The sequence below is a fragment of the Exiguobacterium sp. SH31 genome (assembly GCF_001816105.1).
Lineage (GTDB): Bacteria > Bacillota > Bacilli > Exiguobacteriales > Exiguobacteriaceae > Exiguobacterium > Exiguobacterium aurantiacum_A.
Genome location: NZ_LYTG01000041.1, coordinates 1 through 55,415, shown reverse-complemented (window position 1 = coordinate 55,415; position 55,415 = coordinate 1). Strand labels below are relative to the sequence as shown.

The 55,415-nt window shown below is 54.1% G+C and carries 62 protein-coding genes and 2 riboswitches (1 of these 64 running past the window's edge); of the genes, 33 read left to right on the top strand and 29 right to left on the bottom strand.

All coding sequences use genetic code 11. The annotated features are described in order from the left end of the window. The 4 genes in view from A6395_RS06820 to A6395_RS06805 are tightly spaced (at most 13 nt apart) and all read right to left on the bottom strand, a layout consistent with a single transcriptional unit that may run on beyond the window. Positions 1-352: the 5' portion of a 1,2-dihydroxy-3-keto-5-methylthiopentene dioxygenase gene (locus A6395_RS06820; RefSeq protein ID WP_071398456.1), read on the bottom strand. The gene continues 182 nt to the left of window position 1, outside the view; the window shows 352 of its 534 coding nt (coding positions 1-352); it begins with the start codon at positions 350-352; its stop codon lies beyond the left edge, outside the window. 13 nt (positions 353-365) lie between these two features. Next, positions 366-983 (bottom strand): methylthioribulose 1-phosphate dehydratase, encoded by a 618-nt coding sequence (locus A6395_RS06815; RefSeq protein ID WP_071398455.1) that lies wholly within the window; start codon positions 981-983, stop codon positions 366-368. Further along, the gene (locus A6395_RS06810; protein ID WP_071398454.1) at positions 980-1,630 is read right to left on the bottom strand and encodes a 2-hydroxy-3-keto-5-methylthiopentenyl-1-phosphate phosphatase; all 651 of its coding nucleotides are present in this window, start codon (positions 1,628-1,630) and stop codon (positions 980-982) included. The genes A6395_RS06815 and A6395_RS06810 overlap by 4 nt, the downstream gene beginning before the upstream one ends. Then, complete coding sequence (locus tag A6395_RS06805) at positions 1,627-2,781, bottom strand: 2,3-diketo-5-methylthiopentyl-1-phosphate enolase (RefSeq protein ID WP_071398453.1); 1,155 nt, start codon at positions 2,779-2,781, stop codon at positions 1,627-1,629. Before A6395_RS06805 ends, A6395_RS06810 begins: the two co-directional genes overlap by 4 nt. A 71-nt stretch (positions 2,782-2,852) precedes the next feature. After that, positions 2,853-2,955, bottom strand: a riboswitch (SAM riboswitch). Positions 2,956-3,160: 205 nt separating this feature from the next. Continuing rightward, a riboswitch (SAM riboswitch) is annotated at positions 3,161-3,263 on the top strand. A gap of 81 nt (positions 3,264-3,344) precedes the next feature. Between A6395_RS06805 and mtnK the strand changes: the two genes are divergently transcribed. Both mtnK and mtnA read left to right on the top strand, forming a co-directional pair. Beyond that, the gene (gene mtnK, locus A6395_RS06800) at positions 3,345-4,499 is read left to right on the top strand and encodes an S-methyl-5-thioribose kinase (RefSeq protein WP_071398452.1); all 1,155 of its coding nucleotides are present in this window, start codon (positions 3,345-3,347) and stop codon (positions 4,497-4,499) included. Next, positions 4,496-5,530: an S-methyl-5-thioribose-1-phosphate isomerase gene (gene mtnA / locus A6395_RS06795; protein ID WP_071398451.1), complete on the top strand. Its 1,035-nt coding sequence runs from the start codon at positions 4,496-4,498 to the stop codon at positions 5,528-5,530. Before mtnK ends, mtnA begins: the two co-directional genes overlap by 4 nt. A 108-nt stretch (positions 5,531-5,638) precedes the next feature. On the opposite strand, the gene A6395_RS06790 is transcribed toward mtnA, so the two are convergent. Beyond that, positions 5,639-6,121: a GNAT family N-acetyltransferase gene (locus tag A6395_RS06790; RefSeq protein WP_071398450.1), complete on the bottom strand. Its 483-nt coding sequence runs from the start codon at positions 6,119-6,121 to the stop codon at positions 5,639-5,641. A gap of 79 nt (positions 6,122-6,200) precedes the next feature. Here A6395_RS06790 and A6395_RS06785 point away from each other — a divergent pair, with 79 nt between their 5' ends. Continuing rightward, positions 6,201-6,581 (top strand): VOC family protein, encoded by a 381-nt coding sequence (locus A6395_RS06785; RefSeq protein ID WP_071398449.1) that lies wholly within the window; start codon positions 6,201-6,203, stop codon positions 6,579-6,581. 28 nt (positions 6,582-6,609) lie between these two features. Here the strand turns inward: A6395_RS06785 and A6395_RS06780 are convergent, their stop codons facing one another. Continuing rightward, positions 6,610-6,915 (bottom strand): winged helix-turn-helix transcriptional regulator, encoded by a 306-nt coding sequence (locus A6395_RS06780; protein WP_070328289.1) that lies wholly within the window; start codon positions 6,913-6,915, stop codon positions 6,610-6,612. Positions 6,916-7,032: 117 nt separating this feature from the next. Here A6395_RS06780 and A6395_RS06775 point away from each other — a divergent pair, with 117 nt between their 5' ends. From A6395_RS06775 to A6395_RS06750, 7 genes are all read left to right on the top strand, one after another. Beyond that, a complete protein-coding gene (locus A6395_RS06775; protein WP_084812990.1) occupies positions 7,033-7,413 on the top strand; it encodes a VOC family protein in 381 nt (126 codons plus the stop codon). A gap of 2 nt (positions 7,414-7,415) precedes the next feature. Further along, the gene (locus tag A6395_RS06770) at positions 7,416-8,396 is read left to right on the top strand and encodes a zinc-binding dehydrogenase (RefSeq protein ID WP_071398448.1); all 981 of its coding nucleotides are present in this window, start codon (positions 7,416-7,418) and stop codon (positions 8,394-8,396) included. Between the two features lie 49 nt (positions 8,397-8,445). Then, the gene (locus A6395_RS06765) at positions 8,446-9,504 is read left to right on the top strand and encodes a threonine aldolase family protein (protein WP_071398447.1); all 1,059 of its coding nucleotides are present in this window, start codon (positions 8,446-8,448) and stop codon (positions 9,502-9,504) included. Between the two features lie 262 nt (positions 9,505-9,766). Further along, positions 9,767-10,963, top strand: coding sequence for an NAD(P)/FAD-dependent oxidoreductase (locus A6395_RS06760; protein WP_483297289.1), 1,197 nt, complete (start codon positions 9,767-9,769; stop codon positions 10,961-10,963). 17 nt (positions 10,964-10,980) lie between these two features. After that, complete coding sequence (locus A6395_RS06755; RefSeq protein ID WP_071398445.1) at positions 10,981-11,538, top strand: hypothetical protein; 558 nt, start codon at positions 10,981-10,983, stop codon at positions 11,536-11,538. Between the two features lie 77 nt (positions 11,539-11,615). Then, positions 11,616-11,759 (top strand): LuxR C-terminal-related transcriptional regulator, encoded by a 144-nt coding sequence (locus A6395_RS15720; RefSeq protein WP_084812989.1) that lies wholly within the window; start codon positions 11,616-11,618, stop codon positions 11,757-11,759. A 15-nt stretch (positions 11,760-11,774) separates the two neighbouring features. Next, complete coding sequence (locus tag A6395_RS06750; protein ID WP_021066029.1) at positions 11,775-12,146, top strand: YidH family protein; 372 nt, start codon at positions 11,775-11,777, stop codon at positions 12,144-12,146. Positions 12,147-12,189: 43 nt separating this feature from the next. Here A6395_RS06750 and A6395_RS06745 read toward each other — a convergent pair whose 3' ends face one another. The 5 genes from A6395_RS06745 to A6395_RS06725 all read right to left on the bottom strand — a co-directional run bounded on the left by A6395_RS06745 (position 12,190) and on the right by A6395_RS06725 (position 17,179). After that, on the bottom strand, positions 12,190-12,690 hold the full coding sequence (locus A6395_RS06745) for an SRPBCC family protein (RefSeq protein WP_071398444.1): 501 nt from the start codon (positions 12,688-12,690) through the stop codon (positions 12,190-12,192). A gap of 88 nt (positions 12,691-12,778) precedes the next feature. Beyond that, positions 12,779-15,064, bottom strand: a complete 2,286-nt coding sequence (gene gshAB / locus A6395_RS06740) for a bifunctional glutamate--cysteine ligase GshA/glutathione synthetase GshB (protein WP_071398443.1) — start codon at positions 15,062-15,064, stop codon at positions 12,779-12,781. Continuing rightward, positions 15,048-16,376 (bottom strand): MATE family efflux transporter, encoded by a 1,329-nt coding sequence (locus tag A6395_RS06735; protein WP_071398442.1) that lies wholly within the window; start codon positions 16,374-16,376, stop codon positions 15,048-15,050. The genes gshAB and A6395_RS06735 overlap by 17 nt, the downstream gene beginning before the upstream one ends. Positions 16,377-16,508: 132 nt before the next feature. Next, entirely contained in the window at positions 16,509-16,973 is a 465-nt protein-coding gene (locus A6395_RS06730; protein ID WP_071398441.1) for a hypothetical protein, read from the bottom strand. Next, positions 16,970-17,179, bottom strand: coding sequence for a helix-turn-helix transcriptional regulator (locus A6395_RS06725; RefSeq protein WP_071398440.1), 210 nt, complete (start codon positions 17,177-17,179; stop codon positions 16,970-16,972). Before A6395_RS06725 ends, A6395_RS06730 begins: the two co-directional genes overlap by 4 nt. 118 nt (positions 17,180-17,297) lie before the next feature. Between A6395_RS06725 and A6395_RS06720 the strand changes: the two genes are divergently transcribed. After that, entirely contained in the window at positions 17,298-18,230 is a 933-nt protein-coding gene (locus A6395_RS06720) for a ring-cleaving dioxygenase (RefSeq protein ID WP_071398439.1), read from the top strand. A 22-nt stretch (positions 18,231-18,252) separates the two neighbouring features. Here the strand turns inward: A6395_RS06720 and A6395_RS06715 are convergent, their stop codons facing one another. Next, positions 18,253-18,693, bottom strand: coding sequence for an RrF2 family transcriptional regulator (locus A6395_RS06715; RefSeq protein WP_071398438.1), 441 nt, complete (start codon positions 18,691-18,693; stop codon positions 18,253-18,255). A 190-nt stretch (positions 18,694-18,883) separates the two neighbouring features. On the opposite strand from A6395_RS06715, the gene A6395_RS06710 reads away from it, so the two are divergent. Further along, complete coding sequence (locus tag A6395_RS06710; protein ID WP_071398437.1) at positions 18,884-19,984, top strand: globin domain-containing protein; 1,101 nt, start codon at positions 18,884-18,886, stop codon at positions 19,982-19,984. Between the two features lie 60 nt (positions 19,985-20,044). Here the strand turns inward: A6395_RS06710 and A6395_RS06705 are convergent, their stop codons facing one another. From A6395_RS06705 to A6395_RS06680, 6 genes are read right to left on the bottom strand one after another with little or no spacing between them, the layout of a single operon-like run. Continuing rightward, complete coding sequence (locus tag A6395_RS06705) at positions 20,045-20,596, bottom strand: hypothetical protein (RefSeq protein WP_071398436.1); 552 nt, start codon at positions 20,594-20,596, stop codon at positions 20,045-20,047. Between the two features lie 23 nt (positions 20,597-20,619). Further along, on the bottom strand, positions 20,620-21,129 hold the full coding sequence (locus A6395_RS06700) for a hypothetical protein (RefSeq protein ID WP_071398435.1): 510 nt from the start codon (positions 21,127-21,129) through the stop codon (positions 20,620-20,622). 60 nt (positions 21,130-21,189) lie between these two features. Beyond that, entirely contained in the window at positions 21,190-21,603 is a 414-nt protein-coding gene (locus A6395_RS06695) for a DUF350 domain-containing protein (RefSeq protein WP_016508299.1), read from the bottom strand. A gap of 3 nt (positions 21,604-21,606) precedes the next feature. Further along, positions 21,607-22,830, bottom strand: coding sequence for a glutathionylspermidine synthase family protein (locus tag A6395_RS06690; protein WP_071398434.1), 1,224 nt, complete (start codon positions 22,828-22,830; stop codon positions 21,607-21,609). Continuing rightward, the gene (locus A6395_RS06685; protein ID WP_070328267.1) at positions 22,827-23,192 is read right to left on the bottom strand and encodes a hypothetical protein; all 366 of its coding nucleotides are present in this window, start codon (positions 23,190-23,192) and stop codon (positions 22,827-22,829) included. Before A6395_RS06685 ends, A6395_RS06690 begins: the two co-directional genes overlap by 4 nt. Continuing rightward, a complete protein-coding gene (locus A6395_RS06680) occupies positions 23,189-23,647 on the bottom strand; it encodes a hypothetical protein (protein ID WP_016508356.1) in 459 nt (152 codons plus the stop codon). Before A6395_RS06680 ends, A6395_RS06685 begins: the two co-directional genes overlap by 4 nt. Before the next feature lie 103 nt (positions 23,648-23,750). On the opposite strand from A6395_RS06680, the gene A6395_RS06675 reads away from it, so the two are divergent. The 5 genes from A6395_RS06675 (at position 23,751) to amyS (ending at position 28,598) form a co-directional block, all read left to right on the top strand. Then, a complete protein-coding gene (locus tag A6395_RS06675; protein ID WP_071398460.1) occupies positions 23,751-24,782 on the top strand; it encodes an ion channel in 1,032 nt (343 codons plus the stop codon). Next, positions 24,782-25,909, top strand: a complete 1,128-nt coding sequence (locus A6395_RS06670; protein WP_071398433.1) for a YfbR-like 5'-deoxynucleotidase — start codon at positions 24,782-24,784, stop codon at positions 25,907-25,909. The genes A6395_RS06675 and A6395_RS06670 overlap by 1 nt, the downstream gene beginning before the upstream one ends. A gap of 116 nt (positions 25,910-26,025) precedes the next feature. After that, entirely contained in the window at positions 26,026-26,358 is a 333-nt protein-coding gene (locus A6395_RS06665; RefSeq protein WP_071398432.1) for a PadR family transcriptional regulator, read from the top strand. Next, positions 26,355-26,882, top strand: coding sequence for a DUF2812 domain-containing protein (locus A6395_RS06660; RefSeq protein WP_071398431.1), 528 nt, complete (start codon positions 26,355-26,357; stop codon positions 26,880-26,882). Before A6395_RS06665 ends, A6395_RS06660 begins: the two co-directional genes overlap by 4 nt. A gap of 171 nt (positions 26,883-27,053) precedes the next feature. Then, positions 27,054-28,598 (top strand): alpha-amylase, encoded by a 1,545-nt coding sequence (gene amyS, locus A6395_RS06655; RefSeq protein WP_071398430.1) that lies wholly within the window; start codon positions 27,054-27,056, stop codon positions 28,596-28,598. Between the two features lie 49 nt (positions 28,599-28,647). Here the strand turns inward: amyS and A6395_RS06650 are convergent, their stop codons facing one another. Then, positions 28,648-29,103 (bottom strand): VanZ family protein, encoded by a 456-nt coding sequence (locus A6395_RS06650; protein WP_071398429.1) that lies wholly within the window; start codon positions 29,101-29,103, stop codon positions 28,648-28,650. 297 nt (positions 29,104-29,400) lie between these two features. Here A6395_RS06650 and desA point away from each other — a divergent pair, with 297 nt between their 5' ends. Further along, the gene (gene desA, locus A6395_RS06645; protein WP_071398428.1) at positions 29,401-30,417 is read left to right on the top strand and encodes a Delta(5) desaturase DesA; all 1,017 of its coding nucleotides are present in this window, start codon (positions 29,401-29,403) and stop codon (positions 30,415-30,417) included. Between the two features lie 50 nt (positions 30,418-30,467). Here the strand turns inward: desA and A6395_RS06640 are convergent, their stop codons facing one another. Both A6395_RS06640 and lipA read right to left on the bottom strand, forming a co-directional pair. Beyond that, positions 30,468-31,298: a lipoate--protein ligase family protein gene (locus tag A6395_RS06640; RefSeq protein ID WP_071398427.1), complete on the bottom strand. Its 831-nt coding sequence runs from the start codon at positions 31,296-31,298 to the stop codon at positions 30,468-30,470. Positions 31,299-31,315: 17 nt separating this feature from the next. Beyond that, on the bottom strand, positions 31,316-32,233 hold the full coding sequence (gene lipA / locus A6395_RS06635; protein WP_084812988.1) for a lipoyl synthase: 918 nt from the start codon (positions 32,231-32,233) through the stop codon (positions 31,316-31,318). A 304-nt stretch (positions 32,234-32,537) separates the two neighbouring features. Between lipA and A6395_RS06630 the strand changes: the two genes are divergently transcribed. Continuing rightward, positions 32,538-34,487 (top strand): glycoside hydrolase family 3 protein, encoded by a 1,950-nt coding sequence (locus tag A6395_RS06630; RefSeq protein ID WP_071398425.1) that lies wholly within the window; start codon positions 32,538-32,540, stop codon positions 34,485-34,487. A gap of 45 nt (positions 34,488-34,532) precedes the next feature. On the opposite strand, the gene A6395_RS06625 is transcribed toward A6395_RS06630, so the two are convergent. Both A6395_RS06625 and A6395_RS06620 read right to left on the bottom strand, forming a co-directional pair. Further along, positions 34,533-35,378, bottom strand: coding sequence for a DegV family protein (locus A6395_RS06625; protein ID WP_071398424.1), 846 nt, complete (start codon positions 35,376-35,378; stop codon positions 34,533-34,535). Positions 35,379-35,385: 7 nt separating this feature from the next. After that, a complete protein-coding gene (locus A6395_RS06620; RefSeq protein WP_071398423.1) occupies positions 35,386-36,228 on the bottom strand; it encodes a lipoate--protein ligase family protein in 843 nt (280 codons plus the stop codon). Between the two features lie 105 nt (positions 36,229-36,333). Between A6395_RS06620 and A6395_RS06615 the strand changes: the two genes are divergently transcribed. Together A6395_RS06615 and A6395_RS06610 are read left to right on the top strand one after the other, a co-directional pair. Beyond that, positions 36,334-37,629 (top strand): HD domain-containing protein, encoded by a 1,296-nt coding sequence (locus A6395_RS06615; protein WP_070328256.1) that lies wholly within the window; start codon positions 36,334-36,336, stop codon positions 37,627-37,629. Positions 37,630-37,653: 24 nt separating this feature from the next. Beyond that, positions 37,654-39,240, top strand: a complete 1,587-nt coding sequence (locus tag A6395_RS06610; protein WP_071398422.1) for a Na/Pi cotransporter family protein — start codon at positions 37,654-37,656, stop codon at positions 39,238-39,240. A 42-nt stretch (positions 39,241-39,282) separates the two neighbouring features. On the opposite strand, the gene A6395_RS06605 is transcribed toward A6395_RS06610, so the two are convergent. Both A6395_RS06605 and A6395_RS06600 read right to left on the bottom strand, forming a co-directional pair. Then, positions 39,283-39,471, bottom strand: a complete 189-nt coding sequence (locus A6395_RS06605; protein WP_071398421.1) for a 2-hydroxymuconate tautomerase — start codon at positions 39,469-39,471, stop codon at positions 39,283-39,285. Between the two features lie 66 nt (positions 39,472-39,537). Then, positions 39,538-40,317, bottom strand: a complete 780-nt coding sequence (locus tag A6395_RS06600; protein WP_071398420.1) for a VLRF1 family aeRF1-type release factor — start codon at positions 40,315-40,317, stop codon at positions 39,538-39,540. A 157-nt stretch (positions 40,318-40,474) separates the two neighbouring features. On the opposite strand from A6395_RS06600, the gene ypfJ reads away from it, so the two are divergent. From ypfJ to A6395_RS06555, 9 genes are all read left to right on the top strand, one after another. Beyond that, positions 40,475-41,329, top strand: coding sequence for a KPN_02809 family neutral zinc metallopeptidase (gene ypfJ / locus A6395_RS06595; protein WP_071398419.1), 855 nt, complete (start codon positions 40,475-40,477; stop codon positions 41,327-41,329). A gap of 114 nt (positions 41,330-41,443) precedes the next feature. Then, on the top strand, positions 41,444-42,292 hold the full coding sequence (locus A6395_RS06590; RefSeq protein WP_070328251.1) for a MurR/RpiR family transcriptional regulator: 849 nt from the start codon (positions 41,444-41,446) through the stop codon (positions 42,290-42,292). Further along, complete coding sequence (locus A6395_RS06585) at positions 42,289-42,747, top strand: GNAT family N-acetyltransferase (RefSeq protein WP_071398418.1); 459 nt, start codon at positions 42,289-42,291, stop codon at positions 42,745-42,747. Before A6395_RS06590 ends, A6395_RS06585 begins: the two co-directional genes overlap by 4 nt. 139 nt (positions 42,748-42,886) lie before the next feature. Then, positions 42,887-43,780 (top strand): N-acetylmuramic acid 6-phosphate etherase, encoded by an 894-nt coding sequence (gene murQ, locus A6395_RS06580; RefSeq protein ID WP_071398417.1) that lies wholly within the window; start codon positions 42,887-42,889, stop codon positions 43,778-43,780. Positions 43,781-43,793: 13 nt separating this feature from the next. After that, entirely contained in the window at positions 43,794-45,167 is a 1,374-nt protein-coding gene (locus A6395_RS06575; protein WP_071398416.1) for a PTS transporter subunit EIIC, read from the top strand. Positions 45,168-45,220: 53 nt separating this feature from the next. After that, entirely contained in the window at positions 45,221-46,273 is a 1,053-nt protein-coding gene (locus A6395_RS06570) for a DUF871 domain-containing protein (protein ID WP_071398415.1), read from the top strand. 57 nt (positions 46,274-46,330) lie between these two features. After that, complete coding sequence (locus tag A6395_RS06565) at positions 46,331-46,834, top strand: YwhD family protein (protein WP_070328246.1); 504 nt, start codon at positions 46,331-46,333, stop codon at positions 46,832-46,834. Between the two features lie 156 nt (positions 46,835-46,990). Continuing rightward, complete coding sequence (locus A6395_RS06560; protein ID WP_071398414.1) at positions 46,991-48,253, top strand: dicarboxylate/amino acid:cation symporter; 1,263 nt, start codon at positions 46,991-46,993, stop codon at positions 48,251-48,253. Between the two features lie 49 nt (positions 48,254-48,302). Next, positions 48,303-48,836: a TVP38/TMEM64 family protein gene (locus tag A6395_RS06555; RefSeq protein WP_071398413.1), complete on the top strand. Its 534-nt coding sequence runs from the start codon at positions 48,303-48,305 to the stop codon at positions 48,834-48,836. On the opposite strand, the gene cls is transcribed toward A6395_RS06555, so the two are convergent. The 4 genes from cls to A6395_RS06535 all read right to left on the bottom strand — a co-directional run bounded on the left by cls (position 48,812) and on the right by A6395_RS06535 (position 53,031). Further along, on the bottom strand, positions 48,812-50,269 hold the full coding sequence (cls, locus tag A6395_RS06550; RefSeq protein WP_233589664.1) for a cardiolipin synthase: 1,458 nt from the start codon (positions 50,267-50,269) through the stop codon (positions 48,812-48,814). The two genes, A6395_RS06555 and cls, sit on opposite strands and share 25 nt — an antisense overlap. A 113-nt stretch (positions 50,270-50,382) precedes the next feature. After that, a complete protein-coding gene (locus tag A6395_RS06545; protein WP_071398412.1) occupies positions 50,383-50,733 on the bottom strand; it encodes a hypothetical protein in 351 nt (116 codons plus the stop codon). A 65-nt stretch (positions 50,734-50,798) separates the two neighbouring features. After that, entirely contained in the window at positions 50,799-51,983 is a 1,185-nt protein-coding gene (locus tag A6395_RS06540) for a chloride channel protein (protein ID WP_071398411.1), read from the bottom strand. Positions 51,984-52,080: 97 nt separating this feature from the next. Beyond that, positions 52,081-53,031 (bottom strand): EAL domain-containing protein, encoded by a 951-nt coding sequence (locus A6395_RS06535; protein WP_071398410.1) that lies wholly within the window; start codon positions 53,029-53,031, stop codon positions 52,081-52,083. 205 nt (positions 53,032-53,236) lie between these two features. Here A6395_RS06535 and speE point away from each other — a divergent pair, with 205 nt between their 5' ends. From speE to A6395_RS06520, 3 genes are read left to right on the top strand one after another with little or no spacing between them, the layout of a single operon-like run. Further along, the gene (gene speE, locus A6395_RS06530; RefSeq protein WP_070328241.1) at positions 53,237-54,076 is read left to right on the top strand and encodes a spermidine synthase; all 840 of its coding nucleotides are present in this window, start codon (positions 53,237-53,239) and stop codon (positions 54,074-54,076) included. After that, positions 54,073-54,954: an agmatinase gene (gene speB / locus A6395_RS06525; RefSeq protein WP_071398409.1), complete on the top strand. Its 882-nt coding sequence runs from the start codon at positions 54,073-54,075 to the stop codon at positions 54,952-54,954. Before speE ends, speB begins: the two co-directional genes overlap by 4 nt. Before the next feature lie 2 nt (positions 54,955-54,956). Beyond that, the gene (locus A6395_RS06520) at positions 54,957-55,325 is read left to right on the top strand and encodes a Na-translocating system protein MpsC family protein (protein WP_071398408.1); all 369 of its coding nucleotides are present in this window, start codon (positions 54,957-54,959) and stop codon (positions 55,323-55,325) included. The last annotated feature ends 90 nt before the right edge of the window (positions 55,326-55,415 follow it).

Here is a 55,415-nt window from a genome sequence, read left to right as displayed (position 1 = left end):
TGGCGAAGATGCCGTGACCGCTGACGATGAAGCGGACCTCGTCGTCCGTATGATGGTGTTCCTTTTGGAAGTTGACAAGCAGTTCGTCCAAGTTCGGTGTCGCGTCAGACAGCGAGATGACGTCGGCCGTTTGATAGCCGCGGCGCTCTGACACGTCTTGAATCTCGTCACGGAACGTTGCGAGGATGGCTTGCTTGTCTTCGTCCGTCAGTTCGTAGTTTTCTTGAAGCGCGATCGGAAGTTTAGCGATGTCCCACTGCTCGTACAGGATGCCGCGCGATTCTAAAAATACGTTCACTTCAGATTGGTCGACGAGACGTTCTTCAGTTTGTTGGAAATAGACAGTTGCCATAGAAAGTTCCTCCTTATGAATGGACGCCTAAGGCGCGTAGTTTTAACGTGTAGCTGAACAAAAATTCGTATGCTTCTAAATAGCGCTTCGCCGCATCCGGCGTCTCGCCCCAGACCGTGATGCCGTGATTACGGATGAGGACGGCACCGGCGTTTGAATGGACGTGAGGCGCGAAGGCGGCCGCGAGCGTCGGGATGTCGGCATGATTGTCGATGATTGGGACCCGGACGACCGCGTCCTCTTCCCAATACCCGAGTGCCTTGATGATCTCTTGCCCCGTGAAGACGACCTCACCGTTCACGGCGTGGAGCTCGGAGATGACGTTGTTGTCGACTGTGTGCACATGGAGTGAACACGCCGCCGCGGTCTTGTTGAACACCTCGACGTGTAGCAACGTCTCAGCGGACGGTTTACCAGTTTGTTCGCCAAGCAACCTGCCGGCCGCGTCGACGAGGACGAAATCGTCCGCGGTCCGTTTTCGTTTATCGCGTCCGCTCGCCGTGACGAGGAAAGTCAGCGGGTCGTCGGAGACACGAATCGCCAAATTGCCACTCGTTCCTGGGAACCAGTCGCGCGCGGCGAGTTCGTCTTTAATGTCGGCGAGTTCAAGCCAACGTGCAGTCACGCTCATACGTACACCTCCTTCATGTGATGGGTGATGTCGTCGAACGTCTCGAACGGGGCGTAGGCGATGCCTTCTGCTTCACAGAGCGTGATGAGTTGCCCACGGGCGTAGACGAAATCGGCCCGTTTGGCGATCTCGAAGTCGGTCACCGAGTCACCGATGACGATCAAGCGATCAACGGGATCGACGATCGTCCGGGCGATTGTCGGTTTGCAGCAACCACAATCATTCGTGCAATGCGCGTCACAGGCGTAGGGCCAGTCGACGCGTACCGTCTCGTCCGAGAAGTCGGCGACGTTACAGTAGATGTGGTCCGGTGCGACGTGGTCTTGCAAGATCGGGTGCACGAAAAAGTCCATGCCGCCGCTGACGACGTCGAACTTCCAAACTTGTTGCCGGACTTCTGCCAAAAACGTCGAGAACCCTGGGCGCAAGGTGATGCGGTCCAGCAAGTAGTCACGGTACGCCGAAGCGTCAGCGCTCGGCAACAGCTGGAACATCTGTCCGACCCCGGAGCGGATCGAGATGTCTTGAGCGAGCACGTCGTCTTTGAGCGCGTGCCATTCGGGCGGTGCGAACGCCCGCATCAAAGCGATGATGTTGTCCTCGGCCGTGATCGTCCCATCGAAGTCACACAAGATGTGAATCGTCATTGTTTTGACCACGCCTTTAGCGCGGACTCGAGCTCGTTCGTCTGGCTCGCCACGCCTAATACTTGCTCAATCGCTTGTCGGAACGCCCGGGCCCCGGCAGCCGCGCCGTCTGGGTGACCGTGGATGCCGCCACCGGCGTTGATGACGACGTCTGTGCCGAAATCACGGATGATGTCCGGGATGAGCCCCGGATGGATGCCGGCCGACGGGACCGGTAGAATCGGCTTCGTCCAGTGCGGCCGAGCACTGCCATCCCGAATCGCGAACGCCTCATCAGGCGGTGTCGCAAGTGAACCGTATGGGGACGGGAACAGCGTCAAGTCGGCCCCCGCGAGGCGGATCAATTTTCCGAGCAAGAGCGAGTGGCTGATCGAGCTGGTCAAGGCGCCGGCGAACGCCGGGTGCGCCAAAATCGGGACGTTAATTGTTGGATCGCTTGCGAGTTCGCGGAGTGTGTCGAGCCCGTATGTATAGACGTTGAACAACAGTGCCGTCGCGCCCGCCTCGATCAAGCGGAGCGCTTGGTCACGCAGCCCGAACACCGGGCCGCTGAGCGTGATGGCATAGAGCGAACGTTTCCCGGTCGTTTCGAACTGTTCTTGGATGACGGCCGCTCCGATTTTAGCTCGTTCAAGCGACGGAGTGAGCGGGTTGTCGTATAGGATTTCATCATCTTTGACGATGTCGATGCCGCCGGCGAGCTGGTCTCGAAGTTGCTGTTCTAAGAAGCGTAAATCACGGCCGATGATCCCTTTAAAGATGCTCATGACGAGCGGGCGATCATGTACGTCGAGCAACTCACGAACGCCTTGAACACCGAACTTTGCTCCAGGGAATTCAGATGCAAGCGTTTCGGGTAACGTTAAGTCGATCAAGCGTACCGAGTCATCGAGCGATAATTTCCCGAACGTCGTCGTCAAGATGGATGAGAAGTCGGGCGTGACGTTATGGAGCGGATAACGGATTGTGAAGCGGCTCGTCGTTTCCGTATGCGTCGTTGAGACGACCTCGCCCCGATACGCCTTTAATTGTTCTTGCTCTAGGTGAGGCAGTTCCGTCCACGTGCCGACAGTCAGTTCGAGGGCGATTTTCTCGGCGACAGTCGCGACGCGGTCCGTCCGGCTGATTTCATATGTGGCAGTAATACTCATGTTCGTTCCTCCTTCCGGTCAAACAAAAAATGACCCCATGCCGAGGCAAGAGGTCATCATAAAAAAATGAACTCTTATCTCTCAGCTTACGCTGCAAGAATTAGCACCGTGCCCAATCGGGTCGGTTGCTGCGACATCATCGGGCTTGTCCCCTCCGTCTGCTCTTGATAAGAATGTATTTTGAAGTTGTGAAATTTAATTGAATTTTGTCACACAATATCCGGTTCGTCAATTCCTTTTTTTGAGAAAAAAAGTTTGAGTTCGTTGTTACCATATATGCATAAAAAAAGTGACCGTTGCTCCAGCAAATTGCCGTTGACAAAGGTGGGGTCGAGTCCGTAATATTCATCACAACAAGTTCACACAATCGAATACGACACTCTTATCGCGAGTTGGCAGAGGGAATTGGCCCGATGACGCCGCAGCAACCGACCAGTAGGCACGGTGCTACATCCACCAGACATACGTCTGACAGATGAGAGGAACAACCGTTACGGCTGTGCCTCTTTCTCGCGGAGAAAGGGGCTTTTTTTGTGGGGAATATACCGAAAGGGGAAACAGACATGGCTTATCAACCATTTACAGAACAGACAGTCGTCGAGCACGTCAGAACGTTAGGGTTACTCGAAGATGGGGGCATCGCGCATTGTGAGGAGATCGGGGACGGCAACTTGAACCTCGTCTTCCGCATCCGTCAAGGCGAAACGAGCCTCATCGTCAAGCAGGCGCTACCGTATGCGAAAGTCGTCGGCGAGAGTTGGCCGCTCACACTTGAACGGGCGTGGATCGAGCAGCTCGCGTTGCGCGAATTCGCCAGTGTCGTCCCGCGTTTCGTCCCGGTCGTTCTCGGCAGTGACCGGACGCTCGCCTACACGATTTTAGAAGACTTGTCTGACTTTGATATCGTCCGGACGGGCTATTTGGAAGGGAAAACGTATCCTGAACTCGCCCGTCACATCGGTGAGTTTTTAGGACAGACGTTGTTTGAGACGTCAGACTATGCGGCCGGCCCGATTGAGAAGAAGCGGAAAGAACGGGATTATTACAACCCGGAACTGTGCGACATCACTGAAAAACTGATCTTCATCGATCCGTACAAAGATGCCGAATCGAACAACATCGAAACCGCGCTCCGTCAGGACGTCGAAGCGCTTTGGCGTGACCAGAAATTGAAAGTGGAGGTCACGAAACTGAAAGTCGGTTTCGTCACGAAACACGACGCGCTCTTGCACGGGGACTTACATACAGGCAGCATCTTCGCGACGCAACAAGAGACGAAAGTCATCGATCCAGAGTTCGCTTTTTACGGACCGTTCGGCTTTGACATCGGGCAAATCGTCGCCCATTTGACGCTATCGACGTTCCATGACCCACTCAAACGGTTCGAGCGGTTCACCGACGTATTGACGGTATGGGAGACGTTTGAGAAGACGTTCCGGACGAAGTTTGAGACGGCGGTCGAACCGTTCAACACGGACGGGTTCGTCGATGAACTACTTCAAACCATCTTTAGTGACACGATTGGCTACGCCGGATGCGAACTGATTCGCCGCACCATCGGTCTCGCCGGAGTCAATGACCTCGAGACGTTACCGGAAACGGTCCGGCTCGAGCGGAAACGGGAAGCGCTCACGCTCGGCACGACGCTCATTAAACAGCGCCACGATGTCCGGACAATCGATGAATTAGTGACGCTGTTAGCGGGGGTACGCGTATGACAGTCCAAAACATTCGCTTCGAACCGTCCCGGGACGAGCTCGTCATTTTAGACCAAACGTTACTGCCGCATGAGGAGCGGTACGTGACGATCGCGACGCTCGAACAGGCGGAGCACGCCATCGAGACGTTACAAGTCCGAGGCGCGCCGGCCATCGCCTATTTCGGCGCATTCGTGCTCGCGAAAGAAGCGGTCCGCCTCCAGGATGACCCGGACTTCACACGCCGGCTCGACCTCGTCGGCCGTCGATTGATCGCGACGCGACCGACGGCGGTCAATCTGCAAAACGTGATCGAGTCACTTCTCGGGCTGAACGTCGGCGTCGACTTTGAAAGGATCGCGACCGACATCAAACATCGGGCCATCGCGCTGTTCGAGCGAGACGTCGACACGTATCGGGCCATCGGGGAGCATGCGCTCACGGTGCTGCCAGCAGGGGGGAACGTCTTAACAATCTGTAACGCCGGGGCGATCGCGACGTCGCGTTACGGGACTGCGCTCGCTCCGTTTTACGTCGGGAAAGAGCGAGGTATCGCGTTTAACGTCTTCGCTTGTGAGACGCGGCCGCTCCTCCAAGGGGCACGCCTGACCGTCTGGGAGCTCGACCAGGCCGACATCGATGTCACGCTCATCACCGACAATATGGCCGCTTGGACGATTCAGGCGAAAGGGGTCGACGCCATCATCGTCGGCGCTGACCGCATCACACGGACGGGTCACGTCGCCAATAAGATCGGCACGCTTCAGCTCGCCGTCCTGGCTAAACATTACGGGATCCCGTTTTACGTCGCGGCCCCGCATTCGACGTTCGATTTGACGGCGGACGATGTGATTCAAATCGAGGAGCGGAGCGCGCTAGAAGTGACCCATATCGGCGGACAACCGACGGCGCCGGTCGGGATCACCGTCTTTAACCCGGCGTTTGACGTCACACCGCCTGAACTGATCACCGGACTCATCACCGAAGCGGGCGTGTTCGAGCCGAATGAAGCAGCGATCACACACCATGTAGGGGGAACGGTTCACGTGTGAAACAGCAGCTCCGTGCTTGCCCGAACGATGAAGTGTGACCGTCTTGGTATGAGACGGGAATGGCCAGATTTACTTAGTCGACAAAGGCACCGGGCAGCAAAAGCGCCCTCAGAATCTATCCTGAGGGCGCTTTTTGCGTTCTAATGCGATGAAGTCGAACGTACTCCCGTTCGTGTCTTGTTGAAATGAAGCCACTTGTCGAAACCCGCAAGCTTCATACACGCGAATCGCCCGCCCGTTGAACGTGGCAACCGACAAGGTGATACGATTTGGGTCGAACTTGGCTTCGACGAAAGCAAGAATCGAGGTGACGAACGCTCGTCCGGTCCCGTTTCCGGTCAGACCTGGCTTCATGCCTAAACCGAGGTCAATCGTATCGGCGTCTGTTTGATGCACGCTAACGAAACCGACCAGTTCGCCATCGTTCGTGATGGCGAATACCGATTGCCCTCGTTGTTCGGTGTCTAAAAACTCGGCCAAGTCGTCTTCGTCAGCCTCCATATCGTAAAAAGCATACTCTCCATCGTAATGCCAGGTGAAAGCAATCGTTTCTGCCTGCGCTTGTGTCATCAAAGCGAACTTATACGTCATAGTGATTTCCTCGTTTCAAAAGGATAGATAGGTGCTACACTTTCGATAGTACCATCAATTCAAGAAGTGAGGTGACCACATGGGAATCAAACTAGATATGGTCGGCATCGTCGTCGAGGATATGAAGCGCGCGCTCGACTTCTATCGGCTGCTCGGCCTGTCGATTCCAGTATCAATGAACGGGGAAGCGCACGTTGAAGTTGACGAAGGCGGCGTCCGGCTCGCCTTTGACACAGTCGAGGTCGCGGAGTCGGTGTATGGGGAATGGAAACCGGCATCGGGGCATCGGGTCGAGCTCGCTTTCCTGTGCGACAGCCGTGAAGCGCTCGATACACTGTTTGAAGCTATCTTCAAACAAGGATACGTGATTCATCGTGAGCCGTGGGACGCGTTTTGGGGACAACGTTACGCCATCGTCGTCGACCCAGACGGGAACCTCATCAGTCTATTCGCGTCATGACAAAACCCTCGCCGGACTTGGCGAGGGCTTATTCGTCTCGGGTTTCGCCCCAAGAGCAGAGCGCCTTCATCGCTGGTTGCAGGCTAAACGCCTCCTCGGTGAGGGAGTATTCGACGTGGAGCTGTTTGTCGGTCGAATAGTCGTCGCGTCGGACCATGCCGAGCTGTTCGAGTTCGCGCAGTTGGTCGGTCAACACTTTGCGGCTGACATCGGGGATGGCGCGCTGAATCTCCGAGAAGCGGCGCGGGCCGGTCTCGAGCGTGCAGTACACTTGTGGACGCCATTTACCGCCGATGATGTCGAGCGCCTTGTTGACGGGGAACGGGGTCGTCATGTTCAGTTCGCCTCGCTTTCGGGTAGTTACTTCAATGTGCGTACTTTTTTTCTTGCTACGATGAAGGTATCTTATCGTTATCGACCCAAATGAGCAACCAAAAAGGAGCGGATCAATTTGACTTATCCACGTACATTCTCACATATCGGGCTATCAGTCCCCAGTGTGACGGAAGCAGTGAAGTTTTATGAAGACGTGATGGGCTGGTATACGATCATGAAACCGTCGGACGTCGTTGAGGATGACTCACCGATCGGCGTCATGTGCACCGAAGTGTTCGGCCCGGGCTGGGGCAAGTTCCGCATCGCCCACATGTCGACCGGTGACAAAATCGGCATCGAGCTGTTCGAGTTCCCGAACAACGAGAAACCGGAGAATAATTTTGAGTTTTGGAAAACAGGCATCTTCCACTATTGCGTCCAAGACCCAGACATCGAAGGGCTCGTCGAGATCTACTCGCATTCGTATGAACTGACATATTCGGAAGGAGCATACTAATCATGAAAGCATGGCTACTTGAACAACCTGGCTTAGAAAATATGAACCTCGGGGACATCGAACGACCGACCCCGGGAGCGGGCGAACTGCTCATCAAAGTCGAAGCGGTCGCCTTGAACCCGGTCGACTATAAAGTCGGCACGAACGGCAACCCGAACTGGGCATACCCGCACATCCTCGGCGTCGACCTCGTCGGCGAAGTCGTCGAAGTCGGCTCGAGCATCGCGAACATCATCACCGGCTCCCGCGTCGCCGTCCATACGAGTCTTGCGAACAACGGAGGTTTCGCCGAGTACGCTATCGTCGACGCGCGTGCTTGTGCCGTCGTACCGCAAGACGTGAGCGACGAAGCGGCAGCAGCCATCCTTTGTGCCGGCATGACGGCGTATGAAGCGGTCATGCAGAAGCTGAACACGCGCGACAAAGAGACGATTCTCGTCCACGCCGGAGCGGGCGGGGTCGGCGGCTACGCGATTCAGCTCGCGAAAAAGCTTGGGCTCAAAGTATTCACGACGGCGTCGCCGGAAAACTTTGATTGGGTCACATCACTCGGTGCCGACGTCGCAATCGACTACAACGTCGAGGACGTGACCGAACGCATCATGGAACTGACGGACGGCCGTGGTGTCGATCTGATTTTGAACACGGTCGGCCGTGACGTGGCAACAGCCGATCTCGATCGCCTCGCGTTCAGCGGACAGCTCACTCATATTGCCGGTCCGCCTGATATGTCGAACATGAAAGGGTTCACGCTGTCACCATCGATCCATGAAGTCGCCCTCGGTGCGGCCCATGCGAGCGAAGACGAGCGCGCGATTCGCAACTTGGCGTATATGGCCGAGGAGTTGATGAAACTGCTCGAAACGGGTGAACTGAACGACCTCGTCACCGACGTATTGCCGTTCGACCGCTTGAAAGACGGACTCGAACAGCTTCAGACGCGGAAAGTACGAGGCAAGTTGATCGTCCGCGTACGCGACTAAATCTTGGCCTCTTGTCTCGTGACAGGGGGCTTCTTTTGGAGGGGATGACATGGATTTACGGACATCGTATCAACAGACGACGCATCAACTGAGCGGGCACGGGAAACGGAACGTCGGCGTCTTACAGCGCGCGTTTGAGCAAGCCGACCCGGAGCAAACGAGCGACCATTATGGGACGGGCGAGGTCATCGAACAATTTGAACAAAAGCTCGCCACGCGGCTCGGGACGGAAGCCGCTGTCTTCTTTCCGAGCGGCACGATGGCACAACAGATCGCCTTACGCATCTGGTCGGACGAGACAGGGAATCGAAGCGTCGCCTATCACCCGCTCTGTCACTTGGAGATTCATGAACAAGACGGGTTGAGACAGCTGCATCACCTCGAGCCGATTTTGATCGGGGATAAGGACCGATTGATGACGCTTGAAGAAGTGAAGGCGTTACCGGACGTCGCTTGCCTGTTGGTCGAGTTGCCGCAACGTGAGCTCGGCGGCTATTTGCCGCCGTTTGATGAGCTTGAAGCGATCAGCCGGCACTGCCGGGAGCGGGGGATTCATCTGCATCTCGATGGGGCCCGCCTGTTCGAGACATTACCATATTATGAGAAGACGGCCGAAGAAGTATGCGCCTTGTTCGACAGCGTCTACGTCTCGTTCTACAAAGGGATCGGCGGTGTCGCCGGGGCGATTTTGGGCGGACCGAAAGCGTTCTGTGACGAGGCAAGAATCTGGAAACGGCGCTATGGCGGCGACTTGATCGGCTTATACCCGTACATCATCCCGGCCGACTACTACTATGAGCTCAGGAAAGACCGAATGGGAACGTACTACGAACATGCCAAAGCGCTCGCAACCCGGTTCAATGCGCTCGACGGTGTCTGGACGACGCCGGATGTGCCGGTGACGAACATGTTCCACCTTCATATGAATGGGGACGCAGAAACCGTCTCGAATTGGATCGAGCGTGTCCAAACGGAGACAGGCATCGGCATCACCGGGTACGTCGTGCCGCATGACGGTCATTGTTCGACCGAGATCAGTGTCGGGGATGCGTTTTTAGACATCGATACGTCTCGGCTCGACGAGTTGTTCGAGGTACTCTCCCATTAACAATGGCCAAAGCCTATCGAGGACACTGTCTCGAGTTCGAATACAAAGTAGAGCGGACGAGTGAAAATCATTAACCCCATTATACCCCCTATGGTATAATGGGGTTAATCCGTTCCACGTCAAATGAGTAGTGCCTTCTATGCCGTTTCAAAGTGGCACTCATTTCATAAAATGTATGCGCTTTCAAATATATTGAAGACGTGGAAAGTTTATTGGTTTGACGTAATTAGTCGGTCATCTATGGGAATGAAAGGGGAATTGCATGATGCGTACACATTATCGAGTTGTCATCGTCGGAGCAGGCACCGGAGGGATCAGCGTCGCTGCGCGCCTGCTTCGTGAAAAACATCATTTAGCCGATGAGGTTTTGCTGATCGATCCTGAAACGAAACACTACTATCAACCGCTTTGGACGCTCGTCGGAGCCGGAGCCGCGAAAAAAGAAGAGTCGGAGCGAGACATGGCGACACTCATCCCAAAAGGTGCGAAATGGCTTCAGGACAAGGTGGTCAGCTTCGACCCAGAAGCCAATCAAGTCGAGACGGCTGTCAACGGGACGATTCATTACGACTACTTGGTCGTCGCGTCGGGGATTGAGATCGATTGGGGTCGGATCAAAGGGTTAGAAGCAGCGCTTGGCACGAAACAAGTATGTAGCAACTACTCGTATAAACACGTCGACTACACGTGGGATACCCTTAGGGGTTTTGAGGGCGGTACCGCGTTGTTCACGCACCCAGCATCACCTGTGAAGTGTGGCGGGGCCCCGCAAAAAATTATGTATATGGCGGAAGACTACTTTGTGAAAACAGGTGTCCGCGATAACAGTAAAATCGTCTTCGGATCGGCCAATCCGGCGATCTTTGACGTTGCCAAATATCGGACGGCGCTCGAAAAAGTACTCGAACGAAAACGGATTGACACACATTTCCGTGTCAATTTAATTGAGATTAAAGCAGACGACAAAGTCGCTGTCTTTGAACAGTTAGATAGCGGTGAAACGTTCGAGATGCGCTATGACATGATTCACGTCACGCCACCGATGCAAGCACCGACATTCATTCGAGAAAGCAAGCTGGCGGACGCGGGCGGATGGGTCGATGTCGATATGTACACGCTGCAACATAAACAGTATAAAAACGTCTTCGGACTCGGCGACTGCACGAATTTACCGACGTCGAAGACCGGGGCCGCGATTCGGAAACAAGCGCCCGTCGTCGCTAAAAATGTGGGCGACCTCATGTATGGCCAAGTCCCGGTCGCGTCGTATGACGGCTACTCGTCTTGCCCGATCGTCACAGGCTACAACAAACTCATCTTGGCCGAATTCGATTACGAGAAAGTACCACAAGAGTCGATGCCGTTCAATCAAGCGAAAGAACGCCACAGCATGTACATCTTGAAAAAAGACTTTCTTCCAGTCATGTATTGGAACGGGATGTTGAAAGGGACGATGTGAGAAAGGGGGAGAAGACGATGGAACGTACAACAACGAAAGAACAGACATTAGAATCTGTGTTGACGCGGCCGGACGTCGAGCAAGCGCTCGTCTCCCTCGTCGAACGATTGCCCGAGATTGAGAAGTCGCTTCGCCGCCTCGAAGACGCCGTCGATTTCGGGATGGCGACGATGAACGACCAGCAAGTGAGACAAAAAGTCGACACGCTCCTCGACTCATCGAATTTACAAGTCGAGACGCTCGAGGCGGCGGTCAAGCTCGCCGAGAAGTTGCCGATGTTGCTCCAGGTGACGAACCAACTTGAACAGATGCTCGCTTTCGCACAAGACGTCTACGCGGACGAGCAAACACGAGAACTGATCGGTCAACGGGTCGATGAATATGTCACACCGGTAAAAGAAAAAGCCGACGCCACACGCACGATGCTCACCGAAATCCGAGCACGGGCCGAACGCGATGACCGCAACATCACGTTGTTCTCGCTCGTTCGTTGGTTGAAAGAGCCATCGGTCCAGCATGGCCTCAAGTATATGCAGGCGACGGTCGAAATATTGTCCGAACAAACAAAAAAATAATGAACCGGTCCGGACGTGAATCCATCACGTCCGGTTTTTGTATGCTCAAATAGTTGGTGTTTTTTACCCGTGGGGGTATGATAGAAGAAGAAAGTGAGTCGGAAATTGTACGTTTGACGACGCTCGGGTACGGCAATATCGAGATTGTAGAGAAACTCGGCATCAGTCCGAAGACGGTCGAGTTATGCTTAAAAAATCGATTGATCGACCACGACAGTTAGGAAAGAGGGGAAGTTATGAAACTAGATTTAGAGAAGACGGTCGATTCGCAGTACATTCAACAGCACCTCGCCAACGAGCGGACGTTCCTCGCCTGGATCCGGACAGCTATCACTGTCATCGGGATCGGCTTCCTCGTGACGAACTTTCATTACTATCGAAGTGAGAACTTGAGCGGGGCCGAGCATCAATTGATCACGGCGATCGGCATCTTGTCGATCATCTTCGGTATCGCGACGATCCTCGTCGGGACACGGTCGTACTTAAAAAAAGTGCACACGATCAACTCGCAGCAGTTCAAGTCGGCGAAGATGAGCCTCGTCGCGCTCGCCATCGGGATGGTGTTCATCTTCACGCTCATCTTGATCGTCAGTTATTTTCTGTTTTAACAAAAAACCGCCCGCACCTCGGTTGAGATGCGGGCGGTTTTGGTTATCTCGAGACGATGGCGTCGAGACGGTCGAGCTGTGATGAGAAACCCTCGACGGCGCCCATTTCGACGACTTGTTTGAGGGCGGCTACGTCTGTGAATTCGGAGCGGCTGACGAGCAACGTCCCGTCCGGAATATCGACAAAATCGTTAGTGATCGTCATGACCGGCAGCTCGGGGTTGACGTTCCCTGCTTCGTCAGAAAACGCATCCGTGTAGACGATGCGGGCATGGGGTTCAATCTCAAGAAACGTCGATTTGCCCCACGATTCCATTCCAAAATAATCACCTTGATCTTTGTCGACACACGTCATGCAATAATGCCACGTCCCACCCGGTTCAAACTCAAACGTGCGGATGTCTGTTTTCCATCCCGCAGGTCCCCACCACGCCTCTAAGTGAGCCGGGCTTGAGAATGCCTCGAACACGAGCTCACGTGGCGCTTTGAAACTCCGCTCAACAACCAAGGTCGTACCTTCGACGTGCGATTTGACCGTTCCCATTTGAAAGACCCCTCTCTAGAGAAAGTACGATACACCGACTTGAAACGATGTAGTCCTTATTCCCGAATTGAGCGTCCTTCCAACCTGATCAGTCAAACAACAAATCGAGCACCGTCTCGCCGATGGAACGTTCTTTCCCTTCGTACGGGAAGGAATGGATATGGATGGCCGGATTGAAATTCAATTCGATGATGCCGTAGTCATTTTCTGCGTCAAGCGACGGGATCATCATATCGACGCCGCAAATCGTGGCACCGATCGCTTTCGCCGAATCGACCGCGACCTGTTTATAAAAGTCAGAGATTTGGTCCGTATAGTCGATGCTGTCGCCACCTGTGCTAATGTTCGAGTTCTCGCGCAAGAAGACGCGCTCGCCGTCAGCGAGGACGCTGTCAGGAGTTTTGCCTTGCGGACGCAGGAACGATACGACGATGTCGTCGATCTCGATCTTCTCGAGCGGTGTCTTATAGCCTTTGCCGCGGAGCGGGTCCTCATTTTTCTTCGCGACGAGCTCGCGGATCGTCGAGACACCGTCCCCAGTCACATTCGCCGGGACGCGGTGCAAGATGCCGGCGACCGTATCACCGATGACGAGGAAACGATATTCTTTCCCCGGTAAAAACGTCTCGAGCAAGACGACGTCGTCGAACGTGTTGGCATGACGGAACGCCTCGAGCGCCTCGTCGAGCGTCGTCCCGTCTTTGAAGATGTGGATGCCGATCCCGAAGTTCGTCGATTTCGGCTTCAGGACAATCGGCTGAACGGAAAACTCGGACCAGACGTCACGCAAGTCGTCTTCACTGCGCAACTCGACACCCCCAGGGACGTGGATGCCGTGTTCGGCGAGCACATGTTTTGTCACCGTCTTGTTTTCCATCATCAGCACCGACACGTAGTTATCTTTCGACGTTTTCGTCGCTTGTCTGACGTACTCGACCCGATTGCCGTGACGGAGACGGATGAATTGGTCGTCCCGGTCGACGACATCGACCGCGTAACCCCGTTTTAAGGCCGACTTCATCAAAATTTGCGTCGACAGTTCCATGTCCGTATAGCCGTGCATCCGGAACCGGTTGGCGAACGCATCTTCATAATACGTCTCGGCTTGGCGGAGTGACCAGGTCGTATAGCCTTCGTCGGTCATGACTTTTGTCAGCCGGGCCGAGTAGGTCGCTTCGACGTTGTCAATCCGTTCCCGGACGGACGCGAAGACGTCAGCAAAACCGAGGTCGTGTTGCGCGTTGAACGACTCGATGTCAGCGACGAGGTCACGAGCGAACGTTTGCAGCGCGACCGGCTCGCCATCACGTTCGAGGACGAGTGACGGCGATAGGCCCTCTTTGGCGACGAGCTGTTGGTTACGGAACGCCTCGGCTTGCCAGTCCGCGAAGTCAGTCTCGTCTTTCAACGCTAAATAGAGCAAGAAGACGTGCAGGAATCGCAAATCATCGAGTGCGATACCGGTCTTCTCGAATGGATTGAGGTCGATGTTGCGAATCTCGATATAATCGATGCCGGTCTTCTCGAGCCGGTCGAGGTCATTTCCGCCGCGTGACGTTTTCAGTCGAATCGGCGAGTACAGCTCGTTCGGGTTGGCGATGTCGCCTTTGGCGATCAACCGGCGGACGCTACTCGCATAGTCTGGGAGCGTCGCGTAGTCCGGATAGAGCGGCTCGACGTTCGTATAACCGCAGTCACTATTTCGGTACGACAGCGCCGTCGTATTCGAGTAGACGTCCTCGTTCAACGCCTGCATTTGGCTGACGCAACGTTCCTCGTAGCTCGTATGGACGGCAGGCGTTCCGCCGAGCAAGTAGACAGCGAGCCAACGCATACGTAAATAGTTCCGGACGAGCTTCAAATAGAGCTCGTTTTTGAAGCGGTCATATTGCTCGGGCGACCCTTCATATAACGCGGCGATCAAATCGTCCGAGAACGAGAAGTTGAAATGGATCCCGGAGATGAGCTGTTTTTTCGCCCCGTACTTTTGAAGCAGATGTTCACGGTAACGGCCTGCCTCAATACCGGAACTGCCGAAGTCGGCGAGCGGGATGACGCCGCCGTCCGGCAACGCACACGGCATCGACTGTGGCCAAAGCCGTTCATCGCCGATATTTAGCGCTGTGATGTCATAAAGCGTCTCTAAAAAATTATGTGCCGCTTCGACGGTCGGGAACGTCGGCGTGATCAGTTCGATCTGGCTCTCGGAAAAATCGGTCGTAATATACGGGTGCGTCGCTTTGTCACCGAGACTTGATGGATGTTTCGTCACGGCGAGCGTCCCGTCTGTTGTCACACGTAGCATTTCGCGTTCGATCGCGAACCGTCCGCTCGTGAGAAGTTGCTTGGATAATTGCTTAAATCGCTTCTGCAAGTGAAGTCACTTCCTTTTTCTTTAGTCGAACAAACAGTGCCGAGACGAGCCCTTTGACGATGCTCGAGATGGCGATGCTCCACCAGATCGCGTCGATGCCGAGATACGGCTCGAGGAGGATGGCGAGCGGGATCCTCGCGACGGTGAAGACGATAGAGATCGTCGCCGGGATCTTCGGTAGCCCGAGTCCTGAGAAATAACCGTTCCCGATCATCTCGAGCGAGGCGAAGATGAGGGAGACGCTGATGATGCGTAAATAGCTGGCCCCAATCTCGATCGTACTCGGGTCATCGACGAAGGCGCGGATGAGCACGTCCGGGAAGAAGAGGAATACGAGCGTGATCAGCCCGGTGTAGAGCATACCGAGGTGCGTCGTCACGCGATACCCTTCGTGCACGCGTTCAATCTGTCGGGCACCTATATTTTGGCCGGTATAGCTCGCAATCGCCCCGTTCAGTCCGCCGATCATCATGTAGGCAATCGACTCGATTTGTAGGCCGATGCGCTGGGCGGCGATCGCTTCCGTCCCGTATGAACCGATCATGCGAGCGAGAAAGATGCTGATGACGGTAAAGAGGACACGCTGGGTCGCCATCGGGAAGCCGAGGCGAACGATCTCTGTATAGTCGGCGCGAACGGGTTCGACCGTCTCCTCCCAGTCAAAGAGCGCGCGAGCCCGATGCCAGAAGAAGCCGAACATGACGGCGTTGGCGACGAGTGTCGCCAGACCGGCCCCGAGCACGCCGAGACCAAGCGGATAGATGAAGAGCGGAGACAAGATCATGTTGAGCGTGACCCCGGTCGCATTGATCCGCATCGCCGTCGTCGTATTGCCGAAAGCGCTGAATATGCGAGCGTACAGCAAGTTGAAGAACGAGAACAACAGCATCGGTGCGCTGACGAGCAAGTAGCTGTAAGCGAGCCGCTCGACGGTTGGTGCGTTCATATTCAAAAAGCCGATCATCGTCTGCCCAAAGGCGACGAGGAGCGTCAAGAAGAACAGGCCGAGGACGAGGTTACCTCGTTTTCCGGCCTTGACGTAACGTTGGATCAACTGTTGGTCCCGCCTGCCAACGGCTTGCGACACTTTGATGCCGGCGCCGACGACAAGTAACGATTGAATCGCCTGGCCGAGCATAATATAAAAACTGGCCGCACCGATACTGGCGACGGCGTCGCTACCGAGCGCACCGACCCAAAACATATCGACGAGACTATACGTGAACTGTAAGAGCGAGCTGCCGACGAGCGGAAGGGCGAGCGCCAAGATGACGCTCTGCACACGTCCGGTCGTCAAATCGACGGTTTTCACAAGACAAGACTCCTTCAACGAATTAGTATATAACCATTTAGTTATATATAAGCACGACGAGACAAAATTGGCAATCACGACGCCCGACTCGACGAAAAATCGACACAAAAAAAGGAATTCGAGGTGAATTCCTTAATGAGTGTAGGCCCGAATCCAAGTCGTCATATAAACGAGCGTCGAGATGATGAGTGTCGAGGCGAGTGCGTAGATCGGGTAGGTCGGGAACGCGTCTTCGAACAGCGGGTAAAACATGAACGACGACATGAGCAGCGGCACCGATATCCCGAACGAGACGTAGGCCGCTTTCGTCGCTTTCGCCGTGATCACTTGTTCGCGTTCATCGACGTCACTGAACTCGGTCATCCGGACCGACCATTTCCAAAAACTCATATCGCGATTCGGTCGGGTGTTGAACGAATAGACGCTCCAGACAATGAAGAAGCCGACGAGCAACAACAGCGGCACCATGTTAAATTCGATTTCGAATCGCTCGGTTTCAATCACCGTGGTCACATCGGACACGAACGAGCTGAATAGAAATGCCATCAAGATGTACAGGATGATGCTGGAGATGGACTGAATGACGACATGTTTCAAATTGTTTCCTCCTCAATCGTAAAAATTGATTCGACCGGTTCCTCGAATACGTGGGCGATTTGCATCGCCAGCAGGAGCGACGGGGTGTAGCTCCCTTTCTCGAGCGAGATGATCGTCTGTCTCGTCACACCGACCTTGGCCGCAAGGTCGCCTTGAGTCAATTGATGCCGGGCCCGTAACTCCTTGACGCGATTGACTAATGGCATGGTGCCACCTCATTTCTTGTTTCTAGTTATAGTGTAAAGTAAACTTTACTTAATGTAAAGCTGACTTTACTTATTTGCGGGTGGTACAATAGAACCAAATGTGGAAGGGGAGAGGTCGATGAAAGCGATTTCAGGACAGCATCATGTCTCGGCGATGACGGGGGATGCCAAGAAAAACTTACGATTCTACACGGAAGTTCTCGGGATGCGGCTCGTTAAAAAGACGGTCAACCAAGATGATCCGTCGATGTATCATTTATTTTATGCGGACGAGACGGGCGCGGCGGGGACGGATTTGACATTTTTTGAGCTGCCGTTTCTCGGGCAGACGTATCGAGGAAGCAGCAGCATCTCGCGGACGGCGCTCCGCGTGCCAGAAAAAGCATTGCCGTACTGGCTAGAGCGGTTTGCTGCGTTCGGTGTGCTGCATGACGAAGTGACGGACGTGCTCGGACGACCGACGCTCTACTTTGAGGATGAGGAGGGGCAACGGCTCTGTCTCGTGGAAGGTGGTACGGGTACGCCATGGAGACAGGGACCAGTCCCTGTTGACGCTGCCGTCTTCGGTCTCGGATTTAGCGAATGGACGGTTCGGCGGCCAGAGAAGACGGAACGGGTGTTGACAGAAGTGCTCGGCTATCGCTTCTCGACCGAGTTCGAACGTGACGGTCAAGCAGTGCGTGTCTTTGAGACGGGCGATGGAGGTGTGGCGACGGAGATTCATCTCGTCGGTCGTCCCGATCTACCGTCGGAACGGCCAGGACGGGGCAGCGTCCACCACGTCGCGATTCGCGTCGAGGACGATGGCGAGATGGGGCGTTGGGTCGAGCGACTTGATGCGTTCGGCATTAGCCACTCTGGACTGATCGATCGCTATTATTTCAAGTCGATTTACTTCCGTGAGCCGAGCGGAATCTTAGTCGAGCTCGCGACCGATGGACCCGGATTTGCGACCGATGAGCCCGTCGAAACGCTCGGGGAACGGTTGGCGTTGCCGCCTTTCTTAGAGCCACGCCGAGCGGAGATCGAGGGAAAACTGAAGCCGATTTAACAACAAAACTCGACAGACTAGTTTAGTCCGTCGAGTTTTGTACGCCTAAAAGCATGGCCAGATCATTCGTTCGGTTCGCCATCAGGTCGGCGATCGTGTAACGGTCGAGCACGTGCAGGAAAGCGAGCATCGCCTCGTTCAAGACGCTCCGCAGGTCACAAGCCGGTGCGATGACACAGCGGCCTTCGCCGAAGCATTCGACGAGCTCGAACGGTTCCATCGTCCGGACGACGTCGCCGACGTTGATGTCTTCCATGGGGCGGGCGAGCCGGAAACCGCCGCCGCGACCTCGTACCGATTCGAGATAGCCGTGCTTCCCGAGCTCATAGACGACTTTCATGACGTGGTTCTTTGAGATCTGGTATTGGTCAGCCACTTCTTGGATCGTCACGAGACGATGGGAGAACGTGGCGCTGTACATTAATGTTCGGAGTGCGTAGTCGCACGTTTGCGTGAGCCGCATGATCGTTCACCTCTTATTTGTCCATTGTACAAGACATTTCTTGAAAGCGCGACGATGGAAGATGTGAAAAAAGCGTGGCGGAATCAAGGCTAAAAGTTGAACTTCGTTTTAAACAAGTATTTTATATATTGCTTTTACCGTGACGAAACTCACATAATGTATGTGTACTTTCAAAAAGGGGGAAATATTTATGTTAGATCAACAAACGATTGAAATTGTCAAAGCGACGGCACCGGTCTTGAAAGACCACGGTGTCGCCATCACGAGTCATTTCTATAAGCGCATGTTCGCAAACAATCCAGAAGTTCGTCAGTTCTTCAACCATACGAACCAACAACGCGGCCGCCAGCCAGAAGCGCTCGCCAACGCCGTCTACGCGGCCGCCGTCCATATCGACCGTCTCGAAGCGATCTTACCGGCGATCCAACCGGCGCTTCATAAACATAAAAGCTTGAACATCCGCCCGGAACATTATCCGATCGTCGGCGCTAACTTGCTCGGCGCAATTCAAGACGTTCTCGGTGAAGCGGCGACGCCTGAGATCATCGAAGCTTGGGCAAAAGCGTACGGTGTCATCGCCGATGTCTTTATCTCACTCGAGAAACAAATGTACGCCGATGCACCATGGATCGGTTTCAAGCCGTTCACGGTCGCTGAAGTCATCGAAGACACGCCGGAAGTGAAACGGTTCCGTCTTGTCGCGAACGACGGTGTCTTCGGCATGGCTATTCCAGGCCAGTACATCTCAGTCCAAGCCCGCATCGTCGGGGAAGACATTCTACACCACCGTCAATACAGCGTCGTCGAGACGACAGAAGACGGTTATTGGATCGCGCCGAAAGCGGAAGGGCTCGTCTCGAACTGGCTTCACGAGCAAACAGTCGGCACAGAGATTCCGATGAGCGCGCCAGCAGGCGAGTTCACGATGGAAGACACGGACCGTCCGCTCACGCTCGTCGCTGGCGGGATCGGTATCACACCGCTGTTCAATATGGCGAAGACAGCGCTCCGTCAAGGCCGCTCGGTCACACTATTACACGCCGTCCGCAGCACGAACCTCCGTCCACTCGGTGAAGAGCTCGATGAACTCGTGAACGAGGGACTAAAGCTCATCACACACATCGACGAGGTGTCAGGCTGCATGAGCGCGAAACAGGTAGAAGCACTCGATGTCGAGGGTCGCGACGTCTACACATGCGGCCCGACCGCGATGATGGAGACGGTCGTCCAAACGATTCCCCAAGCGCGTTACGAGTTCTTCGGTCCATCGGCCGTCCTCGCCAAAGCATAAGAAAAGACGACCGCGAAAGCAGTCGCCACACCACCGCGAACCGGTCATCGGTTTGCGGTTTTATAATTCTTCCGCGTGCATCACATTTCTGTCGCCGTCAAGCGTCTCAAGTGTCTCGAATCTACCCCGTTGTGATTCATCGAGCGTGATCAAGTAAGACATGACGTATCCTTCGTCTCGAGGGTCGTTCACGGTGTATGTCTCGCTCCAATCCGAACCGCTTAGTCGCACGTAAGCCACATCTTCCGGTTTTTCGTTGAAGCGAATCCCGATGTATTCACCTGTCGCATTCCCGAAATGAATCGAGTCGAATGGCTTTTCTTCGATGATATCCCATGGCGACGCGCTAAAGTCCCCATTTGTTTTCATGATCCCGAGACCGAGAATCGTATCGTCTGAGTTCGTGAAGAGCACAACGGTGGACCCCTCTAGTTTATGGTACTCATAAGCGTACCAGCCTTGAGCCGTTAACTTTTCGTTCAGTTCTTGCTGCGCCTGTTCAGAGGCTTGCTTTCGTTGTTCCCCGTTATAATATTGGACACTGGCCGCAACTGAAATGGCGATGATGATGATCATACCTGTAAGGAATAACGCGAATCCACGTTTTGACATCTTGCCCCTCCTTGTTCAGTTTTTCATAAGTCGATGGAGTCAAGTACTTGATTATTTTGGTCTAACGTTTGAAGGGTCCAGTTTTCTTGAGGGGCGTTATGCAATTTCAAGATATGGTATTCAGAAAAAGCATCCTCTTCAGGGCGGTTGAGGACGTGTTGTTCTTGCATCAGCTCTCCGATGATTCGGAGAGAAGCCACTTTTTGAGGATTATGATTGAGACGCACACCAAAATAGTGAGTGGTTTCATCATGGAGATGAACGTAGTCGAACGGAGGCATGTCGATGCTGTCTACGGTTTCGAAAGCGTAGTCGTCGTCGTTCATTTCGGCGAGTCCAAGCAATGTCTCGTCCTCATTTGTGAATAGGGCGAGGGTCGATTCATCAATTTGATCGTATGTATAGGCGTGGAAGTCATATTCCGTCAAATAGCGATCAAGTTTTCGGTTTTCGTAAAAGGTGCGTCCGTTCTGTAACAAGACGACGATTGCTATAAAAGCAACTAAAGGCCAAATTAGTTTTCGTTTGAACATTTACCTCTTCCTTTCTATTGAAACAGCCCATGCCTCTACCTGAGCGCATGGGCTGTTTGTTTAGTACGTCAAACTCGCGGCGACGATGATGCCGACGACGAGCGAGGCCGAGAATAGGCTGACGCCGACGGCGAGGTTGCCGTTTTCGACTTCTTTCTCCAAGTTTACGCCAGGCGTGAGCACGTACTCAAACGTCCAAAAAGCGAGCACTTGGGCGAGGATCCCGACGAGTCCCCAGATGAAGGCGTCGAGTAGGTTGACGCTGTTCGCCCAAACTGTGTAGATGACGATGGCGAGGCCGAGCGCTTTGCCCCAAAGTTTGAGAGCGACGGCGACGTTGCCAGCTTTGATGAGTTTGCGTTCCGAATATTTTGTCGTCAGGGCGAACACGACGAGTCCTGCTAAAATAAGTCCGAACCCGGTACCGAGGTGAGCCAGGAAGCTCAAGATTGAATCGAGCGTGATAAATGTCATGTGTTAATCTCCTTCGTGAGTTGGTGTGCCGATGGCTAGGTAGTAGGACTGGTTGTTCGTGATCATGCTTCCGGCCCGGGCGCCGAGCGCCGACGGGTGGCCGTTCAGACAAAAGCAGCCGATCATGTAGTGCGTCGCAAGCGGACCGTTGACCGTGTTCGTCGTTCGTGTCGGCAGCTCGTTGAATTGTTGATACACCGCGGTCTCTTCGGCATATGTCTGCAGTACTTCTTTATGGAACGGGACGCCGTCTTCGGCATACAAAATGACCGAGTCGCCTTCACGTCCGAAGGCCGGTTTTTGCACGTAAGCGCTCTGGCCTAAAAATGGGTCCGCCTCGAGATAAGTCGGTAACAAGTGAGTCCGGATGACCTGGCGCTCCGCTGTGTCAAAATATGTATCCGTCTCATACAGTTCCCAAATGAGCGCTTGGACGCCTTTGGACTGCATGAGAAATGCGGACAACGGGTTGAGGAGCGACACGTGCTTCGCTTGATTCAACTCGAGCAGCCGGATGCCGATCAAGTCGCCGTTCGGCGCCCGGTCGTCGACCAAGTGCTCGATCGGATACGTCTGGCGGTACAAGACGTCGACCCGTTCGCCCGACGGGGTATAGACGCCGTCCACGTCGACGAGCAACCGGTAGAGCGGGACGAATTCTGACGGCAAGTCGAGCGTCTCTTGGAGGAAGCGGGTCGTCCATTTGTCCTCGATGTTGTCGTCGTGTGACGTGAAGACAATTTTTGGTGTCCCGTCGCGATTTAATCGTTGCCACGCCGCGATGACGGCTTTACGGAGTTCGGTCTTCAGCTCGGCTGTCGCGCCCGCGTTCGGGTTGTTCAGCCCGAACTCGGTCGTCACATACCGGTTCACATCGAACAGTTCTTTGATGAACGTCGGCGTGTCGGCGTTGAACTCCATCAGTTTGATCACACCGTCTTTGACGATCCAGTCATAACGGCCGATGATCGTCTCTTGCGGGAGCGCTTTGTCACGCAAGAACGGCAAGCTCGCCTCCGGATAACCGAGCAGACGGAGCGTCTCATCTGGGAGCGTCCGCAACAATCGATTGGCTTTCCGGAAGATGGCATCGACGGCGCGCGTCGCTTCCCGGATGCGATCGACCTCGTCTTGCGTGTAGACGAGGCAATCGTAGAGTGCATATTCTTCGTCGTTCAAGTCGGGCCAAAAGTAAGGGATTTGGCCAAACAAGTCGTGCCGATTCATCCCCCGAATCCGCCTTTTGAGCCGCTGCCGAGTCCTGAGTTTGATCCTGAATTCGATCGGTTCGGTGTGATGCTGCTCGCGCCACCGTTCGAGCGGTAGTTTTTATAAGCGGACGAGTTTTTTAGCGAACTTTTTGAATTGAACAGACTGCCGAGTAAGAAGAAGCTCCCGAAGTGCGGGGACCGTCTGTCGTCGCAGTAATATGATTCCGTTTCATCGTCCCATTCCCAGTCGTCACACTCATAGCCGGTTGGCTCTTCCGGTAACGTCGCTTGTTGCGTTTCGTCCGTACCGCACGCCGCGAGTGACGCTGTCAAGACGGCGGCCGAGAGACCGCTTAAAATCTTCTTGCTTGTTTTCATGTTGTTTCCTCCAGTGTATAGCCAGTCGGGGTGACATAGATGACGTAGACGCCACGGTCCTCGTCCGTCTCGGCCGAGTCGCGCGCATATTCGTTTCCAGCGACGTATAAATACTCGCTGCCGAGCATGGCGAGCGCGTCAAGGTGACGGTCGACGAAGTACGCTTCGAGCAGCGGGTTGTCGAACCGGTCGTCGAGCGTACGAATCTCGACTTTGATGTCGTCAGTTGCTTTCTTATCAACAGGTCCTTCCGTGTACCGGTCGACATAAATCAAGAAATATTGGTCGCCTTCGAGCGCGGACGAGCGTTGTTTGTACGTCATGCCGTCTTTGACGAAAAATTCGCATTCGCGTCTAGCGAGTACTTCATCAAGCCCGAGCGATGTATAATGGTAGAGTGGCTCGAACGAGATCTCATTTTTATAGAGTCGGTATTCTAAAACGATGGAGTCCATAAGTCAGTCCTTTCTTTTTTCTTTCTATACGGAACCGAACGCAAACTGGTTTCGTAAATCAATTGAGTTGTCTCTAGTATATAGGAGAAAGGGAGTGATTTCAGTGCATATCTTTTTTCGAGTGTGGCGCGGGTTATCGAAATTATCGTTTCTGAACGTCGTGTTGGCATCACTCGTCATTATTTTGACCGGTACCGTCCTCGGTTACTGGCTCGAGCCGGAGACGTTCCCGTCGATGTTCGATTCGTTCTGGTGGACGATGACGACGCTGACGACGGTCGGTTACGGTGATTTCTTCCCGTCAACTGTTGCCGGGCGTTGGCTAGGCATTTTCTTGTTCCTGTTCGGGATCGGGATTATCGGGGCTTTGATCGGAAAACTCGTTGAGGTCGGTGCGACGTTTCAACGTTTAAAACGGGAGGGAAAGCTAGTGTATCGAGGAGAAGGGCATTACGTCTATATCGGTTGGTCGCCGAAGACGAAGAAAGCGATCGACGAGGTGCTCAGCTATGAGCCGAAGGCGGAGATCGTCTTGATCGATCAATTGAAAGAAGAACCGTACGATCATGACAACGTCCATTTTGTCCACGGTGACCCGTCCGATGAGGCGGTGCTCCTGCAGGCGAACATTTTGAAAGCGCGTCGGGTCGCCATCTTCGCGGATGCGCAGATCAGCGAGACGTTGCTCGCCGACGGGAAATCGCTATTGATCGCGTCAGCCGTCGAGGCGCTGTCGTCGGAACGAAATGTTGACCTACATACGGTCGTCGAAGTATGCGAAGAGCGGAACATCTCAAAGTTCAAACACGTGCGCATCGACGACTTTATATTGGCGAACGATTCGGTATCGCTCCTCATGGCGAAAGCGACGTTACAGCCGGGCACGACATCGATTTTTCGGCAACTGCTCAGCAAGCAGTCCGGTGGCAACATTCAAGCGCTCGCGCCGAAACCCGAGTGGGCGACGGTACGGGACGCTGTTGAAAACTTGTTGCACCAGGGCGTCACGTTAATTGCCGTCAACGACCGTCTCGATTTCGCGACGGCGCTCGATACAACGCTTGAGCCGAACGACACACTCTACATCGTCTGTCATGACGATGCGTGGGAACGTCTAAAGCAAGGAGGAATTTGATGCATAACGGAACGTTTATCCGCAAGATGACACGTATGCAAAACGTGCAGCGGTGGGATGAATACGCGCCGCACTATCACGACAACGCCGCGAGCCATAGTTTCCGCGTCGCCGTGTTCAGTTTGATCGCGGCCTATTATGAAGAGAACAACGGACGGGACGTCAACTTGCTCGATGTGCTCGGCAAGGCGTTGTTCCACGATATGAACGAGGTGCAGACCGGCCCGATCATGCACCGGACGAAAAAAGAGCCGACGCTCAAAGAACATATCGAACGGATGGAGCGGACGGCGAGCCTCGGGTTGGTCGACTTGTTGTCACAGTCGCTCCGGCCGCACTTTTATCGTTTTCTCGTCGAAGCGGAGGACGATTCGTTCGAAGGACGGATTGTCGACGGGATCGATTCGTTCGATGCGATGCTGTTCGTGCGGCGTGAAGTCGCACACGGATCGCCACACTTCGTCGAGAAGCTCAAAGAGATGAAAGCGATGCTCCGCAACCATCCGCTCGAGTCAGTCCGCTGGCTCTATGAGCAAGTCGAAATGGAGACGGACGTCGCGACGTTCATCGAGAACGTCATGCGGATGGATAGCGTCCGGCGCTGGAAAGGCCGTTTCAACACGATTGACGACAACGACGCCATCCACGGTTTCCGGGCGGCGGCGCTCGGTCTGTTCAGCGGCTTGCTCGAGCGTGAGAAGTACGGGGTCGAGGTCGACGTCGCCGAACTGACTGCGCGCTTGCTCTGTCACGACCTCGTCGAAGGCGTGACCGGGGACGTGCTCGGTCCGGTGAAGCACTCGACGGCCGAGACAGGTGCTGCGTTCGAGGCGTATGAACGGGCCGAGAGCGAGGCGTTATTGTCGCTCCTCCCGGAATACATGCAACCGGCGTTCCGGCGCTATATGGCCGATTCGAAAGATGCGACGTACGAAGGGTCGCTCGTCGATATGATGGACAAGCTCGACGCGTTGATCAAGATGAACATGGAGCGGAAGATGAACGGGGCCGAGTACGAAGTCACGTACCGGGAACAACTCCGAAAAGTCCAGTCGCGCTATGAGAATCCGAGTATGATTTTCTTCCTCGCCTACATTTTGCACGATCTCGATTATGTCACGAGTTAAACGAGTCGCAGACGACCTGTCTGCGGCTTTTTTTATATCATTCATTGACATATATCATTTAACGATATATATTAGGAGTAAGAAGTATATCAATGAATGATAGAGGAGGCGAGACGATGCCACGGAACGATACGATTGGGCTCGGGGAGTTGACCGACAGCACATTTTACATCTTGCTCGCGCTGACCGAGCCAAGACATGGGTATTTGATCATGCAGTTCGTCGAAGAGTTGACGAACGGGCGGGTGCAGATCGGTCCGGCGTCGATGTACACGATCATCAAAAAACTCGTGAACGCGTCGCTGATCGAGCCGCTCGACGGGGACGGGAAGAAGAAGAGTTACATCATCACAGACATCGGGCGCGCGTTGTTACACGAAGACGTGAAACGGCGCCAAGCGATGGTCGACGACGCACGTTTCATTATGGAAGGGGAGGGCCACAGATGAACCGAAAATATATGGCGAGTTGGGGCCTCGCGTTCGCTGAAGAACGTGAGATGGAGAAGTTGGGACGGATGGCCGCGCAGGGCTGGCATTTAGAGAAGTTTGCACCGCTCGGCTATACGCTCGTCGAAAGGGAACCGGCGGACGTCCAGTATAGTCTCGATTATCGTAAACGACCGGACGAGGATTATTTCGAGCTGTTCCGCGCGAGCGGCTGGGAACACGTCACGTCGAGCGGGGACGAGATTCACGTGTTCAAAGGGAGTCCGGACGCGCGACCGATTTACTCGGATCGTGAGACGACACACGAGAAATACGCTCAAGTCGAAGGGCAGATGGGGAAAGTCGCGTTGGTACTGCTCATCTTATGGATTGGCCTGTTTATGTTGCTTGAACTGGATTGGTCGGGACTCGTCGAGACGGGATTGATCATGGTCCAGTTGCTCGTCACGATCGGACTTGTCTTCACAGGTCTCCCGTATTTAGGCTATCTCGTGAAGCGGAAACGGCTCGATCGTAAAGGATGACTAGGCGGATGGCACAAGCCATCCGTTTTTGTTTTGGTCAACTGAACTATTCGAACAAAAAATAGTTAGGTGCATAGAACTGTTTTTCGGAAATCCTCTGTTCAACTAAAGTGGAATCGGGCATGATATTTTATGAAAGCGCTTGCATCTAATTTGATAGGAGGAAAACGCATGATGAAGAGACGACAAGGGTTTGCGGTCATCGCTGGCGTCACGGCTGTTGCACTGCTAGCCGGGCAACCGGTCGCACAAGCAGCGACGCCTCAAAACGGTACGATGATGCAGTATTTTGAATGGTACGTTCCTAACGACGGCTTACATTGGAATCGATTATCGAACGACTCCCAGAACCTGAAGGACATCGGAGTGACGACGGTATGGATCCCGCCGGCGTATAAAGGGACGTCGCAAAACGATGTCGGTTATGGGGCGTATGACTTGTATGACCTCGGTGAGTTCAACCAAAAAGGGACCGTCCGGACGAAGTACGGTACGAAAGCGCAGCTCCAATCGGCGATCTCGAACTTGCGTGGTAAAGGTATCGGTGTCTACGGCGATGTCGTCATGAACCATAAGGGTGGTGCCGACTATACCGAGTCTGTCCAAGCGATCGAGGTGAACCCGTCGAACCGGAACCAAGAGACGTCAGGGGAATACGGCATCTCGGCCTGGACCGGCTTCAACTTCGCGGGCCGCAACAATACATACTCGCCGTTCAAGTGGCGCTGGTATCACTTTGACGGGACCGACTGGGATCAGTCACGCAGCTTGAGCCGAATCTACAAGTTCAAGAGTACGGGCAAGGCGTGGGACACGGACGTCTCGAACGAAAACGGCAACTACGACTATCTCATGTATGCCGACGTCGACTTCGAGCACCCGGAAGTCCGCCAAGAGATGAAGAACTGGGGCAAGTGGTACGCCGACTCACTCGGACTCGACGGGTTCCGCTTGGACGCGGTCAAGCATATCAGTCACGCGTATTTGCGTGAATGGGTGACGAGCGTCCGGCAGACGACCGGCAAAGAGATGTTCACGGTCGCCGAATATTGGAAGAACGACCTCGGCGCCATCAACGACTATCTCGCGAAGACCGGTTACACGCACTCTGTCTTCGATGTACCGCTCCACTATAACTTCCAAGCGGCCGGCAATGGCGGCGGCTTCTATGACATGCGCAACATTTTGAAAGGCACTGTCACCGAGCAGCATCCGACGCTCGCCGTGACAATCGTCGACAACCATGACTCACAACCAGGGCAGTCGCTCGAGTCGACGGTCGCCAACTGGTTCAAACCGCTCGCCTATGCGACGATCATGACGCGCAGCCAAGGCTATCCGACGCTCTTCTACGGAGACTACTACGGGACGAAAGGGACGACGAACCGGGAGATCCCGAACATGTCGGCCTCGCTCCAACCGATCATGAAAGCACGTAAAGACTTCGCCTACGGGACACAGCACGACTATCTCGATCATCAAGACGTCATCGGTTGGACACGTGAAGGCGTGAGTGACCGGGCCAAGTCAGGTCTCGCGACGATTTTGTCTGACGGACCGGGCGGATCGAAATGGATGTACGTCGGCAAGCAGAACGCCGGTGAAGTGTGGAAAGATATGACGAACAACAACACCCGTCTCGTCACAATCAATAGCGACGGCTGGGGTCAGTTCTTCGTCAACGGGGGTTCGGTGTCGATTTACACCCAACAATAATGACTTCGAACAGAGGGACACCATCCATATCGGATGATGTCCCTCTATTTCACGTTTGTAGCAGACGTTGCACGAGCTTCGTATTCCACATCCCGTATCCGATCAAGGCACCAATCAGATTCAACATGAAATCATCGATGTCAAAACTGCCGCGTCGAGTGACGAGCTGGATGACTTCAAGGGTGAATAATAGCACCGTCATGAATCCGACGAACTTACCGATTCGATTCACCGATTTTATAAACAGCGGCACATAGATTCCCATCGGTAAGAATAGCAATACGTTACCACCTAAATTTTTGATTGGGATGTCCACATTCAAGCTTCCGTCCTTGATCGATTGGATATAAAGGCGAATCGTTTCAAACGGGACAAGATTCGAGGAGGCCTGAATGTATTCGACTAACGATAAGTTAGTAAAAAGTTGGCCGCGCCCCCCGCTGAACATCAGGACGAACAGTCCAATCAGATACAGGATGAAGCTCAGTTTGATCATTTTTTTCATGTCTTAAAATCAACTCTTTCTGAATTCATCTTTTGTGCAACGTACATTATACAATACAAGTAAATCGGTTATTCCGGTCGTGCTCACTCAATGATTTGCACGTTCAATCAATCTGTTTCTAAAATCTAACACTCTTTTAAGATAATACATGGTATAATTACCTGGTATTAGTTTAGGTGGGGAAGATGACCATACGGATACTATGAATTCACCTTCACGAACGTCGGTTGTCGGTTTCATTTCATATCATCACTTTAGACGCGTCGTGAACGCTGTCGAATTCAAGGAGGCTCACATATGAGTAAAGAAAAGATCGCCCAGCTACGTAAACACGTCTCGCCTTTTGAAAAGGCAGACGTCAAAGTCAGTGTCCGGCAGATGATCAACACGATCCTGCCGTTCCTCGTCGCCTGGTTCCTCGCGTACCAAGCACTTCAAGTGTCGGTATGGCTGACGATTCCGCTCGCCGTCATCGCGGCCGGGTTTGTCGTCCGCATGTTTATCATCTTCCACGATTGCACGCACGGTTCGTTCTTCAAAAACAAGAAAGCGAACGCCGTCGTCGGCACGATCATGGGTGTGTTGACGCTGTTCCCGTACGAGAAGTGGAAACGGGAGCATTCGATCCATCACGCGTCGAGCGGTAACCTCGATAAGCGCGGTGTCGGTGACATTTGGGTCATGACGATCGAGGAATATGTCGAGGCCTCGAAATGGACGCGTCTGCAGTATCGTCTCTATCGCAACCCGCTCGTCATGTTCGGTCTCGGACCGCTGTTCTTGATTCTCGTCACGAGCCGGTTCAACCGCAAGGACGCCCGCAAAAAAGAGCGGACGAACACGTATGTCATCAACCTCTCGCTCGTTGTGCTGTATAGTCTGATGATTTATTTGGTCGGCTGGCAGGCGTTCTTAATCGTTCAAGGGACGACGATGTTCACGGCCGGTGTCCTTGGGATTTGGCTGTTTTACGTCCAACATACGTTCGAAGACTCGTATTTCGAAGATGAGAGCGAATGGGATTACGTCAAAGCGGCGATCGAAGGCAGTTCATATTACGAGTTGCCGAAAGTGTTGCAGTGGGTGACAGGCAATATCGGCTTCCACCACGTCCACCACTTGAGCCCGCGCGTGCCGAACTATAACCTCGAAAAAGCGCATACGGCGACGCCGCCGTTGCAAAAAGCGACGACGATCGGATTGTTCTCTAGTTTAAAATCGCTTCGTTACAAATTGTACGATGCGAAAAATATGACGTTCGTCACGTTCCGCGACATTAAGCATCTGTTGCGCGACCCGAAGACAACTTTATAAAAAATGTCCTGCTGAATCGTTTCAGCAGGACATTTTTCGGTTCATGCATCTCAGCGTTTCCAGACCCAGTCGTCACTCTCATACTTTTCAACTAAGCGAGCAATCTCATCTTGCTGTTCTGACGTGAACACGAGCGGCTCGAACGTCAGTTGAAACGCGTCGCGGAACCCGTCCTCAAACGCCGCAGCGACTTCGTCGAACGTCACGAAGCGGCCGAGCGTCTCGTTCAAGGCGACCGCTTTGCTGCTGAACCGTGCTTTCGCTTGTGCTTTCTCGTCCGCCTCCATCTTAAAGCAATCGAACAGGACGTCGTCGTCGATCGATAGCGGGATCGACCCGTGCTGCAAGACCGCCCCTTGGTGCCGGACTTGAGCACTACCAGCCACTTTACGGCCGTCGACGGCGAGTTCGTAGTAAGAAGCGGCGTCGAAACAGACGGCCGACTTCGGTTTCCGCAATACTTCGCGGTCTTCTTCGGTCAACGGTACCGAGAATTCGGCCGGGACACCGAGCGCTCGGTAGCCGCGCCTGACGCCTTCGGTCAACAGGCGATAGCTCTCGATGACGTTTGTCGGGAGTGTCGGCGTCGTTTCGGGCAAGATGACGCTATACGTCAATTCGTCGGCGTGTAAGACGGCCCGGCCCCCGGTCAAGCGGCGGACGACGGGGATGCCGTTCGCTGCGAGCGCCTCACGGTCCAGGTCACGTGTCGCCCGTTGGAAGCGCCCGACACTGATCGCGTGCGGGGCCCATGAATAGAAGCGGAGCGTCGGCTTCAGCTCGCCGCGGGCGACCCAGCCTGAGACCGCTTCATCGATCGCCATGTTTTCAGCCGGAGCGAGTGATTGTGTCGTTAAAATGTGCCATGTTGTATCAGTCATCGTGTCTCTTCTTTCTCTCAATCGATGGGCAACATCGTATGGCGACGTGCCTTATGGACTTGTTCGTCGGCGTGATACGACGAGCGGACGAGCGGTCCGGCCTCGCAATGTGAGAAGCCTTTTGACAACGCGATCTCTTTCAACTCGGCAAACTCGTCCGGGTGATAGTAGCGTTCGACGTCGAGGTGTTTTTTTGTCGGCTGTAAATATTGACCGAGCGTCAATATATCGACGTCATGGGCGCGTAGATCATCCATCGCTTGGATGACTTCTTCTCGTGTCTCGCCAAGGCCGAGCATGATCGACGACTTCGTCGGGATGTCCGGATTCAGTTCTTTGGAACGTTTTAAAAATTCGAGCGTGCGGTCGTACGTCGCTTTGGCCCGGACGCGCGGCGTCAAGCGGCGCACCGTCTCCAAGTTATGGTTCATAATGTCCGGCCCCGCGTCGATCAACGTCTGAAGCGCCGAGAAGTCGCCCATCATGTCGGACGGCAATACTTCAATCGATGTTTCCGGGTTCAACGCGCGCACGGCACGGACCGTCTCGGCGAACACGGTCGCCCCATAATCGTTCAAGTCGTCGCGGGCGACGGCGGTGATGACGACGTGTTTCAAGTTCATGAGCCGAACCGACTCGGCGACGCGCTTCGGCTCTTCCCAGTCGAGTTCGTTCGGTTTACCGGTCGTGACCGCGCAGAAGCGGCACGCCCGTGTACAGATGCTCCCGAGGATCATGAACGTCGCCGTGCGGCGGACAGCCCAACATTCATGGATGTTCGGACATTTCGCTTCCTCGCACACCGTGTTCAAATTCTTCTCTCGCATCATCTTTTTAAGGCCGGTATACGTCTCATTCGTATTCAACTTGATCTTCAGCCATTCCGGCTTTCGTTTCAGTTCCCCTCTTGCCATTTCGGATTCCCCCTTTATCATGTCAACCCCTATCGAAATGAGTTTACCAAAAAACAGGTGCGAATCGAACCACTCAAATTATTGGCTTTGCCAATACAGGTGGAACGTGTTGCAAGACAGGTCATATGTTTCAAAATGGTTACGCTTTCATTAAAGTCATTGTTTCCCATTTTTTGAATTGCTATACTGACGTTGACCACCTGAATAATGACCATATGTAACTGATTCGATCAGGCATGGGGTGAACGAGCGTTGGTGAGGCAACGCTTATTCCTCCATGCCTTTTTGTTTGTGGTCGGGGGAACTTTCAAAAAGGAGTGAAAACATGAACAAAGTACTGAACTGGACAGCAACACTCGGATTGACGACAGCGTTACTCGTCTCGTCCGTCCCGATGGCAAACGCCGTCGTGGCAGAGGAGACGCCGGCACAATCGATTGAAGCACGGGTGAACGCGCAACTCGAGGCGATGACGCTCGAACAGAAACTCGGACAGATGATCATGCCAGACTTCCGACTTTGGAACGGGGCGAACCATACGGCACTCGCGCCAGATGTGGCGCGGGTCATCGACCGGTTCGACCTCGGAGGTGTCATCTTGTTCGCGGAAAACGTGACCGAGACCGAACAGACGACGAAACTCGTTCACGACCTGCAAGAAGTCGTCAAGCAAGACGACAGCAACGACGTCCCGCTCTTCATCACAATCGACCAAGAAGGCGGGATCGTGACCCGGCTCGGGACCGGCACGAACTTACCGGGGAACATGGCGCTCGGGGCGACGCGGAGCAGCCAATATGCGTATGATGCGGGGAACATCATCGGGTCAGAGCTGAACGCGCTCGGGGTGAACGTCAACTTCGGTCCGGTCTTAGACGTCAACAACAATCCGGCCAACCCGGTCATCGGGGTGCGCTCGTTCTCGAGTGACCCTGAGCTCGTCGGCGAACTCGGCTCAGCGATGACGCAAGGGATTCAAGACCAAGGCGTTGCCGCGACGGCGAAACATTTCCCGGGGCACGGCGACACGGCGGTCGACTCGCACTACGGCTTACCGATCGTCGATAAGTCACTCGAAGACTTGCGCGGCCTCGAGCTGTTGCCGTTCAAACGGGCCATCACGGAAGGCATCGATATGATCATGACGGCCCACATCGGGATGCCACAAATCGAGGACGAGGTCGTCAACTCTCCGCGCGGCACGTTCCCGCTCCCGGCGACGCTCTCTGACGACGTCATCACCGGCGTCTTGCGTGACGAGATGGGCTATGACGGCATCGTCATCACAGACGCTTTGAACATGCAGGCGATCGCGGACAACTTCACCGAAGCCGAGGCGGTCATCAAGACGTTTGAAGCGGGCGTCGATATCGCCCTCATGCCGACGATTTTACGGTCGAACGCAGACGTCGTAAAACTTGAGACGATCTTTGAAGACGTCATGGCGGCTGTCGAGAGCGGTCGTTTGCCAGAAGCGAAGATCGATGAAGCGGTCGAACGGATCTTGAAACTGAAAGCGGAACGCGGGATTTGGAGCGAGTCAGTGGATACGACGACCCTCGAGGCGAAACTTGCGGAAGCGAACACGGTCGTCGGCAGTGCCGAGCATAAGGCGAAAGAGCGTGAAATCGCCGAAGCAGCCGTCACGCTCGTGAAGAACGACGACAAGACGCTCCCGTTCAAACCGAAAAAAGGTGACACGGTGCTCGTCATCTCGCCAGCGAAAGACCAGACCGACAGCATGGTCAAGACGATCAAATCGCTTAAAAAGAACGCGGGCAACATGAAACAAGTGAACGTCATCACGGCGAACTATACGGCGTCAACGAAACACTTGGATCAAAATCCGGCCCTTAAAGAGAAGCTCGATGCGGCCGACTATATCATCGTCGGCTCGAACGTGAACAACAGCGCCAAGCTGAAAGCGACGTCAGCGGACAATTACGTACCGGCAGAAGTGTTCCGCTATGCCAACGAGACGGGCAAGAAATCGGTGTTGCTCAGCCTTCGTAACCCGTACGATGTGGCTGTCCAACCGGATGCGCCGGCCCAGCTGCTCATCTATGGCTTCAAAGGTGACCCGAACGGACCGGACTCTGAAGCAGGTAACGGCAAGTCGGCTGGACCAAACCTTCCGGCTGGCATTCGCGCCATTTTCGGTGAAGTCAAACCAGGAGGCAAGCTCCCGGTCGACGTCCCGACGTTTGAGAACGGTATGTTCGGTGACGAACTCCACCTCGAATTCGGTGACGGCTTCAAGAACTGGAATAAATGAGAACAGCGAGCGCCCTTGAGGGTGCTCGCTGCTTTTAGTTTTGGTTTACGCCTCGAAGTAACTGACGACAAGGAGTCCAGGACCTGTGTGCGCGCCAATCGCTGAACCGACGATTGTCTTCGTCACGCTGGCCGGATTCATCTGTTCAAGCAGTAGTGCTTCCAGTTGATCGGCTTTGGCCGGGTCGTCCCCGTGACCGATAAAGATGTGATGTCCTTCGATGAGCGGTTTCGACTCGGTCATCCACTCGACGATGCGCCGCATCATTTTTTTATGGCCGCGAATCTTCTCGATCGGGACGAGCTTACCATCTCGGACAGTGAGCAGCGGTAAAATCGTCAACAAGTCCCCGATGAACGCGCTCGCTCTCGAGACGCGGCCACCGCGCATCAAGTACTCGAGCGATTCGACGGTGAACAAGTGGCGGATCTTCCCGACAAGCGACTCGGCGTAGGCGATCGTCTCCTCGTACGAGTGGTCTTGGCCGTATTCGGCGACCGTTCGGACGAACAATCCTTGTCCGACCGACGCGGTCCGCGTGTCGAGAATATGGAACGTGCTGTTCGGGTATTCTTCTTTAAGCAAGTTCCCGACCATGACGGCCGTTTGATATGTACCGGACAGTTCGCCCGAGAAGGCGAGGTAAAGGAACGGGATCTCAGACTCGAGATGTTGGCGGAAACAGTGTTCAATCCGGGCCGCCTCGATTTGGAACGTCTTCGGCGTCTTGCCGACACGCATCGCGTCATATACTTCTTTCGGCTGAATCGTCTCTCCGTCTAAAAACTCTTCGTTGTCGATGATGACCCCGAGCGGTAACATCTCGAGGCCGTATTCGACGATCTGGTCTTGCGTCAAATCAGCACCGGTATCGGTTATGATTTTGAACATGGTTGGATCACTCCTCTAGTAGTTGGTGTTCAATGTCACGGATCGGTTCGTTTCGCTGCCACATGCGATCAAGCTGAACGATGAGCGTCGCTTGTTCGTCTGTGTCGAGTGTTGCCGGGACGAGTCGGCTCGTCTCCCCGAGCACGTCATAGGCACGGCGGAGCACATCCTCGACGGTGAGCGGGATGTGAAGCAAGTCTTCGAGCGACGCCATCGTCTCCGGGATGATCGCCGGGTACGTGAATCGTGTCGCTTCGCCTTGGATGGCACGGTCGTAAAAGTCACGGATGAGGGCGGCACGAGCGCTGCCGCTTTTGCGGACGCTCAAATAAATTTGGACGGCGACACCGCCACGGACACGTCGCTGCGAGATGCCGGCGAACTTTTTACCGTCAATCGATAGATCGAAGCTACCCGGGCAGTACGAACCGACGATCTCGCCAGGCACGATTTTGTCCGTCACGTCTTTGAACATATTTTGAATGAGCGACGTCATCGCCTCATAGCCGCTATCGATTTGAATGCCGTCATTCTCGGGTAGAATAAGAGATAGGTTCAATACATCTTCGTCGAGGACGACCGCAAGTCCTCCCGAGTTACGGACGACGGGGCGATAGCCGTGTTCGTGCAGCAATCGGATGCCATCGCGCAGATGAGGCAGCCGCGCGTCTTGAATCCCGAGCACGACTGTGTTCAGATGGACCCAGGCCCGCAAGACGGCGCCTTGGTGTTTCGTCGACGCGCACAGCGTATCGTCCGTCGCGAACGATTGCTCGGCTTGAAACGCCGCACCGAGCGATGATTGGTCGATCAGGCGGTAGGTCGGTTGTCGTAAAAGTGGATGGATCATATACATAATTCCTTTTCAAAAAATAATATCTTCCTCATTATAGCATGGAGGGAACGACTCGGAAGAAGTCGAATCAGTACAATATAAAACGCAGGGGGCAGAAACATGTACACATCAAGAGGTCAGCTATCTGGGTCAAAAGTGTTTAAAGACCCGGTCCATCGCTATATATACGTCTACGATCATCTCATTTGGGAGTTGATCAACACGAAAGAGTTTCAACGGTTACGTCGGATCAAGCAGCTCGGGACGTCGTTTTTGACATTCCACGGGGCTGAACACACCCGATTCCACCACTCGCTCGGCGTCTATGAGATTGCCCGGCAGTTGATCGACCAGTTCCGCGACTATCCGGAATGGGACGATCGTGACCGGGAGCTGTTGCTCGCGGCGGCACTGTTGCATGACGTCGGGCACGGCCCGTTCTCGCACGCGTTCGAGCACGTCTTCTCGGTCCGCCATGAAATCTGGACGGAACGGATCATCTTAGGGAACACGGAAGTGAATAAAGTCCTCTCCGAGATGGGTGTCGGGTTCCCGGAAGAAGTCGCGGCCATCATCAACAAGACGCACCCGAACCGGCTCATCGTCAACATGCTCAGCTCACAGCTCGACGTCGACCGGATGGACTATTTACTTCGCGATGCCCATTTCGCCGGCGTCAGTTACGGAAAGTTCGACCTCGAGCGGATGTTGCGCGTGTTGCGGCCGGACGAAGATCAAATCGTCGTCAAACAATCGGGGATGCATACGATTGAAGACTATATCATGCGGCGCTATCAAATGTATTGGCAAGTCTATCTGCATCCGGCGACGCGTTCGAGTGACTTGCTATTAAAAGCCGTGCTCGAGCGGGCCCAAGAACTGCATGAATCGGGCTATGTGTTTGAGATGACACCGAAGCATTTCTTGCCGATCTTCAACCATGACGAGATGACGCTCGAACACTATTTGAAGCTTGACGAGACGATCGTCTACTTCTATTTCCAAGAATGGATGGACGAGGCAGACCCGATTTTGGCTGATCTGGCGAGCCGTTTCGTCAATCGTCGCCTGTTAAAGTATAAAAACTTCCCAGAAGCGAACCGTGTCCGCTATATGGACCGGTTACGGTCGACGATGGAAGCGATCGGGTTGCCGACGCGCTATTATTTGCTCGAGGACCAGCTCAGCCAGCTGCCATATGATCTATATAAAGGGCACGGCACGTACGAAGGGATTTACCTGCAGATGAACGACGGCGACCGTCGCGAGATTTCAGAGGTGTCGATGCTCGTCCAATCGATTTTGAATTCGCGACAGTCGGACGAGAAAATTTATTACCCTGAGGACGTGCTGTTGAACTTGAAAGACCACGCTTCAGAAAAATCATGGATGTTGTCAACGTTACGCGGCGATTGAATCGCTTGAAAAGGATGTGACACCATGGGGGTCGGGACGCTCATCGGCGGAATCGGCATCTTTTTGTTAGGGATGATGCTGTTGACCGATACGTTGAAAAGCTTGGCTGGGGAAAGACTGCGAGAGCGGTTGAACCGCCTGGCGGAAGGACCAGTGGCAGGGGCATTTCTCGGTGCGACGATGACGGCGTTGTTCCAGTCCTCGACCGTGACGACGCTCATGACGATCAGTTTCGTCAGCGCAGGGCTGTTAACGTTCACGCAGGCGCTCGCGCTCGTCATCGGGGCGAACGCCGGTAGTGCGACGACGGGATGGATTGTAGCGCTCCTTGGCTACAACGTCGACATTCGGGAGCTCTTGCTGCCGCTCATCGGCATCGGTATGGCGCTCCGCTTGATCGGACGACGGGTCAAGCGGATTGGGATGTTGCTCGTCGGTCTCGGACTTGTTTTTGTCGGCATCGGCACACTTCAAGAAGCGATGCGGGAAGTCGTCACGTTCTCGTTTTCGGGCTGGGACACCGACACACCGCTTCATCAATTAGCCTTGCTCGGCACGGGCCTGTTCATGACCGTCGTCTTGCAATCGTCGAGCATCGGTCTCGTCTTGACGATGACGGCGCTCGCGACCGACACGGTGACGCTCGCGCAGGCTGCATTCCTCGTACTCGGGCAGAGTGCCGGGACGAGTCTTGTCGTCGCGCTCGGCTCGCTCGGAGGATGGAAATCAGCGCGGCGCATCGTGCTCGGACACGTACTCGTTCATAGTTCGATTTTGTTGATTGGCTGGCTGACGTTCCCGCTCTTGTTTGGTGTCGTCAATCGCGTGGCCGACTGGTTGAATTGGAATGAGCTATTGCGGCTCGCATTGTTCCATACGTCGTTTCATTTGCTCGGTGTGTTGACGTTTCTGCCGTTTCACGAAGCGTTCAGCCGGCGGTTGCTTAAATGGGTGCCGAGTCGGTCTGAAAAGCTGATCCGTTTCCTCGATCCGAACATGTCGCGTATCCCGACGGTCGCACTCGAGGCGGCAAGACGTTCGTTGATTGAGATCGAGCGCTATCTCGGAAACGAGACGAAACTGTTATTGACGGAAGCGCGCAAACGGGAGGACGAGTTGCAGCTCGTCGAGAAGACGCTCGGTGACGTCCGGGTATTTTTGAGCACGATTCAATTGGAAGAAGGACAGGGCCGCAACGACTACGGACAACACTTGTCACTGCTCCATACGATTGACCATTTGGAGCGCTGGCTGTTCGTCCTGCGCGAAGTCGATCCCGTCGACGCCCTCCGCGACACCGACTTTTTAGTCGCACGTCAGCTCGTCTTGCACGAGCTCGAGCTTGTCGATGCCCTCAACCATCACACGCCGCCGGAAGATTCGAAACAATGGAAGACGGCGTCGAAGCAGCTCGCCGAGTACCGGAAAGCGCATCGGGCCGAGATGTTAGAGGAGACGGCGGCGAACCAGCTTGAAATGGAGCAGACGATTCGTAAAGTTCAAGCGCTCCTTTGGCTCGATCGGCTTGGTTATCACGTCTGGCGGGCGACCCGGCACTTGATCAAACCGACCGTTCCGAGCGAGCGGTTCGAAGTGAACTTAGAAGACTGAAAAAACACCCGCGCGTCCAACTGGATGCGCGGGTGACTGGCGTTACTTTTTGTCGGCGTGCATGACACCGGCTTGACCGTAGTTCGTCGCGTCCATCTCTTCGATGAAGACGGTGATGTTCTCTTTCGGTGCGTTCGTCGTCTCTGAGACGGCGTCTGTCACTTTCTCGATCAAGGCACGTTTCTGATCAACAGTACGGCCTGGGAGCATTTTTACGGTAACGTATGGCATATTATTTCCTCCTTTTCTAGTTCTCTTCTATTTTAGAGAATCACTAGTCGAGAGGAAAGTGAAAAATCAATGGAATGCAGCTTCGATGATGTGAGGCGCACTCGATTTCGATAAGTTTTTGTGCACGACGCGCTCTGGTTTCGTCCGTAACTCGTCACGGAACGAGTTGGAAAGCTCGGCTTCTCCGATGACGACAAGCGATTCCCAGTCGTGTGCACCTTTCATCTGTTCGACGGTTTGGGCGAGGTCACGGTAGAAGCGACCGAGATTTTCGGCAAGTCGACGATCGAATTTATCGACTTGTGAGCTGCTCGACGCCATACGGTCACCCGAAGCCGTCCCTTCGAACCGAACCCACTCCTCGGTCTCAGGGTCGAACGCGAATTCGAACGATGCATCGATGTGCCCGAGTGAGGTGTCGAGTACCGTCACGTGGTCGAGGTTCGTCAAAATAATACCGGTGGACGGAAATTTTTGTTGTAACGCCTCGAGTGGTTCAAGTACTGGCTTCGTTTCCCAGTGGAACGACGTCTCGACATCGTGTTGAAGGTAGTATGTTTCAAATAAATCGTTTTCTTCTGAAGCAAAAATGATTAGGCTGCGCGCCAAGTCGTTTCGGTGTTTGCCGAGCTCTTGATCGACTTGTTTGCGTACTTTTTTGAAGTTCTTCAGTTGCGTCTCGTCACCGGACGCCTCTAAATATTCACCGATTCGCTTCAAACCGTTCTTCAAGTGGATTGACCAGTCGCCTTGTTGGTTAGGTCCTGTATTAAGGTAGACCGATAGCACACACTTGTCCTTGCATTCAATCTGACGCAATTGTTTCAAGTCGCTTGCTAATCCCATCTTAATTCCTCCCTAAAGTAAACGTTCTCTTAACCTGTTTCCTACTTGGTTAGGACTCAAACACCGAACACGATGGGAAAATGTGAAAAAAGCAGGTGCGAAACGAGATGAATCCGGGTAAGTAACAAGACAGACTAGCAGTAGGAGGAACAATCGTATGAAATGGAAAGGCAGACAGGCGAGTCGGAATGTCGAAGACCGGCGGGGCCGAAGTGTTGGGGGAAAAGGGATTGCAGGAATCGGGGGTGGCCTTGGCCTCATTTTAGTCATCGTCTTCACGCTTTTGAACGGGGGTAACCCGGCCGATATCGTCAACAATATCGGAATCGGTGAGCCGCAGTCTTCCGAGATGTATCAAGGCTCGGCGCGGGAAGAAGAGATGGAGGACTTTGTCTCGGTCGTCCTGCGTGACACCGAAGAAGTGTGGACCGACATCTTTGCCGAGAACGGGTTGACGTATCGGGAACCGGCGCTCGTCCTCTACTCAGGACAAGTCGAGTCGGCGTGTGGGATCGCTGGCTCGGCGGTCGGACCGTTTTATTGCCCGGGTGATCAGAAACTGTATATCGATTTGAGTTTCTATGATGAACTCGGTCAGCGCTTCAACGCGCCAGGTGATTTCGCGATGGCGTACGTCGTCGCCCATGAGGTCGGACACCACGTGCAGACGTTGCTCGGCACGACCGACGAAATCATGCCGCTGCGCAACGAGATGAGCGAGACCGAGTTCAACACGTACTTGGTACGGTTCGAACTTCAAGCCGACTACTATGCCGGTGTATGGGCGCATCACGCCCAAGGCATGGGCTATTTAGAGGCGGGTGATGTCGAAGAAGCGATGAACGCGGCGCACCAAATCGGTGACGATACGCTACAAAAACAAGCACGCGGCTACGTCACGCCGGACTCGTTCACGCACGGGACGTCGGAACAACGGAAACGATGGTTTGATAAAGGGTTTCAAAATGGAACAATCCAAGGCGGCGACACGTTCAATACGAAAAACTTATAAGCCTCACCTGCAGGTTGAGCGCGAGCTCGGCCTTTTTCGTGTCCAAGTTGGAATGTGAGGAAAGAATCCGCTATCATTAAATACAGCAACTAGTAGCAGGAAGGGGATGACCTGATGGAATCCTTACTGAAAAAAATCGAGCTCGCCCAAGGCGAGATGACGTCCGTCGAAAAGAAAATCGCGGACTACATCTTGACCCATTCGACGCTCGTCCCGAATATGACGACGAAAGAACTCGCCCAAAAGACCGACGTGTCAGAAGCGAGCATCGTCCGCTTCGCGCGTGTCGTTGGGATCGACAGCTTCAAATCGTTCAAGCTCGCCCTCGTCAAAGACTTGGCGATCACAGAGACGATGCTGACCGACTTTAATGTCCTCCAACAGAAGGACACGCCGTACGACTCGTTCCAAAAAGTCATCCATGTGAACAAGATGGCCATCGAGGCTTGTGCCGAGGCGATGGACAAACGTGAACTCGAACACGCGATCGATACGTTCGCTCGCGCGAACCGGGTCATCTTCTACGGAGTCGGTGGCTCATCGACGGCCGCCTATGACGCGCAGTACAAGTTCACGAAACTCGGCTACGCCGCTCTGACATCGCAAGACTTTCACTACATGCTGTCGCTCATCCCGCATCTTGGGCCGACCGACGTCTTCGTCGCGATCAGCACGTCGGGCCGGACGAAAGACGTGCTCGAGCTCGTCCGGTTCGCTAAGAAAAAAGGCGTCACCGTCGTCGCCATCACTGACCTCGACAAGTCGCCGCTTTACCGCGAGGCGGATGTCCGTCTGTGCACACCGACCGTCGAACGAGATTACCGGATTGCGAGCATCGCCTCACGGATGACACAATTGACGATTATCGACACGCTCTACATGGGTCTGTTGCACCGAAAAGGCGAAGGGCTGATCGATCGTTACGCCGAGGCGCGCGACGAGATGGTGAAGCTGCGCCGGTGATTCGCCGATATGAAGCGTCAGACCGTGAACGAGTGGCAGCTTTCCTCATGAGACAACAAGCGTTCGCCGCATTGAACGCTCAGACGCTCGAAGTGTTCCGCGATGAGAATTTGGCTGACTTCGAGGAGACAGGTACGGTCAGCCTCGTCGTGGAGGACGACGTGGCGATCGTGGCGATGGCGGATTTGTTGAGGCGTCATCCGGTTGATGGTTCACTCTGGCTCGGTCTGCTTCTCGTCGACGAACAACTTCACGGCACCGGTCGCGCCCAGACGGTATACGATCAACTCGAGCGGGACCACATGCGTCCGTTTCAGACGACGTTCCGGCTCGGTGTGCTCCCGACGAACGTGCGGGCCCGTCGTTTTTGGGAGCGGCAAGGCTACGTGTATGAGACAGACTCGGTCACGGGGGATGGTGTCCACGTCCACGTGTTGAAAAAAGACATCGAATGAAGCGAACTCGGTCCTCAAATGGCCGAGTTTTTTTATTGGCACTCGAGTCGAGGGTTTATGAAATTATAATTCTTTATTAATTTAAATAAGTTTGACTTTTAATTTCAAATTAGTACAATAAAACTAGAGAGAAGAAAGGATGGTGGCGATGTTAGACAAATTGGCTACAGAACGACGGAACGAACGGACGATGCGCCTAGACGACATGACGGTTGAGGAACTGCTCGGCGTGATGAATGAAGAGGACCAGTCGGTGCCTCACGTGATCAAGCAACAGCTTCCGGTCATCGCACAAGTCGTAGAACGGGCGATCACATCGTTTAAACGAGGCGGACGCTTGATCTATATCGGTGCGGGGACGAGTGGACGACTCGGTATTTTAGATGCGGCAGAATGTGTCCCGACGTTCGGCGTGTCAGCGGACATGGTCGTCGGCTTGATTGCCGGTGGCGAACGCGCGCTCGTCAAAGCGGTCGAGGGAGCAGAGGATAGTATGGATTTGGCAATCAACGATTTGAAAGCGCTTCACTTGAGTCCGGACGATACGGTCATCGGCATCGCCGCGAGCGGCCGGACCCCGTACGTCATCGGCGGACTCGATTACGCGCGTGACGTCGGTGCGACGACGGCGGCGCTATCTTGCAACGAAGGCTCAAAAATCAGCGAGCACGCCGAGTTTAAAATCGAGGTCGAGACGGGACCGGAAGTATTGACCGGATCGACGCGCTTGAAAGCGGGGACGGCCCAAAAACTTGTCCTCAACATGATCTCGACGGCGTCGATGATTGGAGTGGGCAAAGTGTATCAAAACTTGATGGTCGACGTGCAACCGACGAACGAGAAATTGGAAGTTCGGGCCAAACGGATGATTGCGGAAGCGACAGGGGTCGACGAACAGACGGCCGCGCGTTATTTCGCTTCATCGAACGGCCACGTCAAGACGGCGATCGTCATGATTTTAGCCGACGTCTCCTATGCAGAGGCAGTCGAGCGATTACAGCGCGCGAACGGATTCGTCCGCGACGCGATTTAAGGGGGATTACGAGATGAAGAAAGAAGAGGTGTTGGCGCAAACCATACTCGAGCACGTCGGGGGAAAAGATAATATCCGCCAACTCGCGCACTGTATGACACGCGTCCGGTTGTCGTTGAAAGACCCAACGAAGGCAGATATTTCGGCACTCAAACAAATCGACGGTGTCATGGGCGTCATCGATGACGAGACGCTGCAAATCGTCGTCGGACCTGGAACGGTCAACCGTGTCGCGGATTACTTGAGCCGTGAGACGGGGCTCGCCATCGGGGAAGAGGCAGTCGATGCGAACTTGACGCCTGACGAGCGGGCGGCCATCGAGCGTCAAAAAGTGAAAGATAAACAGAAGTCACCGTTCAAACGTTTCTTGCGTCGCTTAGGGAATATCTTCATCCCGCTCATCCCGGGACTTGTCGCTTCAGGGATCATCAACGGGGCAGCGAACTTTGCCGTCAACGCTGGTGTCGACCGGACCGAGACGTGGATGCAAATTCTGCTTGTGCTCGGGAGCACGGTCTTCGCTTATCTCGCCATCCTCGTCGGGTGGAATACGGCGAAAGAGTTCGGGGGGACGCCGGTGCTCGGAGCGATTGCCGGGGGGATTTTGTTCAACCCGTTACTCGCCGATATCGTCATCTATGGGGAAGCACTCGTCGTCGGCAGGGGTGGATTGTTCGGTGTCATCTTTGCCGCTTGGCTCATGACGTATATCGAAAAACACGTCCGCCGCTTCATGCCGGTCTCGATTGATATTATCTTTACACCGCTGCTTACGGTGCTCGTCGTCGGCTTCACGGCGCTCTATGCGATCATGCCGGTCGCAGGCGTGTTGTCAGACGGCATCATGCAAGGACTGAACGCCGTGCTTGAAATCGGCGGACCGGTCGCAGGGGCCGTCCTCGCCGGCTTCTTCTTGCCGCTCGTCATGGTCGGCTTGCATCATGGTTTGACACCGATTCACCTTGAGTTACTGAACACCGTTGGCAACACGGCGCTCTTGCCGATCCTTGCGATGGCAGGAGCGGGACAAGTCGGGGCCGCGCTTGCGATTTTCGTGAAGACGCGCAACCAACGTCTCCGCAACATCATCAAAGGGGCGATCCCGGTCGGTTTCCTCGGAATCGGCGAACCGCTTCTTTACGGGGTCACGCTTCCGCTCGGCCGTCCGTTCTTGACGGCTTGTATGGGAGCCGCGGTCGGCGGTGCGTTCCAAGCGACGATGCAGACGGCAGCGCTCGGGATCGGGGTCTCGGGTCTTTCGCTCACACCGCTCATCGACAATGGGATGTACTTGACGTATATTGGGGGTCTCGTCATCTCGTATACGGCTGGCTTCATCTTCACATATTTCTTCGGTTTCAAAGAAGAGATGGCGGATGGGATTTAACAACCAAGGTGGCTCTTTCGAGTCACCTTTTTGAATAGGGAGGGCTGTTTTATATGAGAGGATTATCTGTTTACTTGAGCGAACCGCTGACAGAAGCGTTCACGGTGTGGATGAAACGTATGCGTGAGATCGGTTTTACGTCACTGTTCACATCGCTACATATCCCGGAAGACGATCCATCGGTCTACACAAAGCGTCTGCGTCGACTCGGCACGCTCGCGCGACAGCACGACATGGAACTGTTCGCCGATATCGCCCCGACTTCGCTCGCCGCGCTCGGGAAGACGTGGGACGACGCCCATACGCTCATCGACTGGGGGGTGACCGGCCTCCGCGTCGATTACGGGGTGACCCCGAAACAAGTCGCCGATTTGTCGAAACGGATGACCGTCGCCTTGAACGCGAGCACGTTGACTGCTGAAGAGCTCGACGCGATGAAACGGGAAGGGCTCATGACAGACAATGTCGAAGCTTGGCATAACTTCTATCCGCGTCCGGAGACCGGGCTCGACCGGCAATGGTTTGACGAAAAAAATGACTGGTTAAAACGACAAGGGTTGAGCGTGCAGGCGTTCATCCCGGGAGATGGGACGCTCCGCGGACCGCTATACGAACGACTGCCGACGCTTGAAGACCACCGGCAGCTGTCGACGTTCGCTGCTTATTTAGAGTTGACGGGGAGTGTCGACCGCATTTTGATTGGTGACCCGGGACTAGCGGATGCGACGGTCGAACAGTTCGCGTCATACGCGGACGGGATGCTCGTCCTCCGGGCCGAGGCGTATACGACGGTCGAGGTGGCGCTCTACCGCGTCCAGACGAACCGGATGGACCCGGCGCGCGACGTCATCCGTTCCGTCGAATCACGGGCGTATGGTCGCCCTGGGGACCGCTTGCTCGAACCGGTTGCGGCGAAACAGCGACCGCTCGGCACGATCACGATTGACAACATGGATTACGGGCGCTATGCTGGCGAAATGCAAGTGACGAAGACAGACCTTCAAGCCGACAAGCGGGTCAACGTGCTCGGACGTGTCATCGAAGCGGATCGTCCGCTCCTTCGTTCGGTTGGACCCGGTACGAAGTTTCGAATCGAGTGGGGCTGACGTTCGCGATTGCCACGTTCCCTCGTCTTTGTGTACAGTAGAGGGGGAGGGAATGCCATGAAAGATATCAACTTTAACATTATCGCTGACGATGCGACGGACGGCCACGGCGGTTTCGGGGTCGGATCGCTCAGTTTGAACAATATGTCGCCCGTCATCATCGACGTCGAGGCAGGTACGGCAGTGATCGACATGGGTGCGATGCACGCCAAATCGGCAATCGAGAAGCGGATCAAGTTTTTGACCGACCCGGAAGCGGTGCCGAACGGTAAACCGTATTGGATCGTCTGGGTAACGGTCGGACGCAAGCCGGAAGGGTTCTACTACGGCGGGATTGCGGCTTGTGACATGTCGATTGACTTGGAGGCGCGTCGCGGGTACAAATTGCTCCCGTATCACGTCAACCAAATGGACAAATCGCTCAAAGGACGGATCCTCATCGATATGATGGATGCGCCGTCACGGAGCGTGCTCGCGGAGTTTCTGCAACAGCACCGTCCGGAGATATGGGACCAGTCGACCGAACTTCATACTGAGCTCGCGCGTCTCGCTGCCGAGTAAAAAGATTGGACCGTCACGGTCTCCAATCTTTTTTGTTTTCTTTTGAAGCAACTCGGGAAAATGACCGTGTTAAGGCCCGCAAATCAACCGGAATTGTAAGAAAATTTAGCATTATGCTATACTAAACGCACTGTGTAAAAAAGAAAGGGTGACACGATGAGTGAAACTAAGAAAATTTTGATTGGCCTCGCCTTAGGGGTCATCGTCGGTCTCGGGCTCGCCGGCTTATCCGGTAACGTCTACGACGTGATCAATACGTACATACTATCCCCAGTCGGGACAGTGTTTTTGAACTTGATTAAAATGTTAGTCGTCCCGATTGTCTTCTTCTCGATCATTCTTGGTGTCATGGGCCTAGGCGACCCGAAAGAGCTCGGGCGCGTCGGGTCGAAGGCGCTTCTGTTCTTCTTGACGACGACAGCACTCGCCATCGTGCTCGCGATGGGTGTCGCTTCAATTATCAAGCCGGGAGAGCGTGGAGATTTCCCGACAACTGGATTGGAATTTGAATCGACAACGACCGAAGAATCGTCGAACATCGTCCAGACGTTCGTCAATATGATTCCGACGAACCCGATCCAAGCGCTCGCTGAAGGAAACATGTTACAGATTATCGTCTTCGCGGCGTTGATCGGATTTGCGATGATTGCCCTCGGCGAACGTGCCAAAACGTGGCGTCGCTTCGTGAAACAAGGGGATCGCATCATGATGCATCTCATTCACTTGGTCATGAAGCTCGCTCCATACGGTGCCTTCGCGTTGATCGCCTCAGCTATCGGCGGTATCGGACTTGATGCTGTTGTCGCTATGGCATGGTACATGTTTGCCGTCGTCTTGACGTTGTTCTTACATGCGACCATCGTTTACGGCGGAGCGCTCATCTTGCTCGGCAAGATGAGTCCGGTCTTCTTCTTTAAAAACTTCTATGAAGCGATCACGCTCGCGTTCTCGACGTCGTCTTCAAACGCGACGCTCCCTGTGTCGATGGAGCTCGCCCAGACGAAGCTCGGCGTCCCGCGTTCGATCTCGTCATTCGTCCAACCGCTCGGTGCGACGGTGAACATGGACGGAACGGCCATCATGCAAGGGGTCGCGACCATCTTTATCGCCCAAGTGTTCGCCGCTGACTTGACAATCACTGAGCTCGTGACGGTCGTCATCACGGCGGTGCTCGCCTCGATCGGGACGGCTGGCGTGCCGGGTGTCGGGCTCATCATGCTCGCGCTCGTCTTACAGTCGGTCAACTTGCCGGTCGAAGGGATCGCCCTCATCATCGGGGTCGACCGTATCCTCGACATGCTCCGTACGTCCGTCAACATCACGGGTGACGCGACGTGTGCGGTCGTTGTAGCGAAGCTTGAAGAGAAACACCTTCCACCTGTCGACGAAGATGCGTGGGATGAAGTCGAAGCGAAATAAAACAAAGGCTGACCTCGCGGGGTCAGCCTTTTGAAATGGGGTTTGAATGATGGAATGGGAACTGCTCCCGATCCCGCTGTTTGTCGTTATCAGTATCGTCTTGAACAGTGCCATCGCCGTCGCCGGCGTGTTGCCGAGCGCGTTTTTGACGGCGCTGAACGTAAAGGTTCTCGGTTTCGGTCTCGGCGTCACTGTCTCAATCGTCGGTGAGGCGGTCGGAGCGGTCATCAGTTTCGTACTGTACCGACGCGCGCTACAAACGTATACGTCACCGAACGGAAAGCGCTTCAAGCGTCTCCGCGAGGCGAGCGGGGTTGAGGCGTGGTTCCTCGTCCTCGGGATGCGACTCATGCCGTTCGTCCCGTCCGGACTCGTCACGTTATCGGCTGCGTTCAGTCGGATGACGCTAACGTCGTTCGCCGCGGCGAGCACGATTGGGAAAGTGCCGGCGCTCCTCATCGAGGCGCTCGCGGTCACGGCCGTGATGCGTGTTGCGACCGGTTGGCAATTCGTGCTGATCGCGCTACTCGTGCTCATCTATCTCCTCTGGCGTGTGTTTCAAAGCAACGGCGAGAAGATATGACAGAACGCCTCGATGAACCGTTTGCCGTTCGATTTTTTTCGGAGCGTCGACCAGTCGACGAGAATCGACTCGTCGAAGTCTTTCAAAAACGCGTCATGCAGTTGACCGATTGATGACGTCTCGAACTGGGCAATCGTCATCTCGTGATTCAAATACATGCTGCGGAAATCAAAGTTAGCCGTCCCAACGAGCGCAATTTTGCCGTCGATGAGGACGGTTTTTGCATGGATGAAATGACGATTGTATTTATAAATGCGGATGTTCCGTTTCAGCAGCTGCTCGAAATAATATTCGGTCGCATGGAAACTGAACCATTCGTCGCCTTGTCCTGGGACGACGATGCGAACGTCTATGCCGCTCTTCCCTGCTACTTCGAGCACGGCGAGCAGTTCGGGCGGTGGGATCAAGTAAGGGGTCGTGATCCAAATCGACTCTTTCGCTTCCATCAACAGACGCATCATCCCATCCCGGATCGTGACGTCCTTACCGGGAGACGTCACAAGTAGTTGTGTCGCCCCGTTCGCGTCTTGCGGTTCGTTAATGAAGTATTCCGGAAGATGTTTAGCGTCGGCGAACAGGTCCCACGTCTCGCTCTCTTCTTCGTGACCGGCGTAAAGCCAATTCTCGATGAACAGACGCTGAAGCTCCCGGACGAGCGGTCCTTCGACACGCAAATGCGTATCTCGCCAAAAACCGAGCTTCTTATGTCTGCCGAGATATTCATCGCCGACATTAAGCCCACCAGTGTAGGCGATCCGTCCGTCGAGCACGATGAGTTTTTGATGATTTCGGAAGTTGGCGTTAAAGACGAGCAGCGGATGCAGGACCGGATCGAACGCTTCGACGTGCACCCGCGACTTGCGGAGCGGCTCGAGGAAATCTTCGCTGATCTCTTGGCTGCCGAGACCGTCATAAAGAAAACGGACGGTGACGTTTTCATTGGCTCTTTTGATTAAGGCGTCGCGAATCTTCAGGGAGATCTCATCGGTCCGGAACAAATAATATTGGACGTGGATATGGTGCGTCGCTTGCTCGATGTCTTTGAGCACAGCGTCGTACTTTTCATCTCCGTTGACGAGCAGTTTCGTCGCCGTATGGCCGTCGGCACCGGTCGCGCCCATTTTTTCGAGCGCTCTCGTGAGAGGGAACCGGTCGGATACTTCATTCGTCGTCTCGACGCGGTCGGCTTCGATCGCTTGCCGGAACATGCGAATCTCGGACGATGTTCGTTTGATCCGGCGGTGGCGTTTCGGTGTCCGGCCGAACAGCACCCAGGCGAGAGCGCCGAGAAACGGGATGAACAAGACGGTGAGCAGCCAAGCGAGCTTCGCTTGCGGTTGAACTTGGTCAAATAAAATATTCCAACCGACGATGAGCGGGGCGAAAACCCCGATTAAAATTAAAAACGGAGTGAGCGTGTCAACCCAAAACAAAAAAACTAATAGTAAAACGAGACTGACTATCATCATGATCAGTTGAATGACTCGTCGCTTCAACAAAGGCACCTACTTTCTAAAACGTTTAAGACGAGGGGAGTCCCCTCGTCTTAATACAAGCTGTTTAATACGGCGTTGATCTCATTCGCGTAGCGTATGAAGAAGTACAGGTTGACAGCGAGTGAAAACAAAACGAGGAAGAGAGCGAATTGTGCTTTCGTTCGATTACGGTTCCAGTAGTAAAAGACGGACAATAAAACGGCGATACCAACGAATAGAGCGACAATTTCAACAATTCCCCAAAGGATGTCTTTCGATAAAAACATATCGACGATTGTCATGACGACAAAAACGAATACGACAATCCCCATGAGGACCACCAAAATGGCTAAGATGATACTAATCCAATCTGAACTGACTGCATCAACTAAATTTTCAATTGCGACGTTGTATTCGTTCATAAACGACCCTCCTTTCCAGGCACTGCATAACTACTCATCCAATACCCTTTTTTTTCATACTGAAATCAATTGTGTGCATGAGGATGGATGAACGCGGGAAGGGGGATTTTTGATACAATCGCCACGACTCCAAATACATAAACCCAGCTGTTCGGAGGAAAGAACAAGACGAGCAGGACGATGATCGCCAACGGTTGGCGCATAGTAGTCGCAAGCAGGGTACTCGTCGCTAAAACGACGGCAAAAGTTGGGTCGAGGTCGAATGATCCGCTGAAAAAGTAGCCGAGGGTGAAAGCAGAGAAAAGCAATGGATAAATATGTCCACCACGCCAGCCGGTGGCGAGACAAAAGGCGGTAAAAAATAGCTTTAAAAAGCTAAACAATAATAGTGTATACAGCGGAATACGCTCCCAATCATTAAAATACTCTAAAATGGTCTCTTCCCCAGAGAATAAGAGGTCTGGATAAATGAGTGCCATCGTACCGATTCCGATTCCACCTATGATTGTCAAAAACAAGATAGGTACTTGAGAGGTTAGCCTCATCAAAGCATGCTCTGCTAGTAAATAAAGCCAACCAAAAACCATGCCAATCAAGATGATGAATAAAATCGACCAGTCAAGCTGAATTGACTCGATGGCGGGGAACTTGACGACAAAAGGTGGACGTTCGTCCAATCGGTTGAGGAGATAAAACGTCCCGACGCCCGCAAGAGTTGCCAGTAAGTTCAGCATCGATTGCTTTTTATGTTCAGTTTCTTCGGCTGCGAGCGCTCCAAACAATGGTGCGTTGAAAACAATCCCGAGAACGACCGCGTGCCCGACTTCTTGCAATTCACTCAGCTCGTGCCGGACATAACGGAGTCGTTCGGCAAACCAAGTCGTAAGCCCGCCGACGATTCCGATGAGAGCCGCCTCGGGCCCGAGACTAGCACCGCCAATCAAGACGAGAAGAGCGGTGAGCGTCGTGAATCCGATGTAGCGGTAGGTAATCCGTCCTGAGGTCTTCCTGTCTTCTAAAATTTCTGGCATAAGGCGCGGCATCGGCCCGTATCGCTGCTGTAATAGTCCAATCAAGACTCCGGCTACGAGCGGTACGAAAAAGATATAAAAAGGACTTTCGACTCGTTCGGGTACGGTATGCCAGACAAAGTGAATTCCTTTATAGACGACCGATAAAAAAATCCAGCTAATGAATCCAATCAAAATACCGAGTATGCCTGCATAGACACTTACGACGATGGTCTTCACTGATCTCCCACCTTTTTGCCCGTATCACTAAAAACTTCTGTTAGTTATCCTATCTCCCGAACGTTCTTCTCTAAAACCTAAAAAAGATGCTACTCTGTTATAAGAGTGGCATCGATTTAAGCGAAGTAACATGATCTGGTGCAGCCGGTTTTCCGAAAAAGTAGCCTTGGGCGAGATCATAACCGAGTTCGCGACAGACGTCGACTTCTTCGGCGCGTTCGATCCCTTCGGCGAGGATGGTGATGCCCATCGAGCGCGTCAATTGACGGACGTTCTTCAAGAACGTGCGTTTCTCGGCATCTTGGTCACAGAACGAAATATACGACCGATCGATTTTGACGTAATCGGGCTCGAGCCGCTGTAACATGTCAAGCGTCGAGAAGCCGGCACCGACATCGTCGAGCGCGACTTTCATGCCGCGTTTCTTATACGTGGCGAACACGTGCTGCAAATGAGCGACGTCCTGGACTTGCTCCGTCTCGACGACTTCAAAGATGAAGCGGTCGGCACTGAGCCCGTAGCGGTCGATGACTTCGAACGTGTGTTGCAGGCAGTAGTCAGGATTGTAGATTGTCGACGGCAAGAAGTTGATGAACGTCTTCTCGTGAGGCGCAACGGCGTGATACGTCGCTTTGATTGCCTCGGACCGGGCGCGTTGGTCGAGCTTCGAATGAAGTCCGAACCGGTTGGCGGCGCGGAACAGCTCCCCAGGCGAGATATTGTTCGGGCTGCGAAGGAGCGCCTCGTAACCGAACCGTTCACCTGTGTCGAGATGGATGATCGGTTGCAGGTGACTTTCGAACTCCCCGTGTTGGATCAGCTCAATCGTGTCACGGTTGGCGATCTGTTCGAGCAAATCGATTGCTGGTAGAATCGGTGTTTGCTGTTTCGTGGCAGGGTTGACACAATATACATTGTCCTCGACCGAAGATAGCTTAGTCTTGAGTTCATCAAATGATTCGTATGGCTGAGGTTGGTCGTTGACGACCAACAAGCCACGTTCAAAAAGCGGGATTGTCGTGGAGCAGGCCACGCAAGGAGACCACATAGGATCCCTCCTTTCCTGTTATAAACTACATCTATATCCAGTTTATCGGCTAAACCTCATGGAAAAATCACACATCTGGACGAATAAATAAAAAAATCGTGCAAAATGCGGACAGTTTTTGTATACTTCCTATCGTATGAATAAGAAGCGCCTCAAAACGCCACTCGCATACGAACAACTTTTTGAACAGAAAGGGGTTCTATCGATGGACCAAAAATTAAAGTTATGGTTTACGGAGCACCAGACAGAAGATTACGGGATCACGTTCCGGGTTAACCACGTTTATGAGAGCGAACAAACGGAGTTTCAACGACTAGAGATGGTCGAAACGGACGAGTTCGGTACAATGTTGTTGCTTGACGGAATGGTCATGACGACGGATAAAGACGAATTCGTCTATCACGAGATGGTGGCGCACGTGCCACTGTTCACGCACCCTAACCCGAAACACGTTCTCGTGGTCGGCGGCGGCGACGGTGGTGTCATCCGTGAGATTATGAAACACCCAACAGTCGAGAAAGCGGTTCTTGTCGACATCGACGGGAAAGTCATTGAATATTCGAAGAAATACTTGCCAAATATTGCGGGTGAGCTCGACAACCCACGCGTCGAAGTCATCGTCGGCGACGGCTTCATGCACATCGCGAAATCGGAAAACGAGTACGACGTCATCATGGTCGATTCGACTGAACCGGTCGGACCGGCAGCGAACTTGTTCACGAAAGGGTTCTACGCAGGAATCTCGAAAGCGCTCAAAGACGATGGAATTTTCGTCGCGCAGTCGGATAACCCGTGGTTCACACCAGAACTCATCCAAACGGTACAGCGTGACGTGAAAGAGATCTTCCCGATCACGAAGCTGTACACAGCCAACGTGCCGACGTACCCGAGCGGCTTGTGGACGTTCACGATCGGCTCGAAGAAGTACGACCCGCTTCAAGTTCCGGCTGAGCGGTTCCACGATATCGAGACGAAATACTACACGCCAGCGCTGCACTCGGCGGCGTTCGTGCTTCCTAAATTCGTGGAGGACTTGACGAAATGATCAAACGATTCGATGAAGCCTACTCAGGAAAAGTGTTTATCGCGAGCCTACCGGAAGTGACGGATGCGAAGACGGTCCTTTACGGCATGCCGATGGACTGGACGGTCAGTTTCCGTCCGGGCTCACGTTTCGGTCCGAACCGCATCCGTGAAGTCTCGATCGGACTTGAAGAATACAGCCCGTACCTTGACGGGGACTTGAACGAAGCGGCCGTCTATGACGCAGGGGACATCCCGCTCCCGTTCGGCAACGCCCAAAAATCGCTCGACATGATCGAGTCGTTCGTCAAAGACGTCATCAAGGAAGGGAAGTTCCCGCTCGGTATGGGCGGTGAACACCTCGTCACGTGGCCGGTCATCAAGGCGATGTATGACGCGTACGGGGACGACTTCGTCATCTTGCACCTCGACGCGCACACCGACCTTCGTGACGATTACGAAGGCGAGCCGCTCTCGCACTCGACACCGCTCAAAAAAGCGGCCAACTTGATCGGACCGTCGAACTGCTACTCGTTCGGGATTCGTTCGGGGATGAAAGAAGAGTTCGACTGGGCAAAAGATGTCGGCTACAACTTGTACAAGTATGAAGTGCTCGAACCGCTCAAGCGCGTCCTACCGACGCTCGCCGGCAAAAAAGTGTACGTCACGATCGACATCGACGTCCTTGACCCGTCGGCCGCACCAGGAACCGGCACGCAAGAGATCGGCGGCATCACGACGAAAGAGTTGCTCGAGTCGGTCCATGCCATCGCCAACGCTGACCTCGATATCATCGGTGCCGACCTCGTCGAAGTGTCACCGGCGTATGATCAGTCAGACATGACGGCGATCGCCGCCGCGAAGATCCTTCGCGAGATGATGATCGGGTTCGTGAAGTAACGATGCCGAAAAAAGGTCAGCTCGAGATGGAACTGAGCGCCCGGATCACCCAATGGGAGAAAGAGTATCTCGGGCGCGGTTCATTAACGTGTAAGAGTGACCTGCTCCGCGATTTGGCCATCGTGACGCTGCAAGGCGTCTTGACCCCGGCCGAATATGAACTCGCCGCGAAGTCGAGTGGTCGCGAACAGTTAAAGAAATACCGCAACAACCTCGTCGAATCCGGCCGGGTCCAACTCGAGACGATCATTTATGACGTGCTCGGGAGACGGCTCGTGTCGCTCCATACGGACATCAGCACGAAGACAGGCGAACGCCTCATCGTCTTTAGGTTGGATGCACCGTGGGACGATGTGATTGACAAGGCGTGACGACATTTTTACACTAGAAGCAGAGACGCGTCAGGATTGGTGGAGAGAGCCTACGGGAACTTTCCACCGCCGTCCTGAAACGGAGCTGTC

Excerpts from the sequence above, each read along its gene's own strand:
- A6395_RS06815 (WP_071398455.1), bottom strand. The coding sequence starts at position 983 with ATGAGCGTGACTGCACGTTGGCTTGAACTCGCCGACATTAAAGACGAA.
- A6395_RS06810 (WP_071398454.1), bottom strand. The coding sequence starts at position 1,630 with ATGACGATTCACATCTTGTGTGACTTCGATGGGACGATCACGGCCGAG.
- A6395_RS06805 (WP_071398453.1), bottom strand. The coding sequence starts at position 2,781 with ATGAGTATTACTGCCACATATGAAATCAGCCGGACGGACCGCGTCGCG.
- mtnK (WP_071398452.1), top strand. The coding sequence starts at position 3,345 with ATGGCTTATCAACCATTTACAGAACAGACAGTCGTCGAGCACGTCAGA.
- mtnA (WP_071398451.1), top strand. The coding sequence starts at position 4,496 with ATGACAGTCCAAAACATTCGCTTCGAACCGTCCCGGGACGAGCTCGTC.
- A6395_RS06790 (WP_071398450.1), bottom strand. The coding sequence starts at position 6,121 with ATGACGTATAAGTTCGCTTTGATGACACAAGCGCAGGCAGAAACGATT.
- A6395_RS06785 (WP_071398449.1), top strand. The coding sequence starts at position 6,201 with ATGGGAATCAAACTAGATATGGTCGGCATCGTCGTCGAGGATATGAAG.
- A6395_RS06780 (WP_070328289.1), bottom strand. The coding sequence starts at position 6,915 with ATGACGACCCCGTTCCCCGTCAACAAGGCGCTCGACATCATCGGCGGT.
- A6395_RS06770 (WP_071398448.1), top strand. The coding sequence starts at position 7,416 with ATGAAAGCATGGCTACTTGAACAACCTGGCTTAGAAAATATGAACCTC.
- A6395_RS06765 (WP_071398447.1), top strand. The coding sequence starts at position 8,446 with ATGGATTTACGGACATCGTATCAACAGACGACGCATCAACTGAGCGGG.
- A6395_RS06760 (WP_483297289.1), top strand. The coding sequence starts at position 9,767 with ATGATGCGTACACATTATCGAGTTGTCATCGTCGGAGCAGGCACCGGA.
- A6395_RS06755 (WP_071398445.1), top strand. The coding sequence starts at position 10,981 with ATGGAACGTACAACAACGAAAGAACAGACATTAGAATCTGTGTTGACG.
- A6395_RS15720 (WP_084812989.1), top strand. The coding sequence starts at position 11,616 with ATGATAGAAGAAGAAAGTGAGTCGGAAATTGTACGTTTGACGACGCTC.
- A6395_RS06750 (WP_021066029.1), top strand. The coding sequence starts at position 11,775 with ATGAAACTAGATTTAGAGAAGACGGTCGATTCGCAGTACATTCAACAG.
- A6395_RS06745 (WP_071398444.1), bottom strand. The coding sequence starts at position 12,690 with ATGGGAACGGTCAAATCGCACGTCGAAGGTACGACCTTGGTTGTTGAG.
- A6395_RS06725 (WP_071398440.1), bottom strand. The coding sequence starts at position 17,179 with ATGCCATTAGTCAATCGCGTCAAGGAGTTACGGGCCCGGCATCAATTG.
- A6395_RS06720 (WP_071398439.1), top strand. The coding sequence starts at position 17,298 with ATGAAAGCGATTTCAGGACAGCATCATGTCTCGGCGATGACGGGGGAT.
- A6395_RS06715 (WP_071398438.1), bottom strand. The coding sequence starts at position 18,693 with ATGCGGCTCACGCAAACGTGCGACTACGCACTCCGAACATTAATGTAC.
- A6395_RS06710 (WP_071398437.1), top strand. The coding sequence starts at position 18,884 with ATGTTAGATCAACAAACGATTGAAATTGTCAAAGCGACGGCACCGGTC.
- A6395_RS06705 (WP_071398436.1), bottom strand. The coding sequence starts at position 20,596 with ATGTCAAAACGTGGATTCGCGTTATTCCTTACAGGTATGATCATCATC.
- A6395_RS06700 (WP_071398435.1), bottom strand. The coding sequence starts at position 21,129 with ATGTTCAAACGAAAACTAATTTGGCCTTTAGTTGCTTTTATAGCAATC.
- A6395_RS06695 (WP_016508299.1), bottom strand. The coding sequence starts at position 21,603 with ATGACATTTATCACGCTCGATTCAATCTTGAGCTTCCTGGCTCACCTC.
- A6395_RS06690 (WP_071398434.1), bottom strand. The coding sequence starts at position 22,830 with ATGAATCGGCACGACTTGTTTGGCCAAATCCCTTACTTTTGGCCCGAC.
- A6395_RS06685 (WP_070328267.1), bottom strand. The coding sequence starts at position 23,192 with ATGAAAACAAGCAAGAAGATTTTAAGCGGTCTCTCGGCCGCCGTCTTG.
- A6395_RS06680 (WP_016508356.1), bottom strand. The coding sequence starts at position 23,647 with ATGGACTCCATCGTTTTAGAATACCGACTCTATAAAAATGAGATCTCG.
- A6395_RS06670 (WP_071398433.1), top strand. The coding sequence starts at position 24,782 with ATGCATAACGGAACGTTTATCCGCAAGATGACACGTATGCAAAACGTG.
- A6395_RS06665 (WP_071398432.1), top strand. The coding sequence starts at position 26,026 with ATGCCACGGAACGATACGATTGGGCTCGGGGAGTTGACCGACAGCACA.
- A6395_RS06660 (WP_071398431.1), top strand. The coding sequence starts at position 26,355 with ATGAACCGAAAATATATGGCGAGTTGGGGCCTCGCGTTCGCTGAAGAA.
- amyS (WP_071398430.1), top strand. The coding sequence starts at position 27,054 with ATGATGAAGAGACGACAAGGGTTTGCGGTCATCGCTGGCGTCACGGCT.
- A6395_RS06650 (WP_071398429.1), bottom strand. The coding sequence starts at position 29,103 with ATGAAAAAAATGATCAAACTGAGCTTCATCCTGTATCTGATTGGACTG.
- desA (WP_071398428.1), top strand. The coding sequence starts at position 29,401 with ATGAGTAAAGAAAAGATCGCCCAGCTACGTAAACACGTCTCGCCTTTT.
- A6395_RS06640 (WP_071398427.1), bottom strand. The coding sequence starts at position 31,298 with ATGACTGATACAACATGGCACATTTTAACGACACAATCACTCGCTCCG.
- lipA (WP_084812988.1), bottom strand. The coding sequence starts at position 32,233 with ATGATAAAGGGGGAATCCGAAATGGCAAGAGGGGAACTGAAACGAAAG.
- A6395_RS06630 (WP_071398425.1), top strand. The coding sequence starts at position 32,538 with ATGAACAAAGTACTGAACTGGACAGCAACACTCGGATTGACGACAGCG.
- A6395_RS06625 (WP_071398424.1), bottom strand. The coding sequence starts at position 35,378 with ATGTTCAAAATCATAACCGATACCGGTGCTGATTTGACGCAAGACCAG.
- A6395_RS06620 (WP_071398423.1), bottom strand. The coding sequence starts at position 36,228 with ATGATCCATCCACTTTTACGACAACCGACCTACCGCCTGATCGACCAA.
- A6395_RS06615 (WP_070328256.1), top strand. The coding sequence starts at position 36,334 with ATGTACACATCAAGAGGTCAGCTATCTGGGTCAAAAGTGTTTAAAGAC.
- A6395_RS06610 (WP_071398422.1), top strand. The coding sequence starts at position 37,654 with ATGGGGGTCGGGACGCTCATCGGCGGAATCGGCATCTTTTTGTTAGGG.
- A6395_RS06605 (WP_071398421.1), bottom strand. The coding sequence starts at position 39,471 with ATGCCATACGTTACCGTAAAAATGCTCCCAGGCCGTACTGTTGATCAG.
- A6395_RS06600 (WP_071398420.1), bottom strand. The coding sequence starts at position 40,317 with ATGGGATTAGCAAGCGACTTGAAACAATTGCGTCAGATTGAATGCAAG.
- ypfJ (WP_071398419.1), top strand. The coding sequence starts at position 40,475 with ATGAAATGGAAAGGCAGACAGGCGAGTCGGAATGTCGAAGACCGGCGG.
- A6395_RS06590 (WP_070328251.1), top strand. The coding sequence starts at position 41,444 with ATGGAATCCTTACTGAAAAAAATCGAGCTCGCCCAAGGCGAGATGACG.
- murQ (WP_071398417.1), top strand. The coding sequence starts at position 42,887 with ATGGTGGCGATGTTAGACAAATTGGCTACAGAACGACGGAACGAACGG.
- A6395_RS06575 (WP_071398416.1), top strand. The coding sequence starts at position 43,794 with ATGAAGAAAGAAGAGGTGTTGGCGCAAACCATACTCGAGCACGTCGGG.
- A6395_RS06570 (WP_071398415.1), top strand. The coding sequence starts at position 45,221 with ATGAGAGGATTATCTGTTTACTTGAGCGAACCGCTGACAGAAGCGTTC.
- A6395_RS06565 (WP_070328246.1), top strand. The coding sequence starts at position 46,331 with ATGAAAGATATCAACTTTAACATTATCGCTGACGATGCGACGGACGGC.
- A6395_RS06560 (WP_071398414.1), top strand. The coding sequence starts at position 46,991 with ATGAGTGAAACTAAGAAAATTTTGATTGGCCTCGCCTTAGGGGTCATC.
- A6395_RS06555 (WP_071398413.1), top strand. The coding sequence starts at position 48,303 with ATGGAATGGGAACTGCTCCCGATCCCGCTGTTTGTCGTTATCAGTATC.
- A6395_RS06545 (WP_071398412.1), bottom strand. The coding sequence starts at position 50,733 with ATGAACGAATACAACGTCGCAATTGAAAATTTAGTTGATGCAGTCAGT.
- A6395_RS06535 (WP_071398410.1), bottom strand. The coding sequence starts at position 53,031 with ATGTGGTCTCCTTGCGTGGCCTGCTCCACGACAATCCCGCTTTTTGAA.
- speE (WP_070328241.1), top strand. The coding sequence starts at position 53,237 with ATGGACCAAAAATTAAAGTTATGGTTTACGGAGCACCAGACAGAAGAT.
- speB (WP_071398409.1), top strand. The coding sequence starts at position 54,073 with ATGATCAAACGATTCGATGAAGCCTACTCAGGAAAAGTGTTTATCGCG.
- A6395_RS06520 (WP_071398408.1), top strand. The coding sequence starts at position 54,957 with ATGCCGAAAAAAGGTCAGCTCGAGATGGAACTGAGCGCCCGGATCACC.